This window comes from Amphritea sp., assembly GCF_050300915.1.
GTDB lineage: Bacteria > Pseudomonadota > Gammaproteobacteria > Pseudomonadales > Balneatricaceae > Amphritea.
Genome location: NZ_JBNKYN010000003.1, coordinates 1 through 57,671, shown reverse-complemented (window position 1 = coordinate 57,671; position 57,671 = coordinate 1). Strand labels below are relative to the sequence as shown.

Sequence of the window (57,671 nt, the reverse complement as noted above, 5' to 3'; positions counted from 1 at the left end):
ATCAAATAGCGGTTCTAATCCGATCTCACGACTTGGGGCATTGGCCGCCTTAAATCGCTCTTTTGCCCGCTCATCGTCATGATCGGTTTCGAGAAAAAACTCCAGCCGGTTGCCATCGGGATCGGTGAAGTACAACCCCTTGCCAATTTCATGATCGGTAATTTTGACGATGTCGACCTTTTTGCTCAGCAACATGCCGTACAATTTGCGCAGGGTGGTCTCATCACCGTCGATCTCCAGGCCATAGTGCTGCAGACCGAGGGTGCCACGCTCTGCCCCTTCCGGCGCCTTTATTAAAGCGATATCATGATGCTTCTTACCAAACCCCATCATGATCCAGTCGCCGTTATTACGCGCCACCTGCTCCATCCCCAGAATATCGGTGTACCAGAGGGCTGATGCCTCAGGATCAGTCACCAACAGGGCGATATGGGTTCTGTTAACCTTAATATCCATAACCACCTCTGTTACGATTTGAGAATAGACTGATGTGCTACGGCGATCTCTGCTGTGGCGGGGGTCCACAAAACATCAGCAATCTCACTAAAGTCACGCCACTCTTTTTTCCACGACAGACCGGCTTTATCACTGGTAAACAGATGGCCATATTTAGTCCCCATCATCATCTGTTCCGGATTTGCCGGATTAACGTGAATCCCCCAGATGCAGGAGTTAGGCTGAACCGGCAGAGGCAGTACTTCCCAGGACTGACAGGCATCGCGGGACACCAGTAACTGACTGGTTGTACCGGGGGTGCCATCAGAGATACTGACGTAGATTGTATCCTCAGATCCATGCGGTACTGCAGTTGCCCGGGCATAGTAAAGCCCGTATTCTGCTGTCGGATTGAGACCAGACCAGGTCATCCCTTCATCATGACTGGTATAAATCGCATTCACGCAGACAACCACCACAACCTTATTACCGTGATTTGGCAGAACATTAACGTTATGAATATCAGAGTTGAAATCCCACAGCAGACGGGAATCGATGCGCTCCCAGCTATCGCCACCATCAACGCTCTTGAACAGCCCGCCCTCTTCCAGACCAAACCAGAGCTTATCGCTGTCGGTAGGATCAAACGAAAATGCCAGTAAGCGGGGCTTATTGACTCCCGCGCAAAACTCAGGAATGTCGACCGGAGCCCGATCCCAGGTTTGACAACCATCGGTGGTACGCCATAGCACCGCACGGGATGGGGCACCTGTGCCGATAAAAATACGCTCAGGGTTTGCTGGGTCGATTGCTACTTTCCACACAGTCTGACCATTAAAAGGGGTATCGATATGATGCCAGTTAGCGCCAGCATCACGGCTGACACACAGACCCGTGTCAGTGCCGATATAGATTGTTTCCGGACTATCCGGGTGCATATCCAGCGAGCGGGTAACCGCATCAAACTCTATATCCTGCCCTAAACTCAGGCGATGCCAGCTCTGACCGTTATCAGAGCTCTTTACAACGCCCTGTCCGGCTGTTGCTACCAATAGTGTTCCGCTCATTTCTAGCTCCTAACTTTTCATTGATATAAACGTCATACACTGCTTTGTGATATCAGAACAGATCGTCAACTGGTATTGACACACCAAACACCAATAAGCAGCATTCTCATTATTTGAAAAAAACATCGGCAATCAATATAACCAGATACCAATATATAGATGTTTTCTCACATAAAGAGATATTGTCGCAATAAATATATTAGAAGCGCTTTGTTACTATTGATCTATCTCAATAGATGAGACTAAAGCGGGTAAAAACAGACAGGCTATTCCCATAAATACGATACGAAGAGATCATTCATTGGGATTGAGTCAATTTAGCAGTCACGCGGTATACAGCGATCAGGTTAAGTCAGTTCGGAAGGGAGAGGAATGAAACTCAGTGTTTTGCAACTGACTGGCAAGAAAACAAACGAATGAAAGATCGATCCGTCCAAACATTGCATCCAATATTATGGACGGATCACCCTATTTCAGGCTGGCAAAAATGTTTTTTAATACACCTTAACCCTCAAACAGATGGCGAATACGCTCAAGATCTTCTGGCGTATCGACGCCTGCAGGCGGCAGCTCATCGGCTTCTTCGACATGGATAACAGCACCGTTCCACATCGCCCGTAACTGCTCCAGACACTCGGTCTCTTCAATTGGGGCCGGCGCCCACTGGACAAAATCATTGAGGAGTTTAACCCGATAGGCATAGATACCGATATGGCGCTGAAAATTGACACCTGCAGGCATCACTTCACGCCCGGAGCCCGAGGCAAACGGATCTCTAGGCCAGGGAATGGGGGCGCGGCTAAAATAGAGCGCCCGCCCTCGGGAATCCGCCACAACTTTAACCACATTGGGGTTGAGTACTGACTCAATATCGTTGATCGGCTCACACAGCGTTGCAATACTCGCCTCAGTCACTGCACTGAGGTTATGCGCTACCTGATTGATCACCCGCGGAGGTATCAGCGGCTCGTCCCCCTGGACGTTTACCACAATATCATCGGCATAAAACCCCAGCGAATGAACCACTTCCTGTAGCCGGTCGGTACCGGAAGGGTGATCAGCTGACGTCATACAAACCTCAGCACCAAACCCCTTAGCGGCATCGGCAATGCGCTGGTCATCCGTGGCAATAATAACCCGCCGGGCCTCACTCTGAACCGCCCGCTCGTAAACGTGCTGCACCATCGGTTTACCGGCAATCAGCGCCAACGGTTTACCAGGAAAACGGGACGAACCAAAACGTGCAGGAATAACAACAGAAAAAGACATGCAGTAACCTACTTTGCCAGACGTTCGTCAGTCGTCAGTGTCCGCGCCTCACTTTCCAGCATCACCGGAATATCATCGCGAATTGGGTATGCCAGACCAGAACTACGGCAAATCAGTTCATTAGTCTCTTTGTTCCATTCAACCGGTGCTTTAGATACCGGACAAACCAGGATATCAAGAAGTTTTTTATCCATGTTAGTGCCTCTATATGCGTACTTTAATATTCGTTACTTTGCGCGCTTATCTGCAGCCAGCCAATCACCCAGCAACTGCTGGAGTGAGGTTGCAAACCCCTCCTCCAGCACCGCATCAACCTGCAGATACCAGGCATTATCAAGTGCTATATGATCGCATTTTACCGCATCTTTTTCAGTCATTATCAATGACAGGCTGTCATCGAAGGATAGCTCATTGGCTGAATAGTGATGATGGTCAGGAAAACGGTGTAAACGGGGGTTAAACCCTAAGGCGGTCAGCGTATCACTAAAACGGGCGGGGTTGCCGATGGCCGCTACAGCATTCACATTCCGTGAAGAACGCCACTGATCAGCGGTAAGCGCGTTACCTGAGGCTAATGACACCAGGCAACCCGGCTGCAGGGTCATTGAAAACGCTTTCCCGGTATACTCCGCATCCAGCACAGTCCCGGGGGATGCGCCGTTAACCACAATAAGGTCCACCTCCCTCAGCCGCGACACCGGTTCCCGCAGCGGCCCCTCTGGCAAACAGCGACGGTTGCCAAACCCTCTGACACCATCAATAACGGCAATCTCAATGCTACGCTCGAGGGCATAATGCTGCAGACCATCATCGCTGATAATCAGATCACAGTCGGTTTGTTCCAACAATAATTGTGCTGCTGCAACCCGGTCGGGGGAGATCACCAACGCAACAGAGGTGCGTCGGACAATCATCAGCGGCTCATCGCCTGCTTGCGCGGCCGTTGAGGCTGAGGTAACAAAATAGGGAGTGGTCGGCGGCTTAGCCCGATATCCGCGACTGATCACACCAGGCTTAAACCCCCGCTGGCGCAGATGCTCGATCAACCAGATCACCAGTGGCGATTTACCGGTACCACCTACCGAAATATTGCCGACAACAATCACCGGAACCGGAGCACGCCAGCTGGCTTGCAAACCTTCACGGTAACGTTGCCGTCGACGCGCAGCAAGCCACCGAAAAAGCAGTTCCAGCGGCCGTAGAACACAGAGCCAGGAACTGCGTTTATACCAGGCCTGCTCCAGCCCCATAGTTACTGCCCGGCCGGTTGCTGAGTAGTAATACTGAGTGCAGCAAACCCCAGTTTTCCGGCGACATCCATTACCGTAACAACCGACTGGTGTGGCGTTTTAGCATCAGCAGAGATAATAAAGGGTAGCTTACGGTTATCGCCTGCCTGATCAATAATTGCCCGGCGCAACGTTTCTGGCTGACTGTTGACCAGACTCTGACCATTGACGGTATAGCCACCATCAACGCCGATCAGTACTTCCAGGGTGTCAGCCTGAGTCTCAGAAGCTTCACCATCGGCCTCAGGCAGACTGATCTGCAGATGCGACTCGTTAGTGAACGTGGTGGATACCATAAAGAAGATCAACAACAGGAAAACCACGTCAATCAACGGCGTCAGGTTTACAGCGACCTCTTCTTTTGGCTTACGCCTGAATTTCAATCGACTCATCGGTTACTCGAAATCTACTTCACGTTCACCGTGAACTACTTCAACCAGCTTCTGACACTCCTGCTCCATCTCAATAAGCAGCGTTTCGACACGACGCTGAAAATAACGATGAAACACCAGTGTCGGGATAGCCACAGAGAGACCTGCAGCGGTTGTAATCAGTGCTTCAGAGATACCACCAGCCAATACGTTAGCATTACCGGTGCCCTGCAGCATGATCTCAGCAAACACTTTAATCATACCGATAACAGTGCCCAACAAACCTAACAGAGGCGAGATCGCCGCAATAGTGCCCAGTGAGTTCAGAAACCGTTCCATCTGATGCATCACATGCTGTGCAGCTTCCTGAATACTCTCCCGCATAATCTCCCGACCATGATTAGAGTTATTCAGCCCTGCGACCATAATCTGGCCCAGCAAGCTTTCGTTACGGATTAGCAACAACCGCTCAGGGGTCATTTCACCACTGCGTACCAGCATCCATACCTCAGATAACAGATTAGCCGGCGATACCCGCTTCGTCTGCAACACCCAGAAACGCTCCAGACAGATTGCCAGAGACAATATAGAACAGGCGATAATTGGCACCATCAGCCAACCACCGGATTGAATCAACTCAAACACCAGCATTCCTCCTTAAAACCGGCCCATACTCTAGCATAGAGTCACACGCCAGAGTAGTGATTAACCTGCTGACCAGTAACGCTTTTTATGATCTCTGTAGGATTCAGTGACACAATTACCCGCTTTACTCTGCAGCATCAGCGCGCCCTTGTCAGAAGTATTTAACCAGTTCAGTTGAAAAGACCTCAACTGATCGATGACAGCCGTAGCCGGGTGCCCATATGGGTTATCAAAACCAGCACTGAACAGCACCCACTCAGGGGTTAATGCTGCCAGCCATTCATAACTACTCGAAAAGCGGCTGCCATGATGCGCAGCCACCAGCCAGTCGACCTGCAACCCCGGATACTCGCTGAGAATCTGTTGCTCAACACTACTTTCTATATCTCCAGGAATCAGTATCGAACAGTTTTCTGATTGCACCAGCAATACACAGGAGCGGTTATTTTCATTCACCTGCATTGGCCGCAGGGGCTGAATATAACTAAAGCGTATGCCATCCCACAACCACGAGTCACCTGCAATACAAGGCTTAGCGGCTAAGCTGCGTCGCACGGCGGGGCTGCCTGAGTGCAACTCTGTAACGGCAACCGCGGTTGCCAGACTCGGATACCCTCCGGCATGATCATTATCTTTATGGCTGATAACCACACGATCAAGACGCTCAATATTGCGACTTTCCAGCAGCGGCAGCAGCGTAAAACGGGCAGTGCTGTTCCCCCTGAACGCCGCCCCGGAGTCAAATAACAACACTTTGCTACGAGTCTCTAACAACACCGCCAGCCCCTGCCCGACATCCACCACAGTGGTACGAAAGTCACCATGATCGAGAGAAGCTTTTGGCTGAACAATCAGCACTGCAAGCATAAACAACGCAAAAACGCCCATACCCGTCCAGCGGGGCAGGTTCAGTAACACCGTGGCAACACCTCCCAGAAGAACCGCTATCAGTGATGGTCGGCTGATAAACACCCCCATACCTTCCGGCGGGGCGCAAAGCGCAAGTAACCACCAGAACATATCCGACAAACCTGACAGAAATAGCACACCAGCATCCGCTTCAAACAGAGATAACAGCACCCCCAGCATTACCCCGGGTATGAGGATAAAACCCAGCAAAGGGATCGCCACCAGGTTAACCAGAGGAGCAGACAGTGCAACCTGACCCATCCAGAGCAGTAACAGCGGAAACAGTGCGATAAACACTGCCCACTGCGTAGACAGCATCGCCCTGATACGGCGCTTATCTCCACTTCCAGCGGCCGCCAGCAACAACGCAGCCACAGCCGCAAATGACAACCAGAAACCCGGCTGGTAAAAACTAAGCGGCTGCATCAGTAACACCAACACCAGAGCAAGCTGATATCGCTTCCAGACACCCAGATGACAATTGAACAGTGGCGGTACTAACATCGCCATAGCCATAATCAGGGCCCGCTGGGTCGGAATGCTGAATCCCGCCAACAAGGCATAACCCGCAGCCATACACAGCGCCGGAACTATCCGACAAGCCCTGATATCGGTTAAAACAGAAAGATAGCCTCCGGCTAACCGCTGGACTATCCAGCCTAACCAATAGCCAAGCATGCAGGCGATAGCGATATGCAGGCCACTGATAACCACCAGATGCACGGTTCCGGTTTGCCGCAGCACCTGCCATTGCTGCTCGCTTAAGCCCTGTTTATCCCCCAATAGCAGCGCTCTTATAGTTGCATCGGCATCAGGCTTGAGAGACAACTGAGTCAACCACCGGCCCAGTTGATATCGCAGATACTCCAGCCAATAACCGCTGGCCACACCGGGTTCGCTGAGTAACTGAGCACTCAGCAGATAACCGCGCGCATTCACCCGGTTGGCAAACAACTGTGTTTCATAATCACTGCCACCGGGGTTCATGAATCCCCGGGGTGGTTTCAGCCGTACCCTGAGCGCCCACTGCTGGCCCGGAATAATCTCACTAACAGGGTTGTACCAGCTAAGTTGCAGATGTTGCAGGTCTGCGCCAGGTATTAACGGTGAATACTGATCGACATCAAAGCGAAAGCGCACCATCCCTGGCCGGTATTCTGGCAAACGACTCACGCGGCCGGTAATATTTAACTCCTGAGCGGGCATATCCATTGGCATACGCTGACTCAGATTGAGATAGCCCCAGCCAGACGCGAAAACAGTACCAAACAATAATCCGGCCATTTGCAGGCGCGCCGCCGAGGTCAGCCTGCGCCCGGAAACAGGCATAAGACACAGCAGCATCGTGACACTGAGAATGGTGAGAAATGAATAAGAAAGCAGCTGCGGCAGCCAGGCCACCAACAATACACCCAAAGCGATACCAATCATCCATGATTTCCGGTTGGCTAAACGGTTTTAAGGGGGCATAATGAGCCCCTCCCATCAGCTAACTATAGTTTCTCCCTGATGCCGCGCAAACTTATCAAGAAATTTATGCCCGATGAGCGCAAGCTCAAATCAAATCGCTACCTGAGCTGGTTGGGAAGTCATATACATGATCCTAACCTCTGGCATCTGACCCGCAAATCCGTCAGCAAAGCATTCTTTGTGGGTCTGTTCTGTGCATTTATTCCCCTGCCATCGCAGATGCTGATTGCCGCCGTTGTAGCGCTGTTTGTGCGCAGTAATCTACCGATCTCGGTTGGCCTTGTATGGCTGACCAACCCGGTAACGATCCCCCCCATGTTCTATTTTGCCTACTGGATCGGCACCCTGATTCTGGGCGTGGATATTGTAGCGATCGATTTTGAACTCAGCATGGAATGGCTGAAAACCGAACTGGAACATATCTGGCTACCGCTGCTGGTCGGATCTATGGTCTGCGGAATTGTCAGTGGCACACTGGGTTATTTCATCATGCAGCGCTTCTGGGTATGGCATGTTAATAAAAGCTGGCGCAACCGCAAGAAGCGCAAGTTTATACTGCGTAAGCTAAAACAGGCTATTGTGCCAGGAGAGAATAGTGAAAGCAGCCGGTCAGATGATCAGGCTTCGCCCAGGAGCCCCCCTTCCGAACACTCTGCTGATAGCAAAAAGCCGGAATAAATTCCGGCTTTTTAATGCCCGTGTGGTAGCCTCAGAGTGCTATCGGTTGCAGTAAACCATCTTTTAATTCAACAACCCTTTCCTGCCGCTCAGCCAGTTGAAGGTCATGGGTTACCACGACAAACGAGATCCCAAATTCACTATTGAGTTTATCCATCAGGCCCTGCACCTCCTGACCGGTATGCCGGTCAAGGTTACCGGTGGGCTCATCCATAAGGACGCAGGCGGGATTAGTCACCAGCGCCCGGGCAATGGCCACCCGCTGACGCTCACCGCCACTGAGCATTGAGGGTTTATGCTCCAGGCGGTGCGACAATCCCACTGAATTCAAAATTGCTGCCGCGTGTTCACGTACCGACTTGATCGTTTCCCCTCTGATCAGCAGCGGCATCGCCACATTTTCAAGAGCAGTGAACTCCGCTAACAGGTGATGAAACTGATAGACAAAGCCCAGTGAACGGTTGCGTAGTTTGGCACGTTCCTGTTCACTGATCTCAAACAGCGACTGGTCATCGACACGCACATCACCGGCACTCGGCAGGTCAAGCCCGCCAAGCATATTAAGCAGTGTACTTTTACCTGATCCGGAGGTGCCGACAATCGCCAGGGTTTCCCCCCGTTTCACAGCCAGCTCAACGCCTCGCAAAACCTCAACGACAACCTCTCCGTCACCATAATGCTTTTTCAGGTCGATGCATTGGAGTACCAGATCACTCATAACGCAATGCCTCCGCCGGTTGTGTTCGCGAAGCCCGCCAGGCCGGATAGATGGTTGCCAGAAAACTAATTCCCAGAGCAACCGAGATAATCACCAGCACATCACCTGACTGCAGCTGCGAAGGGAGGTAGCTGATGAAGTAAACATTGGGGTTGAGAAACTGCATGCCGAAGGTATGTTCAACCCAGGTGATCAGATCCGTAATGGTTAGTGCCAGCAAGATTCCCAAAGCAGACCCCAGCAACGTTCCCATCACGCCGATGACAGTCCCCTGCACCATGAAGATCCGCATAATACATCCAGGTGTAGCCCCCAGGGTTCGAAGAATAGCGATATCCCCTTTCTTATCGGTAACCACCATAACCAGGGTCGAAACAATATTAAACGCCGCGACAAAAACGATCAGAAACAGCAACAGTCCGATCATCTTTTTTTCCATCTGTATCGCTTGAAACAGATTACCGTGGGTACGGGTCCAGTCACTGGAACGGTAAAATTCACCCAGCTCTGCGACAATCTGCTTGATTCTATAAGGCGCTTCAAAGAGATTATCAAACTCAAGGCGAATACCATCGACACCGCTGGCTATTCTTTTAATCCGCGCCGCATCGTCGATATTGATATAAGCCAGATTTGCATCAAGCTCAGCACCTACTTCAAAGACCCCTACTACGGTGAAGCGCTTCAATCGTGGAATAATACCCGCAACACTGATTGATGCCTCAGGCAGCACCAGGGTGACTTTGTCACCAATCCCGACCCCCATTGAGCGGGCCAGTAATGCCCCCAGCACAATACCGTAGCTTTTCGGCTGCAGTGCGTCCAGGCTACCCGACTTAATATGCTTGCCGAGGATCGATATTTTTTGCTCCAGCTCGGGCTCTATACCATTTATTAGCACACCACGCACGACGCCCCGATTTGTCAGCATCCCCTGTGCCTGAATATAGGGAGCGGTACCGACGATTCCCGCCTGCTTATTAACCTTATCTGCGACGTCCTGCCAGTTTTCCAGTGGCTTGCCGTAATCCGATATCGTGCCATGGGGAACCATCCCCAGAATGCGCTCTTTCAATTCACGGTCAAAACCGTTCATCACCGAAAGCACAACAATCAGCGCAGCAACACCCAGCATCAGCCCCAGCATCGAGACCAGCGAGATAAAAGAGATGAAATTATTATTACGCTTGGCGGCGGTGTACCGCAGGCCAACGTAGAGAGAGAATGGTCTAAACATGGCGCGAATTAAATCACAGACTGGTGAATTTCTCTAACAAAATCAGAATAATATTAGTTATACTCAGATAAAGTGACAATATCATGAGGGCATTGCTTTGAACCAGGAACGTCGCCAGTATTTCCGCATCTTTGGCAAGGTAGCGGTCGACTATAAAGTCATTACGGAAGATGAGATGCAGCATAGCCGGTTACCCTCACAGTTTCAGGTATCGCCCTTCTTTCTGCTGCTCACAGAGTTGCAATCCTATGGACACGATAGCAGTTACCAGCTGCGCAAAATCGCGCAGAAAGAGCCTATGATCGCAGCCTTCCTGGAAAGCATGAATAATAAGATCGATGCGATCGCCCATGCCATTGCCAAAAGTGATGTCGAATTCGAAAATCTGTCTACTCAGAAGATCAACCTGAGTGAAGGTGGGATGAGCTTTAACAGCTCGGAACCCATCCCACTGAACAGCTATCTGGCGCTTAAAGTTGTTTTCGAAGAGAACTATACCGGTCTACTGCTCTATGGGCAGGTGCTCTACTGTGGCGAGCAAAATGAAGATGGGCAGCATAAGATCGGTATTGAGTTCAGCGACATGCCTGAGAGCAGCCGGATGATCGTTGCCCGCTATATACTTAGCACCCAGGCTCGTAACCGACAGCAGAGTGATGAGCAATATTAGTACTAGCGCAACCGAGCTGGTCGAAAGCCTGGATCAACTCAACCAGCAACTACTGATTTTTTCAGCAACGCTCAAGAACAGTACTCTGCCCTTCTGGCTTCCGGGAGTTACTGCAACAACGTTACAACAGGCAGCCGATCTTTATACTGATATCTGCTATCGGGACGGTCGGGATGGGCGTACAACCATCAGCCAGCACGGTCTGATTGGTGCCTCCCCGGAACTGATAGAAGCGACTCTAAGACTCAATCAGGCTAAAGCAGAGTTTCAGCGCGTCGCTACCCATTACCACTTAAGTGAATCGACAGAACTGCAGCAGGAACTGCGCAGAAGAAGCGAAACTATCGCAGGCTTACTGCATCGCCAGGGCGCATCAAGAATACATTTAAAGCAATGCTACCGACGGATACCTGTTTTCGAAACCTGCCCGACCAAGATCGGTTTCAGCTGGTATACCAGTGGCCGCAGCATACGAAAACTAACGCCCAGGGAGGCTGAAGAGATGCTGCTTAAGATGGATACCAGCCAACCCCATATTCAGATACAGCTTCAGGCAGTGGGTCAGCTACGTCCTGGCGATATGCTGGCCCAGATACAGCGACAGGTGCCGGTGATGCGCGCCAATCCCGTCTGGAAGCAGAAAGACAGCACCCTGCGTAAAGCACAAAATACCTCACTACCCATTATTGTCGCTCTGAACAGTGATAATCCCACGCTGCCTGCGTATAATGAGCCTCCGCTTAGCCCACCGGAGGCTCGCAGCCGGGTGGAACGCAGTGATCTGAAGATAGATCCACAAGCGTTTCTGCCTAGCCTCAGAGTGCACCGATACCTTGGATGATCAACCCTATGTCCGAAAGCTCAAACAAAAGCACTGACACCCGTACAGACACCCGCACTCACAACACGTTGCTGCACCACATTGGCACCGGAGTTGGCTTACTGTTTCTCATCGGTTTTTACCTGATCATCAAAAGTACTGGTTTTTTTGACTGGGTGACTGCACAGATGCCTCAGAAATACGCAGGGGCCGGTCTGATGCTGGGTATTATTATTGCGATGACTCCAGGCTTTTTTATCTGGAAACACTACAATCGCTGGGTAGAACGAAAACTTGGCGTCACCGGAAAATATTATGAGGATGACTTTTATAAAGAACCGGAGAAAACTGAAAAAACTAAGTCCGACAGTCATAAGCCCGGTCCGAACTAAACAAGAGTCCTCTGCCAATATAAAAAAACCGCCAGATATGGCGGTTTTTTTATAAGAATGACACTTAAAGATTAGAGATGCGATTCAGACCAGCAATTGCCGCAACCCGATATGCTTCTGCCATAGTCGGATAGTTGAAGGTGGTATTAACGAAATAGTTGATCGTGTTAGCCTCCCCCGCCTGGTTCATAATCGCCTGACCGATATGCACGATCTCTGATGCCTGGTCACCGAAGCAGTGAATACCGAGAATAGCCAGAGTTTCGCGATTAAAAAGGATTTTCAACATCCCGATGGGCTCACCAGAGATCTGCGCCCGCGCCGTGTCTTTAAAAAATGCCTGTCCTACTTCGTAAGGCACTTTCTCCTCAGTCAGCTGCTCCTCTGTCTTACCGATAGAGCTAATCTCGGGAATGGTGTAAATACCCGTTGGGACATCATTGATATAGCGGAAATCATCAGCATTAAGCATATCTGAAGATGCAGCACGCCCCTGGTCAAGTGCCGCTGAGGCTAAAGCGGGCCAGCCGATCACATCGCCACAGGCATAGATACCCTCAGACTTAGTACGGTAATGCTCATCAACCTCAATCTGTCCCCGACCATTTGCCTCAAGGCCAATATTCTCCAGCTTAAGCATATCGGTGTTACCGCTACGGCCATTACACCAGAGGAACGCATCTGCCCGGATCATTTTACCCGAACGCAGCGTCAGGGTAACACCCCGCTCATCGGCGGCAACCTTTTCATACACTTCGTTGTGACGAATCTTCACCGCATTGTTACGCAGATGATAACTCAGCGAGTCAGAGATCTCGGCATCCAGGAATGACAGCAGGCGATCCATTGAATCGATCAGATCAACTTTAACTCCCAGCCCACTGAAAATAGAGGCATACTCAGAGCCGATAACGCCAGCACCATAGATAATCAGTGTCCGCGGGGTATGGCTCAGCGTCAGAATGGTATCACTGTTGTAGATACGGGGATGGGTAAAATCGATGTCATCCGGCTTATAGGGACGTGAACCCGTAGCAATGATAATATTTTTTGCCCGCAGTGTTTCATCGCCTTTAACGGTACCGGTCACCAGTACCGTATTTTTATCGACAAACTGAGCTTCACCAAAAAACAGATCAATACGATTTCGGGCATAAAAATTGGTGCGCATCATCACCTGATTGGAGATCACTTTTTCTGCACGCTTAAGTACTTTAGGGAAAGAGAACCAGCGCGGCTCACCGATATCACGAAACATAGGGTTAGTGTTAAACTCGATAATCTGCTTAACCGAGTGACGCAGTGCTTTGGATGGAATGGTACCTTTATGGGTACAGTTGCCCCCTACAGAGTCCTGAGACTCAATAACGGCTACACGACGCCCCTTCTTTGCTGCATTCATTGCCGCGCCTTCGCCGGCAGGACCAGACCCGATTACAATGACATCATAGTCATATACAGCCATCATTTTCCCCTATTCGCTGTTATTCTTACTATCGTTATCTATCTCACAAAAGCGTCTTTATTCCCTGCCACCTATCTCAGCCGGAACACTCCGAAGAATCATCAGCCCTGCCAAAACAGCTTATCTGGCTATCGCCTCAACGACCCGATTTAGCATCATACGCCAGATCGGCCAGATCAGCTTTACGGGTCTGTTTATCCTGTTCCTCTTCACACTTAATCTGATCGCCACCGCAGATAGGACAGGTTTCATCTATACCCACATTAGCCAGACCGCCACAGGAACCGGCAATCGGCTTCCGGCCCATCATTACACCGACCGACATCGCGGCAACCACTAACATCAACACAACAAATGACAGAATCATCGTACTCATAACACTAACCTCACTCCACCAGATAATCTTTAAAACCCGGGGTCATCTTTTCAATGAAGCCATCACCTGACTTTATTATCAATAATGCTTCAACACCCTGCTGTTCCGCATAGCTTTCAGCCAGGTCAGGCCCAAGCACCATCATCGCGGTGGCCAGGCCATCTGCGGTGGCGCAGTCAGTGGCCAGCACGGTTACTGAAGCCAACTTATGACTGATCGGTTTGCCGGTAGCAGGATCAATCGTATGGGAGAAACGGATACCGTTCTCCTCAAAATAGTTGCGATAATCGCCAGACGTGGCGATCCCCACATCTTTAACTTTGATTATACGCTGAACTTTACGCTCGCCAGCCAGCGGCGCTTCGATAGCTATTTTCCAGTGACTGCCATCAGGCTTGTTACCCCGGGCCCTCAGCTCCCCACCCACCTCGACCAGATAAGCGGTAATCCCCTCATCTTCGAGCAGCTCAGCGATCTTATCAACACCATAGCCCTTAGCGATGGCGGACAGATCAATATAGACTTTGCGTTCCCGGTTCAGCTGTTTTCCAGAAAGCTTAATATAATGATAGCCAACCCGTTGACGCAGCTGCTCTATCTCATCATCGGCCGGCGCACGGATAACCCGTCCGTCGGGACCAAAGCCCCACAGATTAACCAACGGCCCTACGGTGACATCAAATGCCCCACCGGAAGAGTGGCTAATCTCTAAAGCTTTCTTTAACACCTCTGCAAGGCCTGCAGACAGAGTGACAGATTCACCCGCCGGCATCCGGTTGATACGGCTGAGCTCTGAGTCCTTCTGATAGGTGGACATACTGTTATTGACGTCAACCAGAAGCTGGTCGATCTTAGCTGGCAACTCAGCGTCAACCGCCGCATCAGCAGATACCCACTTCACCGTGAAGCTGGTTCCCATCGTCGGCCCTTGATGACTGACAATCTGAGGTTGCTTGCTGCATCCTGACAGCAGGGTAAGTAACAGAAACGAAGCGGCCAGCAGCAGAGCTGCCGGCCGTTTAATTATCTGCCTGGTTATTTCAGACATGAATGATCAACCACCAAAGTCATCGAGATAGATATTCTCACGCTCGACACCCAGATCTAACAGCATCTGGATTACAGCAGCATTCATCATGGGTGGCCCACACATGTAATACTCGCAATCTTCCGGAGCCTCATGGTCCTTCAGATAATTTTCGTACAACACATTATGGATGAAACCAGTCAGACCATCCCAGTTGTCTTCAGGCTGCGGATCAGACAGTGCCAGATGCCACTTGAAGTTGTCATTTTCAGCCTCTAGCTGATCATACTCTTCATTGTAGAAGCATTCCCGCATGGAGCGAGCGCCATACCAGAAGGAGATCTTACGTTTAGAGTTGAGCCGCTTCAGCTGGTCAAAGATATGGGAGCGCATCGGCGCCATACCCGCACCACCTCCGATAAAGACCATCTCGTTGTCAGTATCTTTCGCAAAGAACTCTCCGAATGGTCCGTAAACGGTAATCTTATCGCCCGGCTTCAGACTGAAGACATAAGACGACATGATACCTGGCGGATGGTCTGTGCCCGGAGGTGGAGATGCGATACGGATGTTAAATTTAACCACCCCTCGCTCTTCCGGATAGTTTGCCATGGAGTAAGCACGAATCGTGTTTTCAGACACTTTCGAAACATAACGCCACTGATCAAACTTATCCCAGTCACCACGATACTCCTCTTCAATATCGAAGTCTTTGTAGTGCACTTCGTGAGGAGGACACTCCAGCTGTACATAACCACCGGCACGGAAGTCAACATTCTCACCTTCCGGCAGGCGCAGAGTCAGTTCTTTGATGAAAGTAGCAACGTTGGGGTTGGATTCAACCGTACACTCCCACTTTTTAACACCAAAGATCTCCTCTTCCAGCTCAATGCTCATATCCTGCTTGACGGCCACCTGGCAGGACAGACGCCAGCCATCTTTAGCCTCACGCATAGTGAAGTGAGATTCTTCTGTTGGCAGCATAGAGCCACCACCATCAAGCACCTGACACTTACACTGCGCACAGGTACCACCGCCACCACAGGCAGAGGGCACAAAGATTCCTGCGTTAGACAGGGTCTGAAGGAGCTTATCACCCGCCGGAACGGTTACGCTCTTGCTTGGGTCATCATTAATGGTGATAGTGACATCACCACTGCTTACCAGTTTGGAACGGGCTGCCAGAATTACCGCGACCAGTGCAAGCACCACCGCGGTAAACATGACAACGCCGAGAACGATTTCTGCATTCATTAGCTTAATCCTTCTTTAGTTGATCATGCGACAGCAATTACAGCTGCACGCCAGAGAAAGACATGAAACCCAGAGACATCAGACCCACAGTAATGAAGGTGATGCCCAGGCCACGCAAACCGGCTGGCACGTCGCTGTATTTAAGTTTTTCACGGATACCTGCCAGGGTGGCAATCGCCAGCGCCCAGCCCACACCCGCACCAGTACCATAAACAACGGACTCACCAAAGGTGTAGTCCCGCTCAACCATGAACAGAGCAGCACCCATAATGGCGCAGTTCACAGTAATCAGCGGCAGGAAAACACCCAGTGCGTTGTAGAGTGCTGGTACATACTTATCCAGGAACATCTCCAGAATCTGTACAATCGCAGCGATTACACCGATATAGGAGATATAGCCCAGAAAGCTCAGATCAACTTCAGGATAACCGGCCCAGGCCAGCGCACCTTCACGCAGTAACAGATTGAAGATCAGGTTGTTGATCGGTGTCGTAATCGCCAGTACTACGATTACCGCAACCCCCAGACCAATAGCCGTCTGCACCTTCTTAGAGATCGCCAGGAATGTACACATCCCCAGAAAGAAGGCCAGCGCCATGTTTTCAACAAAAACCGCCTTAACGGCAAGGCTGATATACTGTTCCATTACACAGCCTCCTTCTGAGAGTTTTTCGCCAGCTCAAACTCGGGTGCTTCGACCTGATCTTTCTTAAAGGTACGAATCAGCCAGATGAACATACCGATGATAAAGAATGCACTGGGTGGTAACAGCAGCAGGCCGTTCGCCTGATACCAGCCGCCATCGGTGACCAGTGGCAGGATTTCGATACCGAACAGCTTACCGGCACCAAACAGCTCACGGATAGTACCCACGAACATCAGTACCACGCCGTAACCCAGACCGTTACCAATACCATCCAGGAAGGAGATCATTGGCGGGTTCTTCATCGCAAACGCTTCAGCACGACCCATAACGATACAGTTAGTAATGATCAGACCAACGAATACTGACAGCTGCTTAGATATTTCATAAGCGTAGGCTTTCAGAATCTGGTCTACCACGATTACCAGAGAGGCGATAATCGCCATCTGACAGATAATCCGGATACTCCCGGGAATCTGATTACGTACAATCGAGATAAACATGTTGGAAAATGCAGTAACAACCGTTACCGCCAGCGCCATTACAAACGCAGTCCCCAGGTTGGATGTTACCGCCAGCGCGGAACAGATACCCAGGATCTGCAGACCGATCGGGTTATTGTTAAAAATCGGCCCTAACAGGACATCTTTAACTTGAGACATAATTTACGCCCCCCCTGCTTTCAGATTTGACAAAAATGGTGCATAACCATTCTCACCCATCCAGAAGTGAACCAGGTTAGTTACACCACGGCTGGTAAGAGTCGCTCCGGAAAGACCATCAACCTGATATTTAGCATTGGCTGAAGACTGATCAACACTACCCTTAATCAGACCTAATGCTGGCTCCATAGAGCCGTCATGATAGACCTTCTTACCCGGCCACAGTGCTTTCCAGTTCGGGTTGTCTACTTCACCACCCAATCCCGGTGTTTCCGCATGGGAGTAAAAGCCCAGACCAACAACAGTGTTCAGGTCAGACTCAAGTGCCAGAAAGCCATAAAGTGTTGACCAGAGACCATAGCCGTGTACCGGCAGAATCATCTTATCAAAGCCTTTTGGTGAATCACTCTTTACCAGGTATACCGGCATAATCTTGGCCTGATACTTGATTGAAGCGATATCTTCCTGACGGCTAAGTTTAACCCCCAGATCAGCCTCTTTCGCTGCCTTGCGGGCATCGTAGCGTGCCGGATCAGTCACTTCTGTGAATTTTCCGCTACGCAGATCAACAAAGCGCTTTTCAATCAGTTGATCAAAAATCGCCTGAACGTCCTTGCCCTCAGTCGGAATACCGGCCGCAGCCAGAATATTGGTCTGACGGTCAAGGTTCTTATTGGCAATCTGTTTCGGCTTGAGAAGCACCGCTGCTGCAGATACAACCACAGAGCAGACCACACACAGCAAAACAGCTACGGTAATTGTTCTACCGATAGAATCTTTACTCGCTGACATTGCGCATCGCCCTCCGTTTGATGTTCGCCTGCACTACAAAGTTATCAATCAGTGGTGCAAACAGGTTACCGAACAGGATCGCCAGCATCATACCCTCAGGGAATGCCGGGTTAACCACACGGATAAGTACAACCATCACCCCGATCAGGGCACCGAAGTACCACTTACCTTTATTGGTCATAGATGCGGAGATCGGATCGGTAGCCATAAAGAACATACCGAATGCGAACCCACCCAGAACCATATGCCAGTAGAACGGCAGCGCAAACATAGGGTTAGTGTCAGAACCGATGAGATTCAGCAGGGTTGCCATCGCAGTCATGCCCAGGAACACACCGGCGACAATCCGCCATGCAGCCACTTTAGCGATCAGCAGTACCAGACCACCCAGGGCGATAGCGAAGGTAGAAACCTCACCCACAGAGCCCTGAATGTTGCCGATAAAGGCATCAAACCAGGTGATATTCTGCGCCAGGATAGCGTCAACACCACCCGCAGCTGCCAGACCCAGAGGCGTCGCGCCAGAGAAGCCATCAACAGCGGTCCAGATCGCATCACCGGTCATCTGCGCAGGATAGGCGAAGAACAGGAAGGCACGTGCAGTCAGTGCAGGGTTAAGGAAGTTTTTACCGGTACCACCGAAAACCTCTTTACCAATCACAACACCAAAGCTGATACCCAGAGCAACCTGCCATAACGGAATAGTGGGTGGCAGAATCAGCGAAAACAGAATAGAGGTTACGAAGAAACCTTCGTTCACTTCATGTCCACGCTTCATTGCAAACAACACTTCCCAGAAACCACCGACGACAAAGGTCACCATGTAGATCGGCAGCCAGTAGGCAGCACCGTGGATTATGTTATCCCACAGACTATCAGGGTTAAAGTTGGTCAGAGCCCCCGCAATAGCACCCTGCCAGCTGGTCGGTTCAGTAATACCCAGCGTAGCCATAGCAGTATTTGCCTGGAAACCTACGTTGTGCATACCGAAGAAAACAGCCGGGAAAGTACACATCCATACCAGGATCATAATCCGCTTCAGATCAACAGCATCACGTACATGAGCTGCGGTCTTAGTCACATGACCCGGAGTGTAGAAAATAGTATCCGCCGCTTCATAAAGCGCATACCAGTTTTCATACTTGCCGCCTTTATGGAAATGCGGCTCCATCTTATCAAGAATATTTCTTAAGCTCATGATCAGGCCTCTTTCTCAATACGCGTCAGATTGTCGCGAAGGATTTGGCCGTACTCATATTTGCCCGGACAGGCAAACGTGCACAGCGCGAGGTCTTCTTCGTCAAGCTCGAGACAACCCAGAGCCATCGCATGAACAACATCTCCGGTGACAAGAGCACGCAACAACTGCGTAGGAAGAATATCCAGCGGCATCAGTTCTTCGAACTGTCCCACCGGCACCATGGCCCGTTCAGAACCATTCGTCGTCGTGGTGAAGTTAAACTTCTTAGACGGACTCAGTTTAGACAGGAACATATTCAGCACAGAGAACTTATTTGCACCGGGAGCAATCCAGCCCAGCAACTCTCGCTGATCGCCCTCTTCCAGAACCGTAACCTGGTTGGCATAACGGCTTAGATATCCCAGCGGTCCGGCGGCTTTACGACCGTTCCAGACAGAACCGCTGATAACACGGTTATTGTTGCCTTCTGTACGGCCAGCCAGCAACTCATCAAGGTTGGCACCTAAACGGGTACGCAGCAGCGTCGGTTGTTTCACCTGTGGGCCTGCAACCGCAACCACGCGATCAGTATATAGTTCACCCGTGGTGAACAACTGACCGAATGCGATCACATCCTGATAACCGATAGTCCAGACCGTTTTAGTCGCTGAGACCGGATCCAGGAAGTGGATATGCGTACCGGCATTACCTGCCGGATGTTTACCACTAAACTCTTCAACAGTAACCCCTTCAGTCGCTGGCACATTTGCGCCGGCAGCTTTACAGAGGAAGACTTTCCCCTCTGTCAGACGTGTCAGTACGGTCAGACCGTTAACAAACGCATCAGACTGTTCTGCAATCACGACTTCTGGATTTACTGCCAGAGGGTTTGTATCGATCGCAGTCACAAAGATCGACGCAGGCTGAGTGCCCGGTTGTGGCACTTTGCTGAATGGACGCGTACGCAATGCGGTCCAGGCACCGGATTTAACCAGATTGTCCTGCACCTGCTCAGCGGTCAGAGAAGACAGCTGTGATACTTCATACTTAGTAAACTGTTCTGCTTCGTTGCCATCTATTTCAATAACAACCGATTGCAGAACCCGTCGATCACCACGGTTGATCTCTTTGATCACACCCGCAGCTGGTGCTGTAAAATCAACACCTTCCGTTTTCTTATCGGAAAAGATCACTTGACCGAGTTTTACCCGATCTCCCACCTTGACCCGCATCGTAGGCTTCATGCCTGGATAATCGAAGCCGATCACGGCGACAGACATAACCTCAACAGCTGCCGAAACAGTCTGTTCAGGTATGCCTGTTATAGGTAGATCCAGACCCTGTTTGATCTTGATCATCCGCCTCACCCAATCTCTATTATAATTTTTCAGGATCCTCTCCCGCAGAGCACTATGCCTCCGACTCTGCAACATTGTCCCCTGATGTTACAAACGTAAGCAATAACCCTACACCGGACAGGATAACCCCAACCCAAAAACCGGTTAAGTATAAAGATCAGAAGGTAATTTTTCTACAAGAGTGACAACTAAAGGGACCTTTTAGGTCATTAATAACAAATCATAGATAGAACTTTATGATCTAAGCATATAATTTTTATGACTATTCGAAAAAAGCAATAAAAAACCGCCCCTTAGGGCGGTTTTCTCTAAGGCTAAAGTCTAATCAGACCTTCGCTTTGGGGAATGCAGGCAACGTACATTTAGCCATCCGCTGAGCCATACGAATCACCTGACAGCTGTAGCCAAACTCATTGTCGTACCAGACATACAGTACACAACGGTTGCCTTCAGCAATGGTTGCCAGCGCATCAACAACACCTGCTGCACGGGAACCAACAAAGTCAGAAGATACCGCTTCAGGGGAGTTACTGTAGTCGATCTGCTTCTGCAGCGGAGAGTGCAACGCCATATCACGCAGATAGCTGTTCAGCTCATCTTTTGTCGTGCCGTTATCCAGGTTGAGGTTGAGGATAGCCATCGACACGTTCGGTGTAGGCACCCGAATCGCGTTACCGGTCAGTTTACCTTCCAGCTGTGGCAGAGCCTTAGAAACCGCTTTTGCCGCCCCAGTCTCGGTGATAACCATGTTCAGACCTGCAGCACGGCCACGACGATCACCTTTGTGATAGTTATCAATCAGGTTCTGGTCGTTGGTATACGCATGAACAGTCTCAACATGGCCATTGGTTACGCCGTACTTAGCATCAATCGCCTTCAGTACCGGGGAGATAGCGTTGGTTGTACAGGACGCTGCAGACAAGATCTTGTCATCATCGCTAATATCGCCATGGTTAACACCCATAACGATATTCTTAATGCCCTTGCCAGGTGCAGTCAGAGCTACCTTGGCAACACCTTTGGATTTCAGGTGTAAAGACAGGCCCGCTTCGTCACGCCAGATACCCGTATTATCCAACACCAGCGCATTATCGATACCGTACTCAGTATAATCGATCTGGTCTGGGCCATTGGAGTAGATAACCTTGATGAGATTACCGTTAGCGATAATCGCCTGATTTTCTTCATCAACCTGAATAGTGCCTTTAAAAGAGCCATGCACAGAATCACGACGCAACAGGCTGGCACGTTTTTCCAGGTCATTGGACGCACTGCCCTTGCGCACCACAATCGCACGCAAACGCAGAGATTGTCCACCACCGGTACGTTCAATCAGCAAACGCGCCAACAGACGACCGATACGACCGAAACCATACAAAACAACGTCCGTAGGTTCGGAAGCAGCACCACCAATCGCCGGAGCCAGCTCAGCAGCCAGAAACTCCTCCATAGAGGCACCATTACCTTCCTGCTGGAATTTAACAGCCAGTTTGCCCACATCAACGTGCGCATTCTTAACATCAAGCTTATCCAGAGCAGTCAGAACAGGGTGAGTGTCACAAACAGACAGCTCCTGATCTTCAACCTGACGCACATAGCGGTGTGCTTTTATCACATCAACAACGGAACGTTTAATAATAAGACGACCATATACAGAGGTCTCAACGTTCTTGTCACGGTATAAACGACCAACTAAAGGGATCATCTCTTCAGCTAATGCTTCGCGACCTTTCCAGTCAGCTAACACTTTATCTTGGCTCACGGCTCACTCCAAAAAAGGTAGTAGTCAATATAGCAGTCAATTTTTGCTGCGCGCATTATCACCTTTTCCCCCCTGCTGAGCAAATCAGAAACACTACACTTTAGGGTTATATTTAAGATTAATGTCACAAACATGACACATTAAGACAAATCGGCCTCACCTTAGGACAGCGACATTATGGGGTGTACTTTTGCCCCACGCTCCGTAAGATAAGCGGCCAGATCAGCATTAGCGCTTCGGGCAGAAGCCGGTATCAGTTCATGGAGTTTGTTGGCAGTGTTTAAACAAGAATACCAGTTACCCCAGTCAGCCGGAGATATCCGGCGGATCGGCAACCTCTCCGGCAGCGGCCGCGGTTTGCTGGCAACAGAGATTGCCGGTCAGCACGCAGGCCTGATACTCTGTATTACCAATGACAGCGACAGCGCCACCCGACTGGAATCTGAGATCCGCTTTTTTGGCCAGAGCAATATCGAATGCATGCTCTTCTCGGATTGGGAAACACTGCCTTATGACAGTTTTTCGCCACATCAGGACATCATCTCTCAGCGACTGAACACCCTGTTTAAACTGCCGCAAATGCAACGCGGAGTACTGATTATCCCAGCCAGTACGCTGATGCAGCGAGTTGCCCCGCAGCGTTTTCTCGATGGCAACTCACTTATTCTTGATCAGGGTCAACCCTTCAACCTGGATGAGATGCGCCATAAACTGACTGATGCCGGTTATCACCTCACCGAAACCGTCTATGAACATGGCGAACTTGCCATTCGCGGCTCAATTATTGATATATTTCCGATGGGCAGCACTGTGCCTTACCGGATAGAACTGTTTGATGATGAAGTCGACACACTGCGCAGCTTTGACCCTGAAACCCAGCGCTCCGTCGATAAAGTTGACAACATCCGGGTATTACCGGCGAAGGAATTTCCCTTTGACGAGGCCGCGATCCGCAACTTTAAACAACGCTGGCGGGAAACCTTCGATGTCGATTACAAACGCTGCTCTGTTTATCGGGATATTAGCGACGGTATCAGCCCCCCCGGGATTGAGTATTATCAACCACTCTTCTTTGACAGCAGCGCCACCCTGTTCGACTACCTGCCTGACAATGTCCTGATTCTGACTGAAACCGATCTGGAAGATCACTGCAACCAGTTCTGGGGCGAAGTTCTGGAGCGTTACGAAGAGCGCCGTTACGATATTGAACGCCCGATCCTGGCGCCGGACAAACTATTTATCCCCGCCAATGAGCTATTTGGCACGCTGAAAAAGATGCAGCGTATCCAGCTGCAACAGAGCAAAACTCAGGCACGCCCAGAAGCCGGACGCTACAACCTGCCCCTGGCGGAACCACCGGAACTGACTATCAATGCTCAGGCCGCGCGCCCACTGGCCGCCGTTGACAGCTTTCTGTCGTCCACAACTGATCGCGTCCTGTTCTGTGCTGAATCCGCCGGGCGAAGGGAAGCCCTGATTGAACTGCTGGGCCGCATCAGCATAAAACCCCATCCGGTCGACAACCTGCAACAGTTCTTAGACGACGGCTATCCCGTTAACATCTGCATATTCCCGCTGGAAAAAGGTCTTAGTGCACCGGGAAAATTCCACCTGATTACCGAAACACAACTGTTCGGACACCAGGTTTTCCAACGTCGACGCCGCTCCAGAGAGCAGGAACAGTCCGACCAGATCATCAAGAACCTTACCGAGCTGAATATCGGCGCGCCGGTTGTCCATATCGATCACGGTGTGGGTCGTTACCGGGGACTGGTAACGCTGGAGCTGGATTCGCAAACCTCTGAGTTTCTCAAACTGGAGTATGCCAACGACGCCAACCTCTATGTCCCGGTGACCTCGCTGCATCTGATCAGCCGCTACTCCGGAGCGGGCGATGAACTTGCCCCGCTGCATCGACTGGGTACCGAACAGTGGAGTAAAGCTCGCCGCAAGGCCGCCGAAAAGGTTCGCGATACCGCCGCTGAACTGCTGGATATTTATGCTCGCCGCGCTGCCCGCCGGGGCCATCAGTTTGATTCTCCCGATGAGCATTACGCCAGTTTCAGTGCCGCGTTTCCATTCGAGGAGACCGTCGACCAGGCGAATGCCATCCAGGCGGTCATCGAGGATATGCAGTCACAGCAACCGATGGACCGACTGGTCTGTGGCGATGTTGGTTTTGGTAAAACCGAAGTCGCCATGCGGGCTGCATTTATGGCAGTACAGAGTAACAAGCAGGTCGCCATACTGGTACCAACTACATTGTTGGCGCAACAGCACTATGAAAACTTCCGGGACCGTTTTGCCGACTGGCCGGTCAATGTTGAACTGATCTCCCGGTTTCGCTCCGGCAAAGAGAGCAATGCAGTGATTAAATCACTGCAGCAGGGTAAAACTGATATCGTTATCGGCACCCATAAGCTGCTGCAGGGGGATATTAAGTTCAGCGACCTGGGTCTGCTGATCATTGATGAAGAACATCGCTTTGGCGTACAACAGAAAGAACGCCTGAAATCGCTCCGTTCTGAAGTCGACATTCTCACCCTGACCGCAACACCGATACCCCGCACCCTGAATATGGCGATGTCCGGTATCCGGGATCTGTCGATCATTGCCACGCCACCAGCCCGGCGCCTGTCGGTTAAGACCTTTGTACGCCAGGCCGATAAAGCACTGAAAAAAGAAGCGATCCTGCGGGAGTTGCTGCGTGGCGGCCAGGTTTACTACCTGCACAATGAGGTTAAGGATATCGAGAAAACCGCCGCTGAGATTAGTGAGCTGGTACCTGAAGCCCGTGTCGGTATTGGCCATGGGCAGATGCGCGAGCGGGAGCTGGAACAGGTAATGTCCGACTTCTACCACAAGCGCTTCAATCTGCTGGTTTGCACCACGATTATCGAAACGGGTATTGATGTACCCAACGCTAACACCATCATCATCGACCGGGCTGACAAGTTTGGCCTGGCACAACTACACCAGTTACGCGGCCGGGTTGGCCGCTCCCACCACCAGGCATATGCTTACCTGATGACGCCCCACCCTAAAGAGATGACCACCGATGCGGTCAAACGACTAGAAGCGATCACCAGTGCAGATGAACTCGGCGCGGGCTTCACCCTTGCCACCCATGATATGGAGATTCGCGGCACCGGCGAACTACTGGGTGAGGGCCAGAGTGGTCAGATTCAGAATGTCGGCTTTTCACTCTACATGGAGATGCTGGAACAGGCGGTTGAAGCGATCCGTGAAGGCAAAACCCCTAATCTGGATGCGCCACTAAAACAGGGTATCGAGATCAATCTGCGGTTGCCAGCGCTGATCCCGGACGACTATCTGCCCGACGTTCACAACCGCCTGATCATGTATAAGCGAATCGCTAACGCTAAAAACGAAACCGATCTGAAAGAACTGCAGATCGAAATGATTGACCGCTTTGGCATTCTGCCCGAACAGACCAAAAACCTGTTCCGCCAGACCCTGCTAAAACTTCACGCCGAACAGCTTGGCATCTGCAAAATAGATGCGGGGGAAACCAGCGGACGAATCGATTTTGACTCGGATACCGTGGTTGATCCCTTCAAATTGGTGCAACTGGTACAACAGCAGCCGCAAAAATTTCAATTTGGTGGTGCCAGTCAGCTGAAGTTCACAATGAAGATGGATAAAATAGAGCAGCGTTTTATAGCTGTGGAACAGCTACTTCAGCAATTGACCGGGAATCGATAATGACCAAGCTCACCTCAGGGATCGTACTAGCGCTGACCCTGATTCTGTTTAACAGCACGATAGCTCAGGCGGACACATCCAACTATAAAGTTGAGCTGCTAATCTTCAGCCACAAAGCCTCAGATACTCTGGCTGATGAGATCTGGCCTACGATTGACTCAATTCCCCAGCGCCGCAGCCGCTCACTGGAGTACCATCAGCAAGGGCAGAATATCGGTTATTTTACCCGTCTGCCAAAATCATCCCTATCCCTGAGCGGCAAGCAAGCCAGCCTGAGACGCAGCTCACTCTACCGGGTACTCTTCCATGAAGCCTGGATACAACCAATCAGCGGGAAAAAAGACCTGAATGTGGTGAGAATTAATGGGGGCGACATTCTCGACAACGGTCTATACGAACTGGATGGTTACATCTCCATCGAAAAAGGCCGCTACCTGCACTTCCGCAGCGATCTGTTTCACAGCCGCAGACTCAGCCACGAAGAGAGCCTGATGCTGCGAAAACCGGCCACTGAAGCCATGATGACACCGGTACAAGACACGGCAGAAGAAAGCTCGGCTGATCAACGCCTGACACAGCCGCAGGGAGAGAGCGCCAACGGCAACCTCTATCTGACACAAACCACCATCCCGGACTTCCTCACTGTCAATATGAAAACCGCCCGACGGATGCGCAGCAGCGAGCTGCACTACCTGGACCATCCACTGTTCGGCATGCTGGTGATAATCACCCCGGTTAATTAACTGGCAGCCCGAAACAGGCCGTTATCAGATAAAGCAGAGATAAAAAAACGGAGCGCAGGTGCTCCGTTTTTTTTATCCAGACCTGGATCGTTACTTTTTTCTCGACCGCTTTACCTCACGGGTGAGCATCATATCCAGCTCTTCAGGCCAGACTACCAGACCGTCCTCATCATTGCCCTCACCCGGCAACGGGAATACCACCACCGCAAAGCCATCCTCCTCCAGGCCCGGAGTCCAGCGATGATTCCACTGCTGCAGCGTGATGGGCATCGCTTCACAAGCAGACCATTCGCCGGTTGCCCACTGTTCTGCAAATTCCAGATCAGGCCACACCGGCACACAATCCTCATCATCGGTATTCAGCATCACACTGCCATGCTCATCGGTAAGGATCCATATCTCGCCGGTTTCAACCACCCGACTAACCATATAATCGAAGCGCTGCTCCGCATCATATCCCGCAATCAGATCCAGCTTACTCTGCTCAACAGCCACACAACCTCCAACGCCCTGCCGGGCAAACAAAGGAGCACCTCGCTGAGGCACCCCGGAAAAAATTACTGAACCAGCTCTGCCGGAGGCTCACTGCCATCCAGATGAATCGTCTGAGTCGGAAAGGCAAAATCAGCCCCATGCTCATGAACAATTCTGATAATCTGCGCCATTACATCCTGCTTAACTTCGTGAAAATGCACCCAGTTGGTGGTTTTCGTGAAGGTATAGATAAAGAACTCCAGCGAATATGGGGCAAAACTGTTGAGATTAACAATCAGCGTCTGATCACTGGCAATCTCAGGGTGGTTTAACAGCATCTCTCTGACATCGTCAATCACCCCAGCAATCAACGCAGAATCCTCATAACGCAGACCGATCTTTTCATAGATCCGGCGGTGGGACATCCGCGAAGGGTTTTCCAGCGAGATACTGGCGAACGTACCGTTGGGTACATAAAGGGGCCGCTTATCAAATGTTCGTATACAGGTCAGCCGCCAGCCAATATTTTCTACCGTGCCTTCGATCTCTTTGTCCGGAGAACGCACCCAATCTCCCACCTTAAACGGCCGATCGAGATAGATCATCAGGCCACCAAAGAAGTTTGCCAGCAGATCCTTGGCCGCAAAACCCACCGCGATACCACCGATACCGCCAAAGGCCAACACTCCGGAAATACTATAGCCAAAGGTCTGCAGCACAACCAAAACTGCGGTAATGATGATCGAAAGGCGCAACAGCTTGCCCAACGCACCGACAGTGGTTTCATCCATCGGGTTCTTAACTTTATCTTCACTCACCAGCGCACCTTCCGCCTGACGAATGAAGCGGATCAGGAACCAGGCAATCATGACAATCACCAGCCCCCTGCGCAGCGGATCAACCAGACCGACCAGCACAGAGTCGTCAGCAGGGTCTGTCAGCTCAAATGCCAGACTCAGCCCAAGCACCCAGATCAACAGCGCAATTGGACGGCGCGCAGCATGCAGCAGGATGTCATCCCAGACATTGCGGGTTTTTGCCAGCTGAACCTCTAAACGGAGAAACACCCGATTAGAGATAAAGTTAGCCAGCATGGTAAGAAACACAACCACAAAAACCTGCAAAACCCAGGCGTCTGCATAGCCGGATAATCCCAGCTCAGCGAAGGTTTGCGCAATCTGCTCCTGCATTGAATCGCTCCGATAGGTCTATTAAATATTGATTAACTGGCAAGCTAGGTCTGCTGCGCGCTGCCAGCGCTCAGTGCTGCGGATCTCCCCGATATTGTTACAGCCGCTGGCACTCATCCGCTGAATACGCTCAGATCCAGGATGCTCTGCCGCTTCCAGATAGCTCAACACCTGTAACGCAGCGGGACGATTATTACATACCAACAGCATGTCGCAACCCGCTTCCAGGGCTTGTGCAGCACGGGCCTCAAAACTACCGGCGACACTGGCACCCTCCATGGTCAGATCATCACTGAAGACAACCCCATCAAAACCGATCTCTGTGCGTAATCGCTGACCAATCCAGTAAGGAGAGAACCCTGCTGGCCGCTCGTCCACCTGGCGGTAGATCACATGGGCGGGCATTACCGCATCCAACCCTTGCTGCATCAACGTGGTAAATGGCACCAGATCCTGAGCTTCGATCTCACTCAGACTGCGCTCATCCACCGGAATCTCCAGATGCGAGTCGGCAACGACCCAGCCATGGCCAGGAAAATGCTTACCGGTCGATGCCATACCCGCTTCACGCATCCCCCGGATGAACGCGCCAGCCAATGCCGCCACCGCCTCAGGCTGGGCCGAGAAAGCCCGGTCACCAATCACCTGACTCACCCCAAAGTTGAGATCAAGCACCGGCGCAAAACTGATATCAATGCCATACGCGATCAGCTCAGCAGCCATCAGCCAGCCCAGATCCGCCGCTTCAGTCAGCGCTTTTTCCCGGTTTTCAGTATAAATCGCCCCCAGCACTGCCATCGGCGGCAAACGGGTAAAGCCCTCACGAAAACGCTGTACCCGGCCACCCTCCTGATCAACGGCAATCAGCAGCCGGGGAGCACAGGCCCGAATCTCCTGCACCAGATGGGTAAGTTGCTCCGGTGACTGATAGTTTCGACTAAACAGGATCAGACCGCCTACCTGAGGGTTTTGCAGCAGCGCTTTATCCTCTGCCGTCAAACTCAGTCCAGCGATGTCCAGCATCAATGCTCCAGACATGGGTATTTACTCTACTATTAGAACTACTCTATGAAAACAGGGGTACCAACACTGACACGCTCAAACAGATCCGCAACATCAGCATTGCGCATACGGATACAACCATGGGACAAAGGCTGCCCCATTGGTTCACTATCCGGCGTACCGTGAATGTATATATAGCGCTGCATTGTATCAACGCTGGATAACCGATTGCGACCTATTTCACAGCCAGACAACCAGAGAATACGGGTTAAAATCCAGTCACGCTGAGGATAGCGCTCCGCCAACTCGGCAGAATAGATCTCCCCGCTATCCCGGCGGCCCCTGAACACCGTATTGAGAGGCTTTCCGGCACCTATTTTGGCACGAATCAGATGCCGTCCCCGGGGAGTACAACCGCTGTTTTTTTGTTCACCTGCACCGTTCAGGGCCGTTGAAACAGGGTAAGTAGTAAGACACACAGAACCCCGCCAAAGCTCAAGGCTCTGACGGTTTATTGATATGCGAATATGCATAGCGTGGCGGCAGTGTCCGTCATAGACGGGTAAATGGAGTATGCTCTGCGCGGGCCTGCAGACCTGCAACCAACACAGGAATCATACGATGCAGTGTACGCTCAATCTCAGCAGTTCGCTCAAACTCGCGCATCTCGATGGCAACCAAAGTCTGAAAATTAGACAGGGTAAAAATGATTGAACCGAGCAGAAAGTGCAGTCGCCAGAAAAACTCTTCATCATCCATCACCGCACTATCTTTGCGTAGCAAGTCGATGAAAGCAGTAAAAGCGCCGCGGTAACGACTAAGCATTGCATCCCGCAACTCCTCCTGATTTTTCATATAGATGAGTTCCAGCAAGCGCATAAACACCGGCAGAGCAAACTGTCTGGACTTGCCCACCTGAAGCAGAGTGCGCATCAGGATTTCCAGAAGCTCTTCAGTGCTGATGATTTCGTCATGGCTGACCGTCTGCCGCTCACTCAGAGCAGCCTGAAGGTTAGAGACTAACGGCGTCAGATACTTTTCTGCCACCGCGGTAATCAAACCTTTTTTTGAACCAAAATGATAATTAACTGCTGCAAGGTTTACCTTAGCAGCACTGGTAATCTCCCGCATTGTTGTCTCTGCAAAGCCCTGTTCGGCAAACAAAGCCTCAGCAGATAACAATATTTTCTTTGCGGTTGCAGACTGTCGCATCGACGCTTCCATATCGTGTTATGAACCTCATCAGTTTCAAACAGAAAGACAGGCTCACATGTTTGAAACAATTACAATAAGATTATATGCAACATTGAGATAAATGTAGGTATTTCCCTTACCATTTTGGTTACTTAGCCAGTAAATGTGAGTTTAAAATGCGTCCGGCCCACTTGGTAAACAGCGTATCAGTCGTTTTAATTGACATCTCGGAGATACGATCCTGAAGGGTCTTTTTATATTCATAGCGCACCAGAAAAACATCCGCTTCTTCACAGGCTTTCGTCAGATATTCATCACTGGTTGAGATCTCATCGATCAGATTAACCTCCAGCGCCCGGCGACCAAACCAGATCTCACCCGTGGCTACTTTTTCCAGATCGATCTGAGGACGATACTCACCAACAAACTCTTTAAACAAACTATGAGTATCTTCCAGATCTTCGATAAACTTCTGGCGGCCTTTCTCGGTATTTTCTCCCATCACGGTGAGGGTACGCTTGTATTCACCGGCGGTCAGAATCTCATAATCGATATCGTGTTTTTTCAGCAGGCGATGAAAGTTAGGCAACTGAGCAACCACACCAATCGACCCGAGAATAGAGAATGGCGCCGCCACAATCTTATCCGCCAGACAGGCCATCATGTAGCCGCCACTGGCCGCCACTTTATCAACACAGACCGTCAACGGAACGCCATGACGCTTGATCCGCTCCAGCTGTGAAGATGCCAGACCATAACTGTGAACCATCCCTCCCGGGCTTTCCAGACGCACAACCACCTCATCCTTCTCGGTGGCCAGCGTCAGCACCGCGGTAATCTCTTCACGCATCGGCTCAAGCTCTGAGGCTTTGATATCACCATCAAAATCGAGCACAAACACCCGCTTCCGTTCAGGCTCAGACGCCTCTTCAGCATTGCCTTTTTTCAGCGCTTTCTTACGCGCCTTAGCATCAAGCTTATCCTGCTTTTCTTCCGCTTTGAGCTGCTGCTTATAGACTTCGGCATCCAGCACCACCTCTTTCAGGGCATGCTCCATATCCTCCAGCGTTTCATTCATACTGTGAATATTAAGATACCCTTCCCTACTATCTTTTTTATTCCGTGACGCCACCGCAGCAACTGCAACGACAACAAGAAGAATGGCGCCAACCACCGTCAGCGCTTTCGCCAGGAACAATCCATAACTTGCCAGAAAATCGACCACCAAACACTCCAGATCTGTAAGCCCTTTTGGGCATTTCAATATATTGATTTATGGTCGGGTAATGTACCATACAACCTACTAACTCAATAACACTGAATGAAAATTTGGAGAGCTGAATCAAACATGTCTGATGCAATTACTGTCACCCGGGTTATCGAAAAGCTATCCAGCCGATTTTTAGCGGAAAACACCAAAAACATATCAGCCACGTTTCAGTTTTTACTGCACGACGCTGAAGATTTTTACTTCACCATTGAGGACCAGCAACTGACCGTTGCGGTCGGTGAACACGCCGACCCGGATATCACCCTGATTACCGCCAGCGACACCTTCATCAAAGTGGTTACCGGCGAGAAAGATGGCATGAGCGCCTACCTGACCGGCAAACTCAGAGCCGAAGGCAATGTGATGCTGGCAACCCAGCTGGGCAAATTTTTCAGTAAAGAGAAGCGGAGTTAATCCTCCGCTAACCATGTTTGTCTGAATGCATCGATCAGCTGCCTGGATATCGTAAAAGGGGGCGGGATAGGCACATCATCCAGTTCGCTATAGTGAAACCAGCGGGCATCGACAATTTCACCCGGCTCCGGGACGATATCACCTGAAACATAATCAGCAAAAAAACCCAGCATAAATGAGTGCGGAAAAGGCCAGGACTGGCTGCAGAAATAGCGGATATTGCTGACCTCCACGCCAACCTCTTCCCTTACTTCACGGGAAAGCGCATCTTCTGCACTCTCTCCCGCTTCAATAAACCCTGCCAGTGTACTGTAGCGGGTCTCAGTAAAGCGCACCCCATGGGCCAGCAGACAATACTCTCCACGGGTTATCAGAGTGATAATACAGGGAGACAAGCGTGGATACTGAGTCAGACCACAACTATTACACTGTTTAGCCAGATCCTGGTGATGATGCACCAGCGAATTACCACAACGGGGACAAAAACAGTGATCCCGGCTCCAGGTAGCCACCTGAGCCGCCCGCGATAACAACGGGAAGCTGGCCTCATCGGAACGGGACAGCAGCTGCCGCAGATGCAAACCAGACGCGCTATGATCCAGCACATCTTCAGGCATCACAATCAGACGAATCGGCTGCTCCGGTAGCAAGGTCAGGTCATACTCCTCCAGCGCCAGGCTATGATCACAACAGGATTCACTAAATAACCAGCGCCCCATAGAATCAGACCATATCCGGTGACCGGATGAATAAATGTATTCAGTTTTCATAATATTTGCAGAACCTAAGCAAAAACAGACCATTAAACAGTGATTTCAGGCATATATGTCACCAGAAAACTAAGGTACTCTTAACAGGTTAAGCAGGCTTTAGATTTAACACAACTCCTGCTAACCTAAGTCCAAATTATAACAACATCAACTACTGAACATACGCTGGAAAAACTGTAATCACTAGAATTAGCATGATGCACAGAAACTTTCCATAGGCCCGAATTGGCACAGGACCCCTTATCGATGACCACTACGCAGGCGCTTATTAAGAACTTCCTTGGCAACTCACCCATCTGGTATAAGCAAGCCATTGTATTCTTCCTGATTCTCAACCCTGTTCTTCTCTATACCGCTGGCCCCGTGGTAACGGGCTGGACGCTGATCTTTGAGTTTATCTTTACCCTTGCGCTGGCGCTTAAATGCTACCCGTTACAGCCCGGCGGTTTGCTAGCCCTTGAGGCCATTATTATCGGACTGGCCAGCCCGGAAACGGTGTACCATGAGGTTGCTGCCAACCTTGAAGTTATTCTGCTGCTGATGTTCATGGTAGCAGGCATCTACTTTATGAAGAACATGCTTCTGTGGGTGTTTACCAAACTGCTCCTGAAAATTCGCTCCAAGATTTTTCTGTCCCTGACATTTTCGCTGTTCGCTGCCCTGCTATCCGCATTTCTTGACGCCCTGACGGTCACCGCCGTTTTGATCAGCGTCGGGGTAGGCTTCTATGCGGTGTATCACAAAGTCGCATCAGGCAAGCAGTTCCATAGCGAGGCGCATGATCATGGTGATGATGAGAGTATCCATTTAGATCATCATGAAGCGCTGGCACAGTTTCGCGCATTTTTGCGCAGCCTGCTAATGCACGGCTCTGTCGGTACCGCATTGGGGGGTGTTTGTACCCTGGTGGGGGAACCACAAAACCTGCTGATCGCACAAAAGGCTGGCTGGGATTTTGTTGAGTTTTTCGTCCTCATGTCTCCCGTCACTATGCCGGTGCTGTTTGCCGGTCTGGCCACCTGTATCTTACTTGAAAAGTTAAAGTGGTTTGGTTATGGCGCCGACATCCCGCTGTCGGTGCGCACAATTCTCGAAGACTTTGCCGCAGAGCAGGACAAAAAACTCACTAAAGCAGATAAACTGGCGCTGTTTGTACAGATTCTGGTTGCCATTTTCCTGGTACTGGCGCTGGCATTCCACCTGGCAGCGGTGGGTCTGATCGGCTTGACGGTGATCATTCTTCTCACTGCCTTCAACGGCATTGTAGAAGAGCATCAGATCGGCAAATCGTTCGAAGAAGCCCTGCCATTTACCGCGCTGCTGGTGGTGTTCTTCTCCATTGTCTCGGTGATCCATGAGCAACACCTGTTCCAGCCGATCATTGCCTCAGTACTGGCAATGGACACCAAGGTTCAGCCCGGCATCTTCTTTATTGCCAACGGGCTGTTGTCCGCAATTTCCGATAACGTTTTTGTCGCCACGGTGTATATTAACGAAGTCCTCGCGGCATTGAAGGAAGGTTCAATCACCCGGGAGCATTTTGATCTGCTGGCGATTGCGATTAACACCGGCACCAACATCCCCAGCGTAGCAACACCAAACGGTCAGGCAGCATTCCTGTTCCTGTTAACCTCGGCGCTGGCACCACTAATCCGCCTCTCTTACGGCACCATGGTATGGATGGCACTCCCCTACACCCTGGTCATGAGTATCACAGGCTATGTTGCGGTAACCCACTTCCTGTAAGGCAAACAGTTAACTCAAGTGACAAAAAAGCAGGCATTATGCCTGCTTTTTTTATGTTTGATTAACCGTTACACGGGGCTAATCCGCTGTGTTGACTGGCACTCCAATCTGACTCCAGATACTGCCACCTTTCGCATCCAGAAGAGCGATATAGCCGTCATGGTCCTGTAACTCACCTGCATCCGCCCGCACAACGCTGAGATTCAATGCAAAGGTATCCAGGCGGCGCACCTGATCGACACCATCATGACCATCCTCCTCGCCTGCCAGCAGCAGATTTTTCTGCCCACCGGTCAGCATCAGATAAACGTCGGCGAGAATCTCCGAGTCGAGCAATGCGCCATGCAGTTCACGGTGGCTGTTATCAATACCGTAACGGCGACACAGCGCATCCAGGTTATTTTTCTGCCCAGGATGCTTCTTGCGGGCTATCGCCAGCGTATCGGTCACCTGACAAAAATCGTGGACCCGCTCCTGATGATTATTCAGTCTCATCTCATTCTCGATAAAACCAACGTCAAACGCGGCGTTATGAATAACCAGATCAGCGCCGCGAATAAAATGCAGAAACTCATCCTGAATCTCCGCAAAGCGGGGTTTATCCTCCAGAAATTCGTTGGTGATACCATGCACCTGAATCGCCTCTTCATCAATCTCCCGATCCGGGTTGAGGTAACGATGGTAAGTTCGACCCGTCAGACGGCGATTCATCATCTCAACGCAGCCGATCTCAATAATTCGGTGCCCCTCTTTCGGGTCGATACCGGTTGTTTCGGTATCCAGTACAATCTGTCTCATAATTTATCTGTTCACTTACGCCAGTTGCAGGGCCTGTTCGACACCCCGGTTAGCCAGTTGGTCTGCCAGTTCATTACCCGGGTGACCACTATGACCCTTAACCCACTTCCACTCAATCTGATGCCGCGCAGTCTGCACTTCAAGCCGCTGCCACAGATCGGCATTTTTCACCGGCTTCTTTGCTGAAGTTTTCCAGCCATTGCGCTTCCAGCCTGCCAGCCACTCAGTGATCCCTTTGCGTACATACTGAGAGTCGGTCGTCAGTATGATCTCGCAGGACTCCTTGAGTATGCTCAGCGCTTCAATTGCTGCCATCAGCTCCATGCGATTATTGGTGGTATTCATCTCGCCACCAAACAACTCTTTGGAGTGTTCTCCATACTGCAATACCGCTCCCCATCCCCCCGGTCCTGGATTTCCCTTACAGGCACCATCGGTATAGATCTTAATTTTTTTCTTCACTCACACGTCCTCGGGCACCACGGGTTGATGGTTCAACCAGCGGCAAATTAATCAGTTTTCGTTTCTTCCAGACCGGCTCAATCGGAGTCATCCCCCCTACATCCTTGCGGGCTACCTGCAACATAAAAGCACCGCAGTGAGATGAGCAGCGTCGGGTCATGGCATCAATCAGACGCCCTCGCTGCCGCCAGCTCTCCTTTTCAAAAGGCAGGCGGTAATAATCTGACAACTCTTTCACCACCGTAAGCTCCAGCAGTGCCAGCCAGTCATGCATCCGTTGGGGACCAATAAAATGCCCCTGCCAGGGCACCGTTTCTTTATTAAATTTGAGCTTTCGGTACACCCCCCACCAACTGATGGGATTAAAACCGATATTCAGCAGATAACCACCGGGGCGTAATACCCGGGCCGATTCTCTCAACACCTGATGAGGACTCTGGGCAAAGTCGAGGCCATGATGAAGCAGCACCACGTCGATACTATTGTGTTCGAATGGCAGCTCTTCATTACGGGCGATTACTGCACTATCCGATAAGCCAAGTTCAAAAATGGGGTTGACCGGAATCTGATTACGTACCGGGCTTTCCCTGGCCAGGTCAAGCCGGTTATCAAAACTTATTTGCAGCAGATGATAACCAAACATGGTCGGCAACAGACGGTCAAGCAGCGCCCGCTCAGAGGCTAATAGCTGCTGGCCTAATTCCGTATCAAACCAACTGCGTAATTCAGGTATCCACTCGCCGAGCAATGGCTGTTGTTTAAAACCCATACATTATTAGCCCTTAACGCTCCGGTTTGAATAGGTTAATCTTATAACCAATGAAGCGCACAGAAACACCTCAGCGCATCATAATCTACTACTATATCTGACAAATTCGATACAGCCGAGGCTTAAAATGTTTAATGTCATGCCAATCCCCGCTTTTAATGATAACTATATTTGGGCTCTGACTGTACCCGGCGGTAACGAAGTTGCGGTTGTAGACCCAGGTGATGCGGAGGTCGTTAACCTTTACCTGAAGGAAAATAACCTGCGACTAACGGCAATTCTGATCACCCACCATCATCATGATCATACCGGCGGTGTAACACAGCTGAGCCAGCAACACGCCATTACCGTTTTCGGCCCGGCTAACTCTCCCTTTGAGGGGATCACCAACAAACTCAGCGATGGTGACCAAATCGAACTGCTGGGGCTGACCCTGACTATCCGCGAAGTCCCTGGCCACACTCTTGATCATATCAGCTATTATCATGCGGGCCAGGAGCCCCAGCTTTTTTGTGGTGACACCCTTTTTCTGGCTGGCTGCGGCAGACTGTTTGAAGGCAGCGCAGAGCAGATGCACCGGGCGATGGAATACTTCAGAAGACTTCCCGACACCACCCAGATTTTCTGTACACATGAATACTCCCTGGCCAATCTGGCTTTTGCCGCAGCGGTCGAACCAACTAATGCTCATATCACTGAAGCGATAGAACACTGCAGCCGTCTGCGTGAATCAGGCCAGCCAACACTGCCGACAGATATCGCCACAGAGAAGCGGATCAATCCGTTTCTGCGCTACAGTGAAGCCCCGGTTCGACAATCTGCTGAACAGTTTTCCGGTGGACCTCTGACCTCTGAGGTTGCAGTCTTTGCAACTATTCGCGAATGGAAGAATCAGTTCTGAGAACGCCGCTGACAGGCCAAATCAGACCGCAAATATTGATGCAGCTCAGACTGGGGGTAATAACGGTTGACCCCCTGTAAGCAGCCCCATAAAATGCATCCTTTTATATTTAACAGGGCACCCTAGCCGATGCAGCTGGTCAGAAAATTTGTTGTACTCACCACTGCCGGGCTTATTCTTGCCGGCTGCCAGACGAACCAGCTTATCAGCCAGCAACCGGCAGCTGATTCTGCAGCCCCCTCTGTGGCACAAAAAAGGTCAGCAGAACAGCAACACCAGCCGCAGGTTATGCGCTCCACCACCGATAAGATGAAACCGGATCAGTCGGAATCTGTGACTGACCTATGGCAGCTGACGCGCCAGCATATGCAACTCAATCTGGATAATGACGAGCCACGCTTACAGGCGCAGTTCGAATGGTACAAAAAGCATCCCGATTATATGCAACGGGTAGCCACCCGGGCCAGCCGCTATTACTACTACATTCTGGGTGAAGTACTTAAGCGCGATATGCCCGCCGAGGTTGCCCTGCTACCGATCGTAGAAAGCGCCTATGACCCTTTCGCCTATTCCCACGGACGGGCCGCGGGTCCCTGGCAGTTTATTCCAGGAACAGCCAAGCATTTCGGGCTGAAAAACAGTTGGTGGTATGACGGACGCCGCGATATCGTCGCCTCAACCGAGGCCGCGCTCAACTATCTGCAACAACTGCATGACCGGTTTGACGACTGGGAACTTGCCCTGGCAGCTTACAATTGTGGGGGAGGTAATGTTTCCAAAGCGATACGCCGCAACGAAAAGAAAGGTCTCCCAACCGACTTCTGGTCACTTGACCTCCCTAAAGAGACCCGGGTTTATGTACCTAAACTACTGGCCGTATCGCGGCTTATCCGTGATGCCGAAAAGAGCGATCTAATCCTGACACCGCTGGCAAATGAGCCGGTCTTTGAAGCGGTTGAACTGGACAGCCAGATCGACCTGGCTCAAGCCGCAGAACTGAGCTCAATCACCACGCAGGAGCTCTATCAGCTAAACCCTGGCTTCAACCGCTGGGCAACCGACCCTGATGGCCCACACCGTCTGCTGGTTCCCGCCGCAGCGGCAGAACAGTTCCGTAGCCGACTCGCCGCACTCCCCTCGGAACAGAGAGTAAACTGGACACGCCATAAAATCGGCAAGGGCGAAACCATCAGCACCATCGCGCAGCACTACAAAACCACCACCGCCGTGATCCGCGAAGCTAACAAATTAACGAACAACACTATTCGTGCCGGCAAATACCTGCTGATTCCAAGCGCTAAACATGACTCGAGTGAGTACTCCCTGAGCCAGTCACAACGTTTCAATCGGAAACAGGTTCAGCTTGCTCAGAGCGATCGCAACAAAACCACCTATCAGGTTAAAACCGGTGACAGTTTCTGGAAGATCGCCAACCAGAACAACATCAGCGTACGGGAGCTGGCGTCATGGAACCAGATGGCACCGGGAGACCCTCTGCGGGTTGGACAAACACTGACCATGTGGAAAGCAGAAACCAATCAGGGGCTCAGCCGCAGTGATGAGCAAATGATTCGCCGTATCGGTTATTCAGTTCGTAGTGGCGACTCGCTGTATACTATCGCTGACCGTTTCCGGGTGTCCATCAACGACATTAAACGCTGGAACAAACTGGAAAAGAGTAAGTATCTGCAGCCAGGGCAGCGCCTGACACTTTATGTCGATATCACTAAAGCCCGTTAATTACTGTTCGTTAACCACGCCAGCCACTGGAGACAGAACATGGACGCACTCAGTATCGGAATCATCATCTTCGCAACAGTGACGGCGTTACTCTTTAAATTCATCATTTACCATAAAATTTGCAACTGGATGGATAAAGACCTGATCTCAGGCCTGGCCAATGGCGACAGTGAAAAACAACAGTTTCTGACTGCTCAGCTGAATAAGATGAAAACCGACAAAGTCAAACGCAGACTGCAACATCAGCGTCTGACTGAACTGGCCACCGAATTTGAACAAAACCGCTAATCCGTACTCATATAACTAGCTATAACCCAATCTGCCTGTTATAAATTAACAGGTTATCAATCTGGCTGGATAATTACGGATGAATTTCAAACAGTTATCTAAGCAGATATCATCGCTCTGCCTGTTATCTGCAACTCTGATCTGCACGCTTACCTCCCCACTTCAGGCTGCCTCACCGCAGCACGGCATCTCCATGTATGGCGATCTGAAGTACCCAGCAGGCTTTGAGCACTTTGACTATGTTAATCCCGACGCCCCCAAGGGGGGGAGTGTTTCTGAAGATGCGTTAGGTACCTTTGACAGTTTCAACGGCTTTATCATTAAAGGGGCCGCTGCCGACGGCATGGGCCTTATCTATGATTCCCTACTGACTAAATCACAGGATGAACCGTTTTCACTCTACGGCCTGCTGGCTGAATCACTCGAGACCGCCGATGATCGCAGCTGGATAATCTTCAACCTCAACCCTAGCGCCCGTTTCAGCGACGGCCAGCCGGTCACTGCTGAGGATGTGATATATACCTTTAAGCTGCTGCGTGAACAGGGCGCTCCATTTTACCAGTCCTATTATCGGGATATCGTCAACATTGAGGCCCTTTCAGAGCGGCGGGTTAAATTCAGCTTCAGTGCTAACGAAAACCGCGAGTTAGCGCTAATCGTCGGCGAAGTAAGTATCTTACCAAAGCACTTCTGGGAAAAGCGCGATTTCAGTAAGCCCGGGCTGGAGATCCCGGTCGGTTCCGGCCCCTATCTGATTGACAGTTTTGATGCCGGACGCAGCATCACCTATCGTCGCAACAAGGATTACTGGGGGGCAGATCTGCCGGTCAACCGGGGGCGCTTTAACTTCGATACAATCCGTTATGATTATTACAAAGACGGCAATGTTGCCCTCGAAGCATTCAAAGGTGGTGAATACGATTTTCGTCAGGAAACCTCGTCCAAACAGTGGGCCACCGGCTATACCGGCGCGGTGTTTGATGAAGGAAAAATCATTACCCGCAACCAGGTGCATCAAAACCCCACCGGCATGCAGGCGTTTATACTCAATAACCGCAAACCCTATTTTTCCGACAGCCGGGTAAGAGAAGCTCTGGCCTATGCCTTTGACTTCGAATGGACCAACCAGAATATCTTCTATAACGCTTATACCCGTACCAACAGCTATTTCTCCAACTCGGAGATGGCGGCCACCGAACTGCCCACTGAAGAAGAGCTGAAAATCCTTGAACCGATTCGTAACCAGGTGCCTCCCGAGGTGTTTACCCAGGTCTACAAAGCCCCTTCGACCAATGGTGATGGTAATATTCGCGGACAGCTACGTATCGCCCTGCGGCTGCTAAAAAGTGCCGGATGGACTTTAAAAGATGGGCTGTTAGTGGGGCCTGACGGCAAGCAGATGACATTCGAGATTCTGCTGGTGCAACCGGCATTTGAACGGGTGGTGGCGCCCTTTGCCCGCAACCTGGAACGTATGGGAATCAAACCCTCTATCCGCATTATTGATGCATCCCAATATATCAACCGGGTTCGCAGTTTTGATTTTGATGTAATTGTCAGCGGCTTCGGCCAATCGACATCACCGGGTAACGAACAACGGGAGTTCTGGCACTCATCCACAGCAGACCAACCCGGCAGTCGCAACATGATCGGCATTAAAAATCCGGCTGTCGACTATCTGATCGAGCAACTGATTCAAGCGCCTGACCGGGAACAACTGGTGCTGCGAACCCGCGCTCTGGACCGGGTACTGCAATGGAACCACTATGTGATCCCTCAATATCACATCAACAGTTATAGGGTGGCCTACTGGGATAAATTCGGTTTCCCTAAAATCCAGCCTAAATACTCTCTGGGGTTTGATACCTGGTGGGTCAGACCTGAAAAGATGGGGCAGTAATCTGAATGGCGGCCTATATCCTGCGGCGTCTGCTGCTGATTATTCCTACACTGCTGGGTATTCTGACCATCAACTTCATCATCGTCCAGGCCGCCCCCGGTGGCCCGGTCGAACAAACCATTGCCAACCTGCAGGGGCTGAATGCCAGCGCCACCTCTCGTTTTGATGGTTCTGCCCAGTCCGACCTCAGCAGCGCATCAGCAAGTACCAACAACAGCACCTATCGCGGTGCCAGAGGACTCGACCCACAACTGGTTAAGCAGATAGAAGCTCAGTTTGGCTTTGATAAACCGGCCCATGAACGTTTCTTACAGATGCTGAAAAACTATCTGGTATTCGATTTTGGTGAGAGTCTGTTCAGTGGCAAAAAAGTCACCGACCTGATTATTGAGAAGCTGCCGGTGTCGATCTCTCTGGGACTCTGGACCACGCTGATCACCTACCTGGTCGCAGTACCTTTAGGTATTAAGAAAGCTGTTCGCGATGGTACTCCCTTTGATGTCTGGACCAGCTCAGCCATCATCGTCGGCTACGCAATCCCCAACTTTCTGTTTGCTATTCTGCTGATCGTGCTGTTCGCCGGAGGCACCTACTTTAGCTGGTTCCCGTTGCGTGGGCTAACCTCACCGGATTTCGATCAGCTAACCCTCTGGGGCCAGATTAAGGACTATTTCTGGCATATCACCCTGCCGGTACTGGTGTCCGTAATCGGTAGTTTTGCCACCCTCTCGATGCTGACCAAAAACTCATTCTTAGATGAGATAAACAAACAGTATGTGGTTACCGCAAGGGCAAAAGGTCTGACAGAGAACCAGGTACTCTATGGCCACGTGTTCCGTAATGCGATGCTGTTGATTATTGCCGGGATGCCTGCGGCCCTGATCGGCATTTTCTTCACCGGATCAATGCTGATTGAGGTGATATTTTCCCTCGACGGAATCGGCCTGTTAGGCTACGAAGCGGTCATCAAACGGGATTACCCGGTGATCTTTGGCACCCTGTACATCTTCACCCTGATCGGCCTGCTGCTGAAGCTTGTCAGTGATCTGACCTATGTCGCAGTAGACCCACGCATCGATTTTGAAAGCAGAGAGAACTGAGCAGTATGCTGAAGTGGTTCAAGCCTACAAAAATAAGCCCCATCAACCAGCGCAGACTCCAGAATTTTCGCAACAATAGACGCGGTTACTGGGCGCTCTGGCTATTTCTCACCCTGTTTATCCTCAGTCTGTTTGCCGAACTGATTGCCAACGATAAGCCACTGCTAATACGCTATGAAAACAGCTTTTACTATCCGGTGGCTATCGATTATTCCGAACTTCAGTTCGGCGGTGAATTTGACACCTTTGCGGATTATAAAGACCCCTATATCCAGGATCTGATCACCAGTAAAGGCGGCTGGATTATCTGGCCACCGATCCGCTTCAGTTATCAGACAATTAATCAGGATCTGCCGGTACCGGCCCCCTCGCCACCAAGCGCTGAAAACCTGCTGGGCACCGATGATCAGGGACGTGATGTGCTGGCCCGGGTGATATACGGCTTCAGAGTGTCGGTACTGTTTGCCATCACCCTGACACTTATCAGCTCCGTAATCGGGGTTGCTGCAGGCGCTGTCCAGGGCTATTACGGCGGCAAAGTCGATCTTATTTTCCAGCGTTTTATTGAGATCTGGTCCGGTATGCCGGTGCTCTTCCTGCTGATCATTCTCGCCAGTATTGTGCAGCCCAACTTCTGGTGGCTGCTGGGCATTATGCTGCTGTTCTCCTGGATGCAACTGGTGGATGTGGTGCGCGCCGAGTTTCTCCGCGGCCGTAATCTTGAATATGTCAGAGCCGCCCGGGCACTGGGTCTGAACAACCGCCTGATCATGTTTCGTCATATACTGCCAAACGCGATGGTCGCCACCCTGACCTTTATGCCGTTTATCTTCAACGGTTCACTGGTGACGCTCACTGCGCTGGACTTTCTCGGTTTTGGTTTACCCCCCGGCTCGGCTTCACTGGGCGAGCTCGTGGCACAGGGTAAAGCCAACCTTCATGCACCATGGCTGGGATTAACTGCGTTTATCTCGCTGTCAGTCATGCTAACGCTGCTGATCTTTATTGGCGAGGCGGTGCGCGATGCTTTTGACCCCCGGAAGGTGATGAATGACTGAAACCCTGCTGTCGGTACGTAACCTGTCGGTCCGTTTTGGCCAGAACAGTCATGCGGTTGATGCGGTTGATGCGGTTGATGCGGTCAAAAATGTCAGTTTCGATATTGTCGCGGGCAAAACCCTGGCGCTGGTTGGTGAGTCCGGTTCAGGGAAATCGGTCACCGCGATGTCGATTCTTAAGCTACTGCCCTACCCTAAAGCCAGTCACCCCGGAGGGGAGATTCTATACAAAGGCAAGAACCTGCTGCAAAACAGTGAAGCCGAGATGCGCTCGCTGCGGGGGGACCGCATCAGCGTGATCTTCCAGGAACCGATGACCTCGCTTAACCCGCTGCACAATATCTCCCGCCAAATAGGCGAGACCCTGTTGCTGCATAAAGGTCTGACAGGCTCTCAGGCCCGCGAGAGAACCCTGGAGCTATTAAACCTGGTTGGCATCCAGGAAGCAGAGAAACGACTCAACAGCTATCCTCACGAGCTTTCCGGCGGACAACGCCAGCGCGTGATGATCGCCATGGCACTGGCGAATGATCCCGAACTGCTGATCGCCGATGAGCCGACCACAGCACTGGATGTGACCATCCAGGAACAGATACTCGAACTACTTCGCTCCCTGCAACAGAAACTGGGGATGTCCATCCTGCTAATCACCCACGATCTGAATATTGTGCGGCGTTACAGTGACGATGTCTGTGTGATGTATCAGGGGGCGCTGGTCGAGCAAAGCAGCACGGCACGGTTATTTGCCAAGCCACAGCATCCGTATACGCAGACTCTGCTGAATGCAGAGCCCCGCGGCCTGCCGCAGACGGTAGAGAAACAGGGAACGCCGATCCTTGAAACCGACAATCTGAAAGTATGGTTTCCGATCAAACGCGGGCTGCTAAAGCGCACAGTCGACTATATCAAAGCGGTTAACCCCTGCAGCATCCGCCTCTACACTGGCCGCACGCTCGGCGTGGTGGGAGAAAGCGGCTCCGGTAAAACCACCCTGGGACTGGCAATACTCCGGCTACTGCGCTCTGAAGGAGGTATCTGCTTTGCCGGCGAGCCTATCGATCAGTTGAATCAGAACGAGATAAAACCGCTGCGGCGAAAAATGCAGATCGTCTTTCAGGACCCCTACGGCAGCCTGAGCCCACGCATGTCCGTCGCGGAGTCAATCAGCGAAGGTCTGGAGATTCATAACATCGGCCTGCCAGCCGAGCGGGAACAACTGATTATTGATGTGCTGCAGGAGGTGGGGCTCAACCCGGATGACCGGCATCGCTACCCGCATGAGTTTTCCGGCGGCCAGCGGCAACGGATCGCGATTGCCCGGGCAGTGATTCTCAAACCGGAGCTGATCATACTCGACGAACCCACCTCAGCACTGGATCGCACCGTCCAGGCGCAGATAATCGAGCTGCTGCGCGAACTGCAACAGCGCTATAAACTCAGCTATATCTTCATCAGCCACGACCTGGCTGTCGTCAAAGCCCTCAGCCATGACCTTCTGGTGATGCAGCACGGTGACATCGTTGAACAGGGCGATGCGTCTGAGATTTTCAACAATCCAGCTCAGAAGTATACTCGCCGATTACTCGAGGCCGCCTTTGCTGCGGGGTAAAGGCAGCAGTTAAATACCATTGTGATCCACGGACTGGTTTTACAATGGCAATTAATTATTCCCATGTGGGGACTGAGCGCTGTTGTTGCTGGAATCCGAAACAACTGAGACCCATTAAGCCATAGCTGACTTACTCAGTTAACGCTTAAAATATATCTGACCAGTTGCTTAATCTATTCCCAGGGGGTTATCACCGTCCCCCCAGAGAAACCAACTCATCCAACCATATATCAAGTCGCCTCAGCGCGCTGTCATAACCACGACTATCAGCCTTGTCACTGGCAGTAAACTCAGCATCTGTACATAAAGCTGAGCAGGCGGCATAAATACTGCCGGCAAACATTTCTGAATCCCCCTGCCAAACGACAATGCGGTGCCGCAAGCCAAGCTCTTTAGCGCGTGCAGCATTACGCTGTTGCTCGGGCTGATCTGTCAGCACCAGAATGATTGGACGATCATAAACCTGCGCTATCGATAGGGCCGCCATGCCCGGTGCTGAAATGATCAGAGCGCTGCTGGCAGCACGGGATACCCAGTCAGTATCCTGAGCTAGCCAGCCAGTACGGTTCGCCATGCCTTCGCCCACACAGTGAGCAGTCAGATCTGCTTTGGCAATGCCCTGCTCTAACGCTGCGGCAAGTGCCGGATCACAGAAGTGTGGATTAAGATATACCGCAACTGACTCGCTCCCCTGCTCAGACAGAATAGTTCCCGGCTTTACCGGGGCGACCGGGGTGGGTATGCGAATACGGTTTCCCCTTTGCTCTGCCTTAGGATGATAAGCAAAATCATGTTCCAGACGTGCTCTGGCACGGTTGATCTGAAATGAAACAATACCGCTGTATAGCCGCGCAATAACGGCGGGAAGGCGACCATTGAAGTTAGTCTCCAACGCTTGGCGCAGACTGGCACCATAAATATGAACCACCTTACGCCGCCAGCCAGGCAAGCATCCCATAAACAGCAGAGCGGGATGAAATGAGTCATTGAGCACAAGGTCATTTTCACGAAACACATGGCGTAGTTTCAATATATCCCGGGCCATACGTTTAGGGTGAAAGATATAGCTGGCCACATTAGCATCGGTCGCCTCACGCAACATATTTTGCTGGGTATCAAACTGCACAGAGTAATGGCGCGACAGCACGGTTGCAGTCAGACCAAAGCCAGCTAAAAATCGCTGCCCTTCATCTGATGTGGTGATGAGCTGTACGTCAACACCGCGAGCTTGCAACGCCTGTGAAAGCAACTGTGAGCGCATCAGGTGACCTCTGGCATCAGCAGTCGCTAGATAGGCAATTCGCATACCTTTAGCTCCTATCCGGCAATAACCTGAAGATCAAACCGGTTAATAACAGCCCTAGCGCACCTGTCACTGACCAGGAGCGATCAATAGCGCGGATCTCAGCCAGCATCTTTTGCAATACTGACTGCTCATGGGGTTCTACCAGGCGGGTTAACGCTTCACCGCAAAGTCGAACATGCCTGCCCTCATCCGCCAGTACACGCACCAGCAACGGCTGCAGAGCGTGTCCGTGAGGCATTTGATTGAGCAACCGGATATGACGTTCCAGTACCCGAGTAGCCATCTGCTCTGCACACAACCCGATGGCAAATGCGGGGACCAGCAAGCCGTTCGCGAATAAAGTCTCATAGCGATGAGCGACACTATGCCATTGCGCTATTTTGCGCCGACTTAACCAGTCAGGCTGCGCCTGACTATGGGCAACATTAACGTCACCGCGCTGGGCCAACGCCGCACCGAAAGCTCGCACATGTTCCTGTTCTTCGGCTAAATGCTGATCCATTTGACGCACCAACCAGTCTGGCGGCTCAGTGACGAGTTCACGCTGCAGCGCTATCTCAGTTGCTTGTTCCCCAATAAGATAGATACACAGCAACAGCCGCTCACCCGCGTTACTTGCATGAAGCTGTCGTAGCGCCGCTCGCTTAATGTAGTTCACCCATTGCGCTTGCAAACGTGGCCACCCACTCAACACGGGCGGGGCGAAGCTCGTGTGCAAAAGCGGTGAAGTATCAATACTCATAAATCTCAAGTTCCAAATCGGCTAATTTAAATACGCCAGTCTGACCGACGATGATTTGTTGCTTAAAGATCATTTTGATGGCCCATGATAGGACAAAGCCTGCACATCACCACCATCTTTGCCACGCGGCAGGCGCAAGCCTAAACCACGCATCAGAGCGCCGCTCATATCCAACACTGAAAAGCAGATAATTAAGAGGATTGCCGCTAACCAGCGAGGCCCATATAGTGGAGGTAGATTCTGCTGGTTAAGGGCGCGCAGGCTATAACTCAGCCGGGCAAACAAAACACATAATGGCCCGATAGGGCCACTGCGCGACAACCATTGCAACCCTACAGGCATATAGCTTTTTACCAGAAAGGGGGTCAGTCCATGAGTATCCTGGCCCCGCAACCACCTCAGTTTAACGATGTCGCTCAAACTGTCTGGAAAGCGATGCACAGTGTGCGCTTTAGCCGCGAAGTGTAGCGGTATACCCTGCGACTGCAGCTGCAGACCGAGAACCTGACAATGTGCCCGGTAGACACTAGCTAAGTCCTGGTAATGATATGCAGCGAAAACCTCGCGACGAAAGGCAACATTATTAGCGTAAAAATTACGTGTAGCACCCTCTGCCAGAGGGCTTGGGAAATACATAAAATCAAGCGTTGTCAGTGCAGTGCCAGCAAGATTGGGGGCATAGCTGGTACGGCCCGCCACGACAGCAAGAGTTTCATCCTTGATAAATGGATACAGTAGCTGAGCTAACCAGTCTGCAGCAGGCACACAATCTGCATCAGCAAAAACCACCCATTTACAGTGTTCGGGATCCGTGGCGGCAAACCCTGCATTCTTAGCTTGATAGTAGCCCGTCGTTGAATCAATCAACACAAAATCGATCTGCTTCCCCGCAATACCTTCCAGAACTTTACAGGAAGACTCATCCAAACCATCGTGAGTAATGACTATTTGCGCCAGTGCCGTCAGAGGAATACTTTGCTGTGACAGTAGTCCGGTCACCCGCTTCAGGCTACTTACGACCTGCTCAAAACATTCCCCCCCACGCAGATTATTCGTTTCTAATACCAGCGCAGTGTGACTTGCTACATCATTCAATGCCGTGTTTGTGTCCGATGAAATGCGGCTAATGGTTTCCATTTGCTTGAAATACTCCCTGTATAAAAGCGGTTTACGACGGTAAATCTCTAAGTCAAAAGGAGATCATATCTGCGAGCCCGGGCCCGACCTTAACAAGCCTGAGACGGCAAACATAAAGTCACCACCATTCAGTGCCGGTAACTGAGCACACTCTGAATTAAGCTGAACGATTACATACTGCAGGGCTTAAAACACCTTCCATAGCCTGTAGTTGCCTTATGATCTCCTTGGCACTTGTCGAATATTACACGATTGAGTCTGGGTTGTAACGCCAGGATTTTTACACTTCAGACAAGCATAAAAAAGGCTGCATCAGCAGCCTTTTACGTTTAATGAAATCCTCAGATATCAGAGCCTTTCGACTTCTGCAGCGTTTTTACGTGCTTCCATCATTGCCTGGTAGTCAAACTGACCAGAGCGCTGACTGAGAATGTTGCGCATCGCTTTTTTCTCATCGGCCGATACGGTCGACAGGTCTGGCTCATTCACGGCGGTTACCGCAACAATTCCCTGTGTACCATCATTCAGCCTGATCAGACTATATGAGGCACCCTGTTCAGGCTTAGGCAGCTTAAATGCAGCAGCGATGACCTCGACAGGCTGGTTACGGTCGGCACGGCCTACTGCGTCCGCAGTTTGCCACTCAGAACCATTGATCGCCACACGCTCACCACCCTGTTGCAGTTGTTCAAGCTCTGACTCCAGAGAGGCTTGCAGTGCTTCACCAGCTTTCTTCAGAGTCAGAATCTCAGTAATCTGAGGCTTAACTTCTTCCTCACTCAGCTGACGTGGCGTGATATGGTCCTTAATACGCAGTACAAGAGTACGGCCAGAGTCCAGCTCAATCGGATCGCTGTTCAGACTGTCGCGAATCAGTTCTTCGTTAAAGGCAGCACGTACCACCCGTGGGTTGGAAGTAATGTCATCATTACCACCTTTACGACTGAAGGGGGCCGCTTCGATGATATTCAGTTTCAGCTCGGCAGCGGGATCCTGCAGATCTCCGGACGAGAACGCCAGATCGGTCAGCTGCCCAACCCGTTCAACATAGATCTGCTCAACTTTGTTATCCATCTGTTCAGCAATCAGCTGATCTTTAACCTCGTCAAATTCCGGAGCCTTAGACTCGGACAGACCGGTCAGTTTGATAATATGATAGCCGAATGCTGTTCGAACAGGTGCGGATACCTCTCCAGCTTTCAGAGAATACACCGCCTGCTCAAACGGGCCATCCAGCATCCCCTTCTGATACACACCCAGATCACCACCAGCAGCAGCGGAGCCCGGATCATCCGACTCAGACTGAGCCAGCGCGGCAAAATCTTCGCCAGCGGCCAGTTTCTTTTCCAGCGCCTCAGCCTTCGCCAGGGCAGCGGCATCATCAACCTTATCAGACACTTCGATCATGATATGGGAGACCGTGCGCTGCTCTTCAGACTTGAATGCGGCTTTAAGCTGTTCGAACTGTGCCTGTAGCTCAGTTTCATCAACTTTAACCTCTTTCAGCAGATCGGCTTTATTGACCAGCAGGTATTCAATAGCCACCTGCTCTTCGGTCATAAAGTCCTGCTGATGTGCGTCATAGTAGGCGGTCAGGTCGGCTGGAGTCAGTGATACTCCCTGCATGTAATCCTGCAGACCCACTTTTACATACGCCAGATCGCGAGTTTCACGATCCAGTGTCATAATTCGCTCTGCTTCGTCGTTGAGAACGAATGCAGAAAGCATATAACCTGAGCGCTCATAGCTAATCAGCGTTTCTTTGCGCAGCAGATTCTTATACATCAATGGCGTCAGCCCCGCATTTCGCAGTACCGCCTGATACTGATCGGGATTAAACACACCATTCACCTTGAAATCCTGAGTATTAATAATCATCTGATCCAGCACCTGATCAGAGATCGCCATGTTCTGGTCAACCGCAGACTGCACCAGAATCTCCTGCTGAATAAGGTTGTCCAGCGTGGCCTTACGAATAAGATTATCATCCAGCAGGGTTGGATCAGCATTTTCGCCCATCTGCGCCAATAACTGACGACGCTGCAGGTCAGCGCCCTGCAACAGATCCCGTTCACTAATATCAACACCGTTAACCGTTGCGGGGGCGTTTGAACCTGAGGTCAGGCTGACCAGGGACTCCACCCCAAACAGTGCAAAGGTGACGACGATCAGACCAACAATGATCTTGGCGACGATTCCCTGGGAGTTATCTCGGATATTCTGAAGCATGATGCCTCTTGGCCTCTAAGGTAGTGTACAAATAGAAAAAAAGGCGCATCCCTGACAGGATGCGCCTTTTATATGTTTGGCAATACGGTAACCACTATTATGCAGGCTATCGTTACCCAGAGATATGCTAACTAAGTCAGCAATCTCACATTTGGCGGAACGGACGGGACTCGAACCCGCGACCCCCTGCGTGACAGGCAGGTATTCTAACCAACTGAACTACCGCTCCGGGTGCCAGCGATCCTTACGGATCAGGCGCTAGCTTTTATTACTTGTTTACAGCGTCTTTCAGAGCCTTACCAGGCTTGAAAGTTGGCAGAGTCGCAGCAGCGATCTGGATTGGCTGACCAGTCTGAGGGTTACGACCGGTACGCGCAGCACGCTCTTTAACACCGAAAGTACCGAAGCCTACCAGAGCAACAGAGTCGCCCTTTTGCAGAGCGCCGGAAATAGATTCCAGTGTTGCGTCCAGTGCGCGACCAGCAGCTGCTTTTGGAATATCCGCAGAAGCTGCAATTGCGTCGATTAGTTCAGATTTATTCACATTGTTCCCCTTATATGAATCATTTTTATATTCTGTAGCCCATGCCCAGCAAGTTGACGGACAATTTATACCAAGCCTGCAAATCAGGTGTCAAGCGGGTTGCAGCCTGATTTGCCACTATTTTGTGTTAATGCGGTTTTATTTGTCCCCGCTCATTTTTTGCTTGCTTTTTCTTTTCAGAAAAGCTTGCCTTTTGCTCCTCAGTCAGAGGTTCCGGACTGTATTTCAGGGCAATTTGCAATACCTCATCTATCCATTTTACCGGACAAATTTTAAGGTCTGCCTTGATGTTTTCAGGAATCTCCTTCAGATCGCGCTTATTCTCATCCGGAATAATGACCGTTTTGATTCCACCGCGGTGTGCGGCCAGCAACTTTTCTTTCAGCCCTCCGATAGGCAGAACCTGCCCACGCAGAGTAATCTCTCCGGTCATCGCCACATCAGAGCGCACCGGAATGCTGGTCAGCACAGATACTAATGCAGTACACATCCCGATACCAGCACTTGGTCCATCTTTTGGCGTCGCACCTTCAGGAACATGGATATGAATGTCGTTTTCTTCATGAAAATCCGGATTAATGCCCAGCGATTCAGCGCGACTTCTCACTACCGTCATGGCCGCCTGAATCGACTCCTGCATCACTTCACCCAGAGAACCCGTACGAATCTGACGCCCTTTACCCGGAACTACCGCTGACTCGATCGTCAGGATATCACCACCAACCGACGTCCACGCCAGACCGGTTACCTGGCCGATACGATCCTCCTCTTCAGCCACACCGAAGTTGCACTTGCGGACCCCGGAGTAATGCTCAAGATTTTCGCTGTTAGCAACAACTGAAGCGTTTTTATCATCGCTCAGTGCGATCTCTTTAATCACCTTGCGACAGATCTTAGCGATCTCCCGTTCAAGGCCCCGGACACCCGCTTCGCGAGTGTAATAGCGAATCAGATCGGTGACCGCTTCGTCGCTAATTACCAGCTCATCAGCTTTCAGACCATTTGTCTTAATCTGCTTAGGAATCAGATATTTACGAGCTATATTTAATTTTTCATCTTCGGTATAACCGGGGATGCGGATAATCTCCAGACGGTCTAGCAGAGGGCCTGGAATATTCATCGAGTTAGAGGTACAGACAAACATCACATCAGACAGATCGTAATCAACTTCAAGGTAGTGATCATTAAAGGTGCTGTTCTGTTCCGGGTCGAGCACTTCCAACAAGGCTGACGCAGGATCGCCACGCTGATCCATGCCCATTTTATCGATCTCGTCGAGCAGGAACAGCGGGTTTTTAACCCCCACTTTAGACATCTTCTGAATCAGCTTACCCGGCATCGAACCAATATAGGTACGACGGTGTCCACGGATTTCCGCTTCATCTCTGACACCACCCAGCGCCATCCGCACATACTCGCGGTTCGTTGCCCGGGCAATTGACTGTCCCAGAGAGGTTTTACCTACACCCGGAGGCCCCACCAGACAGAGTATGGGCCCTTTTAGCTTACGCACCCGGCGCTGTACTGCCAGATATTCAAGAATCCGGTCTTTAACCTCTTCAAGACCATAATGATCCTCATTCAGAATCGACTCGGCACGTTTCATATCGTGACGCAGTTTCGAACGTTTCGACCAGGGAATCTGCAACATCCAGTCGATATAACCGCGCACCACCGTCGCTTCAGCCGACATCGGAGACATCATCTTCAACTTATTGTATTCGTTGAGAGTTTTATCCAAAGCCTCTTTCGGCATACCCGCGGTATCAATGCGCTTTTTCAGCTCTTCGATATCGGTGGTGCCGTTTTCATCCAGATCTCCCAGCTCTTTCTGAATCGCTTTCATCTGCTCATTCAGATAGTACTCACGCTGGCTTTTTTCCATCTGTTTCTTAACCCGGCCACGGATCCGTTTTTCAACTTCAACCAGATCAATCTCAGACTCCATCAGCGCCATCAGATGTTCCAGACGCAGTTTGTCGTCCAGAATTTCCAGAATTTTCTGTTTTTCATCGAGTTTGAGCGACATATGCGCGGCGATGGTATCTGCCAGACGGCCGATCTCATCAATCGACCCCAGCGAGGTCAGCACCTCTGCCGGAATCTTCTTATTCACCTGAACAAAGCGTTCAAACTGATCCAGTGCGGTGCGCTTATAGATATCCGCTTCACTGTCACTGACTTCGCTGATCGGCAGAATTGTAACGTCCGCAGTAAAATGCGCTTCAGTCGTATGAAGCTTCTCTATACGGGCACGATAATCCCCTTCCACCAGCACTTTAACCGTGCCATCGGGTAGTTTCAGCATCTGCAGCACACTTGCGACGGTGCCAATAGAGAACAGATCACCACCGACAGGTTCATCATCGGAGGCATTTTTCTGTGCAATCAGCAGAATCTCTTTATCCTGCAACATCGCTGCTTCGAGGGCCTGAATCGATTTTTCACGGCCGACAAACAGCGGGATCACCATATGAGGGTAAATAACAACATCACGCAGCGGCAAAACCGGCAATGTAGTGGTAGTGATCTCTTTATCATTCTCGAGTGGTGCCATAATGGACCTTACTCCTTTTTCGGAAGAAACTGCGGGAGATACAGCAGTTACGGACTGTACGACATATCGTTCTTACTGATAAATGGGGCTTGGACGGCAAAATACAAGCACACCACAACAAAAGTTACATAAAAATGTAAAACCATCAGATAGCGTTATATCAGTTCGCCATGAGGGTAACAACGTATCAAAATGGTGGGTATTGTTATGACCTCAGCTTTTTTCATTAAAAAAGCCCGGACATGCCGGGCTTCCTGAAACGATAACGCCTTATCGGTAATAGGCATTATCGGTTACGCTGTGATCAGTCACATCGCGTACACCGACAAGGCCCTTAATCCGCTCTACCAGCGTTTTCTCCACGCCATCCTTAAGCGTCATATCAACGGCGCTACAGCCCTGACACCCGCCCCCAAACTGCAGGATAGCAATATGACCGCTCTCCTCTTCGATCAGTTCAATCAGCTTCACTTCACCACCATGTGAAGACAGGCCCGGATTGATATCAGAGTAGAGAATATAATTTATCTGCTCTTCCATCGGACTATCATCGGATACTTTTGGCACTTTGGCGTTCGGCGCTTTAATCGTCAGCTGTCCGCCCATACGATCAGTGGCAAAATCGACCGTCGCTTCCTCAAGGTAGGGCAAACTGTTTTTTTCGAAATAAAACTTAACCTTTTCCTTTAACATCACAACGTCATCTTCTACAACTTCGTCGGGACGGCAGTAGGCCAGGCAGGTTTCAGCGTAAGGCGTACCCGGCTGGGTTACGAACATCCGCACAGCAATACCTTCAACATTCTGCTTTTCCAGCAGCTCTGCGAGGTAGGTTTCGGCTGATTCAGTTACGGTAATATTCATCAAAATTCCTGTTAAATCACTCTCTCAATATGGCTTTCAGGATACACGCTTTCCAATCCCGAGTAAATTGCTCGGCTATTATCCGAAACATCGCCTGTCAATTCTGTTAAACTGCCCCCTTTTACACCTTTGCAACTGACTTCACAACATTCTGATCGACATTCAATCATCGATTCCAGTAATAGGACACTGCTTTTTTGAACCGCCTGCAGCGCATTAAAACCATTCTCACGCTGGGTCTGCCGATTATTGGCGGCATGCTGTCGCAGAGTGTACTAAACCTCGTAGACGCTGCGATGGTAGGGCGTCTGGGTGAAACCGCCCTGGCCGGAGTGGGTATCGGCGGCTATCTGAACTTTCTCGCCGTCAGCCTGATACTGGGACTGTCTTCAGGGGTGCAGGCACTGGTTGCCCGCCGTCGGGGGCAGAGTCTGTATAACGAAATGGCCACCCCTCTCAGCTGGGGAATCATCCTCGCATTTATGATTGCGATCCCCCTGAGCATTCTGTTTTTTTTCAACGCCGAACCGCTGATCACGCTGTTAAGCGACGATATTCAGGCCCAGACTATTGCCGGTGACTACTTTCAATATCGTATACTGGCACTGCTGGCAGTCGGGCTTAATCTGAGTTTTCGTGGTTACTGGAATGGCATCAACAGGCCGATGGTATATCTGCGTATTCTCCTCGCTGTACAGATCTTCAATATCCTGATTAGCTACACCCTGATTTTTGGCTATCTTGGATTGCCGGCGATGGGCGCACCGGGCGCGGGACTGGGAACAACTCTTTCCCTTTACATCGGGGCAATACTGTTTGCACTGGTAACACTGCCTTCAGCCATTAAAAATGGCCTGTTTCACTTTAAACTGAGCGACAAAGCGGGATTAATATCGCTGCTTCGTCTGGCCATTCCTCACTCAATCCAGCAGTTCTTTTTTGCCGCAGCGATCGTTGTACTTTTCTGGATTATCGGCCTGCTGGGAACGGCGCAACAGGCAATCGGGCATATACTGATCAATCTGGCGTTGTTGCTGATTCTACCAGGAGTCGGGCTGGGCGTGGCAACCACCACGCTGGTAAGCCACGCGCTGGGACAACACAACACCGCCCTGGCCAGCCGCTGGGGCTGGGATGTTATTATAACCGCGACCCTGATCATGTTCCTGCTCAGCCTGCCAATGTGGTTCTTCCCGGACCTGTTGCTTGGACTGTTTCTGGCAACAGATCAGGCGATAAAAGAAGCACACGAACCGTTAATGCTAACGGGGCTGGCTATCTGCCTTGATGCCTCCGCCATTGTATTAACCCAGGCACTGCTGGGTGCTGGTGCCAACCGTGTAGTAATGCTGATTAGCACACTGGGCCAATGGGGCTTCTACCTACCCCTGGCCTGGCTGATTGGCCCCTGGTTAGGTTATGGCCTTACAGGTATCTGGCTGTTACAGGTATTTCACCGGGCAGGCTCATCCCTCATTTATATTTATATCTGGAAGCGCAAAAACTGGGTTCATATCCGCATATAGATTCGCTAGACTAAGGTTGATATATCGACTGACTACAGCTGACCTGCCAACCCCTAACTTACCGGATTTCGCCTAACGCTATGATGCAACAGAGCCTAGTTTTCTCGTTTTTTCTTATTTTTACCGGGGCGGCAATACTGGCCTCGGTGGCTCTCTATACCCGCCAACCGCTGCTGGTCGCCTACATCATTCTGGGCGCAGCGCTGGGGCCTTATGGTTATAGTTTTATTCAGGACACCGCCCTGCTGTCAGACATCTCCCATGTAGGCATCATTTTCCTGCTCTTCCTGTTGGGACTGGATATGCAGCCAAGCCACCTGGTACATATGCTAAAAAAGGCCACCCTGGTAGCTATTTTCAGCGCCATTATTTTCATGGCCATCGGCTATGGTGTGGGCATCGCCTTCGGCTTCACCCGCACAGAAGCGATCATTATCGGCGTCGCACTGATGTTCTCCAGCACCATTATTGGCATTAAATTATTGCCCACGACAGTGCTGCATCATAAGCATACCGGTGAGCTGGTGGTCGGTTTATTGCTGTTGCAGGACGTTATAGCGATTCTGGTGCTGTTGTTTCTTAACAGCGGTGATAATGGCACCAGCCAACTGACCACCTTTCTGAAAACAGCGGTCTCGTTACCCCTGATCATTGGCGGCGCGCTGCTATTTGTCAGGTATATACTGCTACCCCTGATACAGAAATTTGATCGCTTTCATGAATATATCTTTCTCGTGGCAATCGGCTGGTGCCTCGGCCTTGCAGAGCTGGCCCACGCCGTTGGGCTGTCTGCTGAAATCGGTGCGTTTATTGCCGGTGTCAGTCTTGCAACCAGCCCAATCGCCCAATATATCGCCACCAGCCTGAAACCGTTACGGGACTTTTTCCTGATCCTGTTTTTCTTCTCCCTGGGTGCGCAATTCGACCCATCGATGATGCAGGAGTTGCTGGTGCCGGCACTGATGCTGGGTGTACTGCTGGTAGTGATAAAGCCGCCACTGTTTCGCCGTTTTCTGCTGCGTACTGGTGAAAGTGAGAAGTTTTCCCGAGAGGTGGGGGTCCGCCTGGGACAGATCAGTGAGTTCTCTCTCTTTGTCGCCATGTTGGCGGAACAGAGTGCAGT

54 protein-coding genes and 1 tRNA gene (1 of these 55 running past the window's edge) are annotated in these 57,671 nt (G+C 50.9%); 17 read left to right on the top strand and 38 right to left on the bottom strand.

Annotated elements, in window-relative coordinates; all coding sequences use genetic code 11:
• The 8 genes from ACQY8X_RS01275 to ACQY8X_RS01240 form a co-directional block, all read right to left on the bottom strand.
• Positions 1-456 carry the 5' portion of a VOC family protein gene (locus ACQY8X_RS01275; RefSeq protein WP_428033323.1) on the bottom strand. The gene continues 3 nt to the left of window position 1, outside the view, so 456 of the gene's 459 nt are visible here — the first part of the coding sequence; it begins with the start codon at positions 454-456; its stop codon lies off the left edge, out of view.
• An 11-nt stretch (positions 457-467) separates the two neighbouring features.
• Entirely contained in the window at positions 468-1,502 is a 1,035-nt protein-coding gene (locus tag ACQY8X_RS01270) for a WD40/YVTN/BNR-like repeat-containing protein (protein WP_428033322.1), read from the bottom strand.
• Between the two features lie 504 nt (positions 1,503-2,006).
• Positions 2,007-2,771 carry a 3-deoxy-manno-octulosonate cytidylyltransferase gene (gene kdsB / locus ACQY8X_RS01265; protein WP_428033321.1) on the bottom strand — a complete coding sequence of 255 codons (765 nt, stop codon included), beginning with the start codon at positions 2,769-2,771 and terminating at the stop codon, positions 2,007-2,009.
• 8 nt (positions 2,772-2,779) lie between these two features.
• A complete protein-coding gene (locus tag ACQY8X_RS01260; protein WP_299201835.1) occupies positions 2,780-2,965 on the bottom strand; it encodes a Trm112 family protein in 186 nt (61 codons plus the stop codon).
• 33 nt (positions 2,966-2,998) lie between these two features.
• Positions 2,999-4,021, bottom strand: coding sequence for a tetraacyldisaccharide 4'-kinase (gene lpxK / locus ACQY8X_RS01255; RefSeq protein WP_428033320.1), 1,023 nt, complete (start codon positions 4,019-4,021; stop codon positions 2,999-3,001).
• Positions 4,022-4,023: 2 nt separating this feature from the next.
• Positions 4,024-4,443 carry an ExbD/TolR family protein gene (locus ACQY8X_RS01250; RefSeq protein WP_428033381.1) on the bottom strand — a complete coding sequence of 140 codons (420 nt, stop codon included), beginning with the start codon at positions 4,441-4,443 and terminating at the stop codon, positions 4,024-4,026.
• 12 nt (positions 4,444-4,455) lie between these two features.
• Positions 4,456-5,076: a MotA/TolQ/ExbB proton channel family protein gene (locus tag ACQY8X_RS01245; protein WP_428033319.1), complete on the bottom strand. Its 621-nt coding sequence runs from the start codon at positions 5,074-5,076 to the stop codon at positions 4,456-4,458.
• 60 nt (positions 5,077-5,136) lie between these two features.
• Positions 5,137-7,416: a DNA internalization-related competence protein ComEC/Rec2 gene (locus ACQY8X_RS01240; RefSeq protein ID WP_428033318.1), complete on the bottom strand. Its 2,280-nt coding sequence runs from the start codon at positions 7,414-7,416 to the stop codon at positions 5,137-5,139.
• 78 nt (positions 7,417-7,494) lie between these two features.
• Here ACQY8X_RS01240 and ACQY8X_RS01235 point away from each other — a divergent pair, with 78 nt between their 5' ends.
• On the top strand, positions 7,495-8,133 hold the full coding sequence (locus ACQY8X_RS01235) for a DUF2062 domain-containing protein (protein ID WP_428033317.1): 639 nt from the start codon (positions 7,495-7,497) through the stop codon (positions 8,131-8,133).
• Between the two features lie 31 nt (positions 8,134-8,164).
• On the opposite strand, the gene lolD is transcribed toward ACQY8X_RS01235, so the two are convergent.
• Complete coding sequence (gene lolD, locus ACQY8X_RS01230) at positions 8,165-8,851, bottom strand: lipoprotein-releasing ABC transporter ATP-binding protein LolD (RefSeq protein WP_428033316.1); 687 nt, start codon at positions 8,849-8,851, stop codon at positions 8,165-8,167.
• The gene (locus ACQY8X_RS01225; protein WP_428033315.1) at positions 8,844-10,088 is read right to left on the bottom strand and encodes a lipoprotein-releasing ABC transporter permease subunit; all 1,245 of its coding nucleotides are present in this window, start codon (positions 10,086-10,088) and stop codon (positions 8,844-8,846) included. The genes lolD and ACQY8X_RS01225 overlap by 8 nt, the downstream gene beginning before the upstream one ends.
• Positions 10,089-10,185: 97 nt before the next feature.
• On the opposite strand from ACQY8X_RS01225, the gene ACQY8X_RS01220 reads away from it, so the two are divergent.
• From ACQY8X_RS01220 to ACQY8X_RS01210, 3 genes are read left to right on the top strand one after another with little or no spacing between them, the layout of a single operon-like run.
• The gene (locus tag ACQY8X_RS01220) at positions 10,186-10,758 is read left to right on the top strand and encodes a PilZ domain-containing protein (RefSeq protein WP_428033314.1); all 573 of its coding nucleotides are present in this window, start codon (positions 10,186-10,188) and stop codon (positions 10,756-10,758) included.
• A complete protein-coding gene (locus ACQY8X_RS01215) occupies positions 10,745-11,599 on the top strand; it encodes a DNA replication terminus site-binding protein (RefSeq protein ID WP_428033313.1) in 855 nt (284 codons plus the stop codon). The genes ACQY8X_RS01220 and ACQY8X_RS01215 overlap by 14 nt, the downstream gene beginning before the upstream one ends.
• Positions 11,600-11,607: 8 nt before the next feature.
• On the top strand, positions 11,608-11,970 hold the full coding sequence (locus ACQY8X_RS01210; protein WP_428033312.1) for a hypothetical protein: 363 nt from the start codon (positions 11,608-11,610) through the stop codon (positions 11,968-11,970).
• A 64-nt stretch (positions 11,971-12,034) separates the two neighbouring features.
• Here ACQY8X_RS01210 and sthA read toward each other — a convergent pair whose 3' ends face one another.
• From sthA to ACQY8X_RS01160, 10 genes are all read right to left on the bottom strand, one after another.
• The gene (gene sthA / locus ACQY8X_RS01205) at positions 12,035-13,435 is read right to left on the bottom strand and encodes a Si-specific NAD(P)(+) transhydrogenase (RefSeq protein WP_428033380.1); all 1,401 of its coding nucleotides are present in this window, start codon (positions 13,433-13,435) and stop codon (positions 12,035-12,037) included.
• Positions 13,436-13,571: 136 nt separating this feature from the next.
• Entirely contained in the window at positions 13,572-13,811 is a 240-nt protein-coding gene (gene nqrM / locus ACQY8X_RS01200; protein WP_428033311.1) for a (Na+)-NQR maturation NqrM, read from the bottom strand.
• 10 nt (positions 13,812-13,821) lie between these two features.
• On the bottom strand, positions 13,822-14,859 hold the full coding sequence (locus ACQY8X_RS01195) for an FAD:protein FMN transferase (RefSeq protein WP_428033310.1): 1,038 nt from the start codon (positions 14,857-14,859) through the stop codon (positions 13,822-13,824).
• 6 nt (positions 14,860-14,865) lie between these two features.
• Positions 14,866-16,092: an NADH:ubiquinone reductase (Na(+)-transporting) subunit F gene (gene nqrF / locus ACQY8X_RS01190; protein WP_428033309.1), complete on the bottom strand. Its 1,227-nt coding sequence runs from the start codon at positions 16,090-16,092 to the stop codon at positions 14,866-14,868.
• 37 nt (positions 16,093-16,129) lie between these two features.
• Positions 16,130-16,738, bottom strand: a complete 609-nt coding sequence (gene nqrE, locus ACQY8X_RS01185) for an NADH:ubiquinone reductase (Na(+)-transporting) subunit E (protein ID WP_428033308.1) — start codon at positions 16,736-16,738, stop codon at positions 16,130-16,132.
• Complete coding sequence (locus tag ACQY8X_RS01180) at positions 16,738-17,397, bottom strand: NADH:ubiquinone reductase (Na(+)-transporting) subunit D (protein WP_428033307.1); 660 nt, start codon at positions 17,395-17,397, stop codon at positions 16,738-16,740. The genes nqrE and ACQY8X_RS01180 overlap by 1 nt, the downstream gene beginning before the upstream one ends.
• Before the next feature lie 3 nt (positions 17,398-17,400).
• Positions 17,401-18,189 carry a Na(+)-translocating NADH-quinone reductase subunit C gene (locus ACQY8X_RS01175; RefSeq protein WP_428033306.1) on the bottom strand — a complete coding sequence of 263 codons (789 nt, stop codon included), beginning with the start codon at positions 18,187-18,189 and terminating at the stop codon, positions 17,401-17,403.
• Positions 18,176-19,387 carry an NADH:ubiquinone reductase (Na(+)-transporting) subunit B gene (locus ACQY8X_RS01170; RefSeq protein WP_428033305.1) on the bottom strand — a complete coding sequence of 404 codons (1,212 nt, stop codon included), beginning with the start codon at positions 19,385-19,387 and terminating at the stop codon, positions 18,176-18,178. The genes ACQY8X_RS01175 and ACQY8X_RS01170 overlap by 14 nt, the downstream gene beginning before the upstream one ends.
• Before the next feature lie 2 nt (positions 19,388-19,389).
• On the bottom strand, positions 19,390-20,727 hold the full coding sequence (locus ACQY8X_RS01165; protein ID WP_428033304.1) for a Na(+)-translocating NADH-quinone reductase subunit A: 1,338 nt from the start codon (positions 20,725-20,727) through the stop codon (positions 19,390-19,392).
• A 325-nt stretch (positions 20,728-21,052) separates the two neighbouring features.
• Positions 21,053-22,489, bottom strand: a complete 1,437-nt coding sequence (locus ACQY8X_RS01160; RefSeq protein WP_428033303.1) for a glyceraldehyde-3-phosphate dehydrogenase — start codon at positions 22,487-22,489, stop codon at positions 21,053-21,055.
• A 276-nt stretch (positions 22,490-22,765) separates the two neighbouring features.
• Between ACQY8X_RS01160 and mfd the strand changes: the two genes are divergently transcribed.
• Together mfd and ACQY8X_RS01150 are read left to right on the top strand one after the other, a co-directional pair.
• Positions 22,766-26,215 carry a transcription-repair coupling factor gene (gene mfd / locus ACQY8X_RS01155; RefSeq protein ID WP_428033302.1) on the top strand — a complete coding sequence of 1,150 codons (3,450 nt, stop codon included), beginning with the start codon at positions 22,766-22,768 and terminating at the stop codon, positions 26,213-26,215.
• Positions 26,215-26,958, top strand: coding sequence for a CsiV family protein (locus ACQY8X_RS01150; protein WP_428033301.1), 744 nt, complete (start codon positions 26,215-26,217; stop codon positions 26,956-26,958). Before mfd ends, ACQY8X_RS01150 begins: the two co-directional genes overlap by 1 nt.
• 90 nt (positions 26,959-27,048) lie before the next feature.
• Here the strand turns inward: ACQY8X_RS01150 and ACQY8X_RS01145 are convergent, their stop codons facing one another.
• The 6 genes from ACQY8X_RS01145 to sohB all read right to left on the bottom strand — a co-directional run bounded on the left by ACQY8X_RS01145 (position 27,049) and on the right by sohB (position 32,043).
• Complete coding sequence (locus ACQY8X_RS01145; protein WP_428033300.1) at positions 27,049-27,453, bottom strand: DUF2750 domain-containing protein; 405 nt, start codon at positions 27,451-27,453, stop codon at positions 27,049-27,051.
• A gap of 62 nt (positions 27,454-27,515) precedes the next feature.
• Positions 27,516-28,622 carry a mechanosensitive ion channel family protein gene (locus tag ACQY8X_RS01140; RefSeq protein WP_428033299.1) on the bottom strand — a complete coding sequence of 369 codons (1,107 nt, stop codon included), beginning with the start codon at positions 28,620-28,622 and terminating at the stop codon, positions 27,516-27,518.
• A 21-nt stretch (positions 28,623-28,643) separates the two neighbouring features.
• Positions 28,644-29,645 (bottom strand): beta-N-acetylhexosaminidase, encoded by a 1,002-nt coding sequence (gene nagZ, locus ACQY8X_RS01135; RefSeq protein ID WP_428033298.1) that lies wholly within the window; start codon positions 29,643-29,645, stop codon positions 28,644-28,646.
• 38 nt (positions 29,646-29,683) lie between these two features.
• Positions 29,684-30,157, bottom strand: a complete 474-nt coding sequence (locus ACQY8X_RS01130) for a L,D-transpeptidase family protein (RefSeq protein WP_428033297.1) — start codon at positions 30,155-30,157, stop codon at positions 29,684-29,686.
• A 19-nt stretch (positions 30,158-30,176) separates the two neighbouring features.
• Positions 30,177-30,836: a TetR/AcrR family transcriptional regulator gene (locus ACQY8X_RS01125; protein WP_428033296.1), complete on the bottom strand. Its 660-nt coding sequence runs from the start codon at positions 30,834-30,836 to the stop codon at positions 30,177-30,179.
• Positions 30,837-30,966: 130 nt separating this feature from the next.
• Positions 30,967-32,043, bottom strand: coding sequence for a protease SohB (gene sohB, locus ACQY8X_RS01120; protein ID WP_428033295.1), 1,077 nt, complete (start codon positions 32,041-32,043; stop codon positions 30,967-30,969).
• Positions 32,044-32,166: 123 nt separating this feature from the next.
• Between sohB and ACQY8X_RS01115 the strand changes: the two genes are divergently transcribed.
• Positions 32,167-32,502, top strand: a complete 336-nt coding sequence (locus tag ACQY8X_RS01115; protein ID WP_428033294.1) for an SCP2 sterol-binding domain-containing protein — start codon at positions 32,167-32,169, stop codon at positions 32,500-32,502.
• On the opposite strand, the gene nudC is transcribed toward ACQY8X_RS01115, so the two are convergent.
• Positions 32,499-33,272 carry an NAD(+) diphosphatase gene (gene nudC / locus ACQY8X_RS01110; RefSeq protein ID WP_428033293.1) on the bottom strand — a complete coding sequence of 258 codons (774 nt, stop codon included), beginning with the start codon at positions 33,270-33,272 and terminating at the stop codon, positions 32,499-32,501. The two genes, ACQY8X_RS01115 and nudC, sit on opposite strands and share 4 nt — an antisense overlap.
• A gap of 246 nt (positions 33,273-33,518) precedes the next feature.
• On the opposite strand from nudC, the gene nhaB reads away from it, so the two are divergent.
• On the top strand, positions 33,519-35,018 hold the full coding sequence (gene nhaB / locus ACQY8X_RS01105) for a sodium/proton antiporter NhaB (protein ID WP_428033292.1): 1,500 nt from the start codon (positions 33,519-33,521) through the stop codon (positions 35,016-35,018).
• Positions 35,019-35,096: 78 nt separating this feature from the next.
• Here nhaB and dnaQ read toward each other — a convergent pair whose 3' ends face one another.
• Genes dnaQ through ACQY8X_RS01090 form a run of 3 tightly spaced genes read right to left on the bottom strand, consistent with a single transcriptional unit; the run spans position 35,097 to position 37,047 of the window.
• A complete protein-coding gene (gene dnaQ, locus ACQY8X_RS01100) occupies positions 35,097-35,816 on the bottom strand; it encodes a DNA polymerase III subunit epsilon (protein ID WP_428033291.1) in 720 nt (239 codons plus the stop codon).
• A gap of 15 nt (positions 35,817-35,831) precedes the next feature.
• On the bottom strand, positions 35,832-36,278 hold the full coding sequence (rnhA, locus tag ACQY8X_RS01095; protein WP_428033290.1) for a ribonuclease HI: 447 nt from the start codon (positions 36,276-36,278) through the stop codon (positions 35,832-35,834).
• Positions 36,262-37,047, bottom strand: coding sequence for a class I SAM-dependent methyltransferase (locus ACQY8X_RS01090; RefSeq protein ID WP_428033289.1), 786 nt, complete (start codon positions 37,045-37,047; stop codon positions 36,262-36,264). The genes rnhA and ACQY8X_RS01090 overlap by 17 nt, the downstream gene beginning before the upstream one ends.
• A 127-nt stretch (positions 37,048-37,174) precedes the next feature.
• Here ACQY8X_RS01090 and gloB point away from each other — a divergent pair, with 127 nt between their 5' ends.
• The 7 genes from gloB (at position 37,175) to ACQY8X_RS01055 (ending at position 45,643) form a co-directional block, all read left to right on the top strand.
• On the top strand, positions 37,175-37,948 hold the full coding sequence (gene gloB / locus ACQY8X_RS01085) for a hydroxyacylglutathione hydrolase (RefSeq protein WP_428033288.1): 774 nt from the start codon (positions 37,175-37,177) through the stop codon (positions 37,946-37,948).
• Positions 37,949-38,077: 129 nt separating this feature from the next.
• A complete protein-coding gene (locus ACQY8X_RS01080; RefSeq protein ID WP_428033287.1) occupies positions 38,078-39,688 on the top strand; it encodes a LysM peptidoglycan-binding domain-containing protein in 1,611 nt (536 codons plus the stop codon).
• Positions 39,689-39,727: 39 nt separating this feature from the next.
• A complete protein-coding gene (locus ACQY8X_RS01075; protein WP_428033286.1) occupies positions 39,728-39,976 on the top strand; it encodes a hypothetical protein in 249 nt (82 codons plus the stop codon).
• 79 nt (positions 39,977-40,055) lie between these two features.
• The gene (locus ACQY8X_RS01070; protein WP_428033285.1) at positions 40,056-41,876 is read left to right on the top strand and encodes an extracellular solute-binding protein; all 1,821 of its coding nucleotides are present in this window, start codon (positions 40,056-40,058) and stop codon (positions 41,874-41,876) included.
• A gap of 5 nt (positions 41,877-41,881) precedes the next feature.
• Complete coding sequence (locus ACQY8X_RS01065; protein WP_428033284.1) at positions 41,882-42,976, top strand: microcin C ABC transporter permease YejB; 1,095 nt, start codon at positions 41,882-41,884, stop codon at positions 42,974-42,976.
• A gap of 5 nt (positions 42,977-42,981) precedes the next feature.
• Complete coding sequence (locus ACQY8X_RS01060) at positions 42,982-44,034, top strand: ABC transporter permease (RefSeq protein ID WP_428033283.1); 1,053 nt, start codon at positions 42,982-42,984, stop codon at positions 44,032-44,034.
• Positions 44,027-45,643 carry an ABC transporter ATP-binding protein gene (locus ACQY8X_RS01055; protein WP_428033282.1) on the top strand — a complete coding sequence of 539 codons (1,617 nt, stop codon included), beginning with the start codon at positions 44,027-44,029 and terminating at the stop codon, positions 45,641-45,643. The genes ACQY8X_RS01060 and ACQY8X_RS01055 overlap by 8 nt, the downstream gene beginning before the upstream one ends.
• 190 nt (positions 45,644-45,833) lie before the next feature.
• On the opposite strand, the gene ACQY8X_RS01050 is transcribed toward ACQY8X_RS01055, so the two are convergent.
• From ACQY8X_RS01050 to nfuA, 8 genes are all read right to left on the bottom strand, one after another.
• Entirely contained in the window at positions 45,834-46,949 is a 1,116-nt protein-coding gene (locus tag ACQY8X_RS01050; protein ID WP_428033281.1) for a hypothetical protein, read from the bottom strand.
• 4 nt (positions 46,950-46,953) lie between these two features.
• Entirely contained in the window at positions 46,954-47,691 is a 738-nt protein-coding gene (locus ACQY8X_RS01045; protein ID WP_428033280.1) for a hypothetical protein, read from the bottom strand.
• Positions 47,692-47,760: 69 nt separating this feature from the next.
• Positions 47,761-48,828, bottom strand: coding sequence for a glycosyltransferase (locus ACQY8X_RS01040; protein WP_428033279.1), 1,068 nt, complete (start codon positions 48,826-48,828; stop codon positions 47,761-47,763).
• Positions 48,829-49,176: 348 nt separating this feature from the next.
• A complete protein-coding gene (locus ACQY8X_RS01035; RefSeq protein ID WP_428033278.1) occupies positions 49,177-51,057 on the bottom strand; it encodes a SurA N-terminal domain-containing protein in 1,881 nt (626 codons plus the stop codon).
• A gap of 152 nt (positions 51,058-51,209) precedes the next feature.
• Positions 51,210-51,286 (bottom strand) — tRNA-Asp (locus ACQY8X_RS01030).
• A gap of 39 nt (positions 51,287-51,325) precedes the next feature.
• On the bottom strand, positions 51,326-51,601 hold the full coding sequence (locus ACQY8X_RS01025; protein WP_091358245.1) for an HU family DNA-binding protein: 276 nt from the start codon (positions 51,599-51,601) through the stop codon (positions 51,326-51,328).
• A gap of 127 nt (positions 51,602-51,728) precedes the next feature.
• Positions 51,729-54,158, bottom strand: coding sequence for an endopeptidase La (gene lon, locus ACQY8X_RS01020; protein ID WP_428033277.1), 2,430 nt, complete (start codon positions 54,156-54,158; stop codon positions 51,729-51,731).
• Positions 54,159-54,428: 270 nt separating this feature from the next.
• Positions 54,429-55,022: a Fe-S biogenesis protein NfuA gene (gene nfuA, locus ACQY8X_RS01015; protein ID WP_428033276.1), complete on the bottom strand. Its 594-nt coding sequence runs from the start codon at positions 55,020-55,022 to the stop codon at positions 54,429-54,431.
• A 197-nt stretch (positions 55,023-55,219) separates the two neighbouring features.
• On the opposite strand from nfuA, the gene ACQY8X_RS01010 reads away from it, so the two are divergent.
• Positions 55,220-56,548 carry an MATE family efflux transporter gene (locus ACQY8X_RS01010; RefSeq protein WP_428033275.1) on the top strand — a complete coding sequence of 443 codons (1,329 nt, stop codon included), beginning with the start codon at positions 55,220-55,222 and terminating at the stop codon, positions 56,546-56,548.
• Positions 56,549-56,628: 80 nt separating this feature from the next.
• Positions 56,629-57,671: cation:proton antiporter (locus ACQY8X_RS01005; protein WP_428033274.1), on the top strand; the 1,043-nt coding region annotated here is incomplete at its 3' end.

Excerpts from the sequence above, each read along its gene's own strand:
- ACQY8X_RS01270 (WP_428033322.1), bottom strand. The coding sequence starts at position 1,502 with ATGAGCGGAACACTATTGGTAGCAACAGCCGGACAGGGCGTTGTAAAG.
- kdsB (WP_428033321.1), bottom strand. The coding sequence starts at position 2,771 with ATGTCTTTTTCTGTTGTTATTCCTGCACGTTTTGGTTCGTCCCGTTTT.
- ACQY8X_RS01260 (WP_299201835.1), bottom strand. The coding sequence starts at position 2,965 with ATGGATAAAAAACTTCTTGATATCCTGGTTTGTCCGGTATCTAAAGCA.
- lpxK (WP_428033320.1), bottom strand. The coding sequence starts at position 4,021 with ATGGGGCTGGAGCAGGCCTGGTATAAACGCAGTTCCTGGCTCTGTGTT.
- ACQY8X_RS01240 (WP_428033318.1), bottom strand. The coding sequence starts at position 7,416 with ATGATTGGTATCGCTTTGGGTGTATTGTTGGTGGCCTGGCTGCCGCAG.
- ACQY8X_RS01235 (WP_428033317.1), top strand. The coding sequence starts at position 7,495 with ATGCCGCGCAAACTTATCAAGAAATTTATGCCCGATGAGCGCAAGCTC.
- lolD (WP_428033316.1), bottom strand. The coding sequence starts at position 8,851 with ATGAGTGATCTGGTACTCCAATGCATCGACCTGAAAAAGCATTATGGT.
- ACQY8X_RS01225 (WP_428033315.1), bottom strand. The coding sequence starts at position 10,088 with ATGTTTAGACCATTCTCTCTCTACGTTGGCCTGCGGTACACCGCCGCC.
- ACQY8X_RS01215 (WP_428033313.1), top strand. The coding sequence starts at position 10,745 with ATGAGCAATATTAGTACTAGCGCAACCGAGCTGGTCGAAAGCCTGGAT.
- ACQY8X_RS01210 (WP_428033312.1), top strand. The coding sequence starts at position 11,608 with ATGTCCGAAAGCTCAAACAAAAGCACTGACACCCGTACAGACACCCGC.
- sthA (WP_428033380.1), bottom strand. The coding sequence starts at position 13,435 with ATGGCTGTATATGACTATGATGTCATTGTAATCGGGTCTGGTCCTGCC.
- nqrM (WP_428033311.1), bottom strand. The coding sequence starts at position 13,811 with ATGAGTACGATGATTCTGTCATTTGTTGTGTTGATGTTAGTGGTTGCC.
- ACQY8X_RS01195 (WP_428033310.1), bottom strand. The coding sequence starts at position 14,859 with ATGTCTGAAATAACCAGGCAGATAATTAAACGGCCGGCAGCTCTGCTG.
- nqrF (WP_428033309.1), bottom strand. The coding sequence starts at position 16,092 with ATGAATGCAGAAATCGTTCTCGGCGTTGTCATGTTTACCGCGGTGGTG.
- nqrE (WP_428033308.1), bottom strand. The coding sequence starts at position 16,738 with ATGGAACAGTATATCAGCCTTGCCGTTAAGGCGGTTTTTGTTGAAAAC.
- ACQY8X_RS01180 (WP_428033307.1), bottom strand. The coding sequence starts at position 17,397 with ATGTCTCAAGTTAAAGATGTCCTGTTAGGGCCGATTTTTAACAATAAC.
- ACQY8X_RS01175 (WP_428033306.1), bottom strand. The coding sequence starts at position 18,189 with ATGTCAGCGAGTAAAGATTCTATCGGTAGAACAATTACCGTAGCTGTT.
- ACQY8X_RS01170 (WP_428033305.1), bottom strand. The coding sequence starts at position 19,387 with ATGAGCTTAAGAAATATTCTTGATAAGATGGAGCCGCATTTCCATAAA.
- ACQY8X_RS01165 (WP_428033304.1), bottom strand. The coding sequence starts at position 20,727 with ATGATCAAGATCAAACAGGGTCTGGATCTACCTATAACAGGCATACCT.
- ACQY8X_RS01150 (WP_428033301.1), top strand. The coding sequence starts at position 26,215 with ATGACCAAGCTCACCTCAGGGATCGTACTAGCGCTGACCCTGATTCTG.
- ACQY8X_RS01140 (WP_428033299.1), bottom strand. The coding sequence starts at position 28,622 with ATGCAGGAGCAGATTGCGCAAACCTTCGCTGAGCTGGGATTATCCGGC.
- nagZ (WP_428033298.1), bottom strand. The coding sequence starts at position 29,645 with ATGCTGGACATCGCTGGACTGAGTTTGACGGCAGAGGATAAAGCGCTG.
- ACQY8X_RS01130 (WP_428033297.1), bottom strand. The coding sequence starts at position 30,157 with ATGCATATTCGCATATCAATAAACCGTCAGAGCCTTGAGCTTTGGCGG.
- ACQY8X_RS01125 (WP_428033296.1), bottom strand. The coding sequence starts at position 30,836 with ATGCGACAGTCTGCAACCGCAAAGAAAATATTGTTATCTGCTGAGGCT.
- ACQY8X_RS01115 (WP_428033294.1), top strand. The coding sequence starts at position 32,167 with ATGTCTGATGCAATTACTGTCACCCGGGTTATCGAAAAGCTATCCAGC.
- nudC (WP_428033293.1), bottom strand. The coding sequence starts at position 33,272 with ATGAAAACTGAATACATTTATTCATCCGGTCACCGGATATGGTCTGAT.
- nhaB (WP_428033292.1), top strand. The coding sequence starts at position 33,519 with ATGACCACTACGCAGGCGCTTATTAAGAACTTCCTTGGCAACTCACCC.
- dnaQ (WP_428033291.1), bottom strand. The coding sequence starts at position 35,816 with ATGAGACAGATTGTACTGGATACCGAAACAACCGGTATCGACCCGAAA.
- ACQY8X_RS01090 (WP_428033289.1), bottom strand. The coding sequence starts at position 37,047 with ATGGGTTTTAAACAACAGCCATTGCTCGGCGAGTGGATACCTGAATTA.
- gloB (WP_428033288.1), top strand. The coding sequence starts at position 37,175 with ATGTTTAATGTCATGCCAATCCCCGCTTTTAATGATAACTATATTTGG.
- ACQY8X_RS01080 (WP_428033287.1), top strand. The coding sequence starts at position 38,078 with ATGCAGCTGGTCAGAAAATTTGTTGTACTCACCACTGCCGGGCTTATT.
- ACQY8X_RS01075 (WP_428033286.1), top strand. The coding sequence starts at position 39,728 with ATGGACGCACTCAGTATCGGAATCATCATCTTCGCAACAGTGACGGCG.
- ACQY8X_RS01070 (WP_428033285.1), top strand. The coding sequence starts at position 40,056 with ATGAATTTCAAACAGTTATCTAAGCAGATATCATCGCTCTGCCTGTTA.
- ACQY8X_RS01065 (WP_428033284.1), top strand. The coding sequence starts at position 41,882 with ATGGCGGCCTATATCCTGCGGCGTCTGCTGCTGATTATTCCTACACTG.
- ACQY8X_RS01060 (WP_428033283.1), top strand. The coding sequence starts at position 42,982 with ATGCTGAAGTGGTTCAAGCCTACAAAAATAAGCCCCATCAACCAGCGC.
- ACQY8X_RS01055 (WP_428033282.1), top strand. The coding sequence starts at position 44,027 with ATGACTGAAACCCTGCTGTCGGTACGTAACCTGTCGGTCCGTTTTGGC.
- ACQY8X_RS01050 (WP_428033281.1), bottom strand. The coding sequence starts at position 46,949 with ATGCGAATTGCCTATCTAGCGACTGCTGATGCCAGAGGTCACCTGATG.
- ACQY8X_RS01045 (WP_428033280.1), bottom strand. The coding sequence starts at position 47,691 with ATGAGTATTGATACTTCACCGCTTTTGCACACGAGCTTCGCCCCGCCC.
- ACQY8X_RS01040 (WP_428033279.1), bottom strand. The coding sequence starts at position 48,828 with ATGGAAACCATTAGCCGCATTTCATCGGACACAAACACGGCATTGAAT.
- ACQY8X_RS01035 (WP_428033278.1), bottom strand. The coding sequence starts at position 51,057 with ATGCTTCAGAATATCCGAGATAACTCCCAGGGAATCGTCGCCAAGATC.
- lon (WP_428033277.1), bottom strand. The coding sequence starts at position 54,158 with ATGGCACCACTCGAGAATGATAAAGAGATCACTACCACTACATTGCCG.
- nfuA (WP_428033276.1), bottom strand. The coding sequence starts at position 55,022 with ATGAATATTACCGTAACTGAATCAGCCGAAACCTACCTCGCAGAGCTG.